Raw genomic sequence first — 52,036 nt, forward strand, 5'->3', positions numbered from 1 at the left:
TGTAAAAAAAGCCCTGGCCGGTGTGGTCAGGGCTTTTTTTTTTCTTCCTGCATCATGTGGCTGACTCCAAGGCCTGGCTGACCTGCTTTGACGGGGATCATCGAGTTGAAGAGGGATCCGCTGGGTCAGGTGACGTTCTGTTGATACGGGTCAGTGTGAAGGAGTCCAGGTTGTAGGTCGCGAACACGCAGTCGTTATCGCCCTTTCCCGCCTTCAGTGTCATCACATCGCTCAGCACATTATCAATCAACAGTGTGTTCGAATCGTTGCTCAGTACGAGGACAACTTGGTACTGAGGTGGAGCGCCGTTTTTGTATGCTAATGTTGGTGTCTGAAGCAGCTGTAAAATCAGTAGGACAAGTTCCGATTGAGAGTTAAACAAGTAACCATTTACGATGTATATCGTGCTCGCTGGATGGAAGCTTATGGCTATTTTGTTGTTAAGGATGCTATCGATTTTTTCTGTGATTGGCTGTCTTTTTATTATTTCGCAGACGGGATTTTTGCAAAGTGAGATAGCGCTGGGTGCCAGTGAGGGTGCAGGTATGGAGTCCATTGCGTTGACAAAATGATTCTCGTTGCTGAAGTCCGAGGGGGAGTATAAAGATTTATAGTTAAAGTTAAGCGTCAGGAAAAATAGAATAGTCAGGAACGGAGGGAATCCTACAAGAAACCAGGTGTAAATATTTTGACTGTTCTCATCCAGGAAGGGCAGTGATGCCATGGCAGAGGCTTCAATGACACCCGCAAAGATGGCAATCATGGTCAGTGGGTTTAGCGCTAAAGCAGATGGCTTTTCCATGGCGACTCCTGAGTCAAATGATCGGCGATTGTCTACGCACCTCTGCGGGTAGCTTGCCCGTTGTGGTGATCGCTCGGGGTGGTGTTTATATATGTGTTGCGAAGTGTAATATCGGCCTAGTACCGGGCTGAGGCTATCCATTATGCCCAAGGCGTTCAATTGGAAGTGTTTCGATGGGGTTATTTATGGGTGCCGCTCGGTAGAGTTTGGTTCGAAACTTTGGGTTGTTATGTTTTGAAACTCTATCTGCTTGAAGCATCGGGTCAGCCTGCTATGGTGGTCCTGTGTTCAAGAAAGAGGCGGAAGGTATTAAGGTTCGACAGCAAGTTACTGGCTGGGTTGTCTCGCCGAGTTATTCGGTGTGCCTGCGATTGATTTAAAGTGTTGGCGGTGGCCGTGCGCGTTAATCGAGGTATAAAAAGCCTTAGGTGTAAGGTTTTTTTGTAGGACGCGTCCCTCTTGAGCGTAGGCAGGGTCTCTGCCTGTATATGCTCGCCGAGAGTGCAATGCAAATAGTCCAAGGACTAGGCTATTGTGCGGGCTCTAAAAATTCGAACAGCGAAGAATTGGATTTGCCCATGAATAAAGTGCTGATCGTGGATGATCATCCCGTCATTCGCCTTGCTGTACGCATGTTGATGGAACGCCATGGCTATGACGTCATTGCGGAAACGGACAATGGAGTGGACGCCCTTCAACTGGCGCGTGAGCACGACCCGGATATCGTCATCCTCGATATCGGAATTCCCAAACTGGACGGGCTGGAAGTCATTGCCCGGTTATCCGCGGCTCACGCCCCGATGAAGGTACTGGTGCTGACTTCGCAGGCACCCGGGCATTTTTCCATGCGCTGCATGCAGGCCGGGGCCGCCGGCTATGTCTGCAAGCAGCAGGATCTCACCGAACTGCTCAGTGCGATCAAGGCGGTGCTTTCCGGCTATAGCTATTTCCCTAACCAGGCCCTGCACTCGGTGCGCTCAAGCCTGGGCAATTCGACAGAGGCGGAAATGGTGGAGCGCCTCTCGGGCCGGGAGATGATGGTGCTGCAGCAATTGGCCAAAGGGAAATCCAACAAGGAAATTGCTGACGGCATGTTTCTGAGTAATAAAACCGTCAGTACCTACAAGACCCGTCTGTTGCTCAAGCTCAATGCCCGCTCACTGGTCGACCTGATTGAATTGGCCCAGCGCAACGGGCTGGTTTGACAGGATTCCTGGCTGAAGACGCACACAAAAAAGCCTCCGTTCAGGAGGCTTCAGACTGCTGACAAACCCAAATCTATCTGCTGGTTTCGACTGTGTAGGAGCAAGGCTTGCCTGCGATCGGGGGCGCATCGGCCCTAGGGTCTGCTTCGCAGCCCATCGCAGGCAAGCCTTGCTCCTACAGGGGGCGGTTCAAAGATCGAAGTCGTAGTCGGCGAGTTGTTTTTGCAGACGACGCTCTTCGAGCAGATCATCGACTTCGCGCCGTTTTTTGAGGTTGGCGTTTTTCGTCGATTCTTTCGACGTTTCCGACCCTTCTGCTGGGTCATCGGTGGTGACATCTACGTCTTCTTCGAGTTCAACGGTGCTCATAGGTCAGCTCCAGGCTTTAGACTGCCGTTGGCGCACCTTATAACCAGAATCCTTGTATTCGTAAAAAAGATTTTTTCAATCGCTTTATCACTTTTCTCTATGTTTGCTCAATCGTCGGAGGTTTTGTGCTTGTACTCGCACAAGTCTTCGATCAAGCAACTACCGCAGCGCGGCTTACGGGCCTGGCACACATAGCGCCCGTGCAGGATAAGCCAGTGGTGCGCATCGAGCAGATACGCCTTGGGCACGAACTTCATCAGCGCCTTTTCAACCTCAACGACGGTTTTGCCCGGTGCGATGCCGGTGCGATTGCTGACGCGGAATATGTGGGTGTCCACGGCCATGGTCAATTGCCGGAAGGCCGTATTCAACACCACATTGGCAGTTTTGCGGCCCACCCCTGGCAGGGCCTCAAGGGCTTCGCGGTCTTGTGGGACTTCGCTGCCATGCAGTTCGACCAGCATGCGGCAGGCTTCAATGACGTTTTTGGCCTTGCTGTTGTAGAGGCCGATGGTCTTGATGTATTCCGACAGGCCTTCGACGCCCAGCGCGTAGATCGCTTCAGGGGTGTTGGCGACCGGGAACAGCTTGGCCGTGGCCTTATTGACGCCCACGTCGGTTGATTGTGCCGAGAGAATCACGGCAATCAGCAATTCGAATGGGGTCGAATAGGCAAGCTCAGTCTTTGGCTCTGGATTCTCCTCGTGCCAACGGCGAAAAATCTCCAGGCGTTTTGCAGCATTCATTTCTCGGGTGTTTCCTTGGCAGCATCAGTGGGGAGGGCGCGCAGGGACCAGGCGCGAGCGCCCGCCAGCAACAGGCCCGACAGTATGAGGGCACCGGGCGCCAGCACCGCCAGGCGCAGGCCCGCGTGTTCGCCGATGGCGTGCACCGACAGGCTCAAGGTGCCGTTGGCGATCAGTTCACGGGCCAGGCCCAGCGTGACCAGCAGCGCGCCATAACGAGCCAGCGCGCGGACGTCCAGAGGCGATTGCGCCGTTCTTTCAAGCAACAGGCAGTTCAATACCAATAACGCGGGGTACGGGCCAAGCCCATGATAAAGCGCCAGCGTCCAGGCGCGCAGGGTCAGTTCCAGGCAGGTCACGATGCCCGCCGCCAGCAGCAGGCACGCCACATCCTGCATCGAGCTGTGCAGGACGCGGCGCAGGGGCGCAATGCACAGGCGCCAGGCCACGACCACGAGCAGGCTCGCCAACAGCATCGCACAGGCCTGCACCAGCGTCTGGCTGGCGCCGAGCAGGGGCGCCAGGCTCAAGGGCCCCAGCCAGCTCCAGGTCTTATTCATGCGGCCCTCCGGACGTCAGCGCGGTGGCGTGGTCGTCGAAATAGCGCAAGGCGTCATGAACCGCCGTGACCACCGCTCTTGAGGTGATGGTCGCGCCAGCCACTTGATCGAAGTCGCCCTTGTCGCGAGCCAGAGCCCAGCGCTCATCGGCTGTGCCGCGCCGGTCTTTGCCCGCAAACTCAGCCATCATCGGATTATCCGCTTCGGCGATATGCGCGCCGAGGCCCGGGGTTTCGTTGTGCTGCAAGACCTTGACGCCGATCAGCCGGCCTTGCGGCGCGATCGCTATCATCAGGTCAATCGGGCCGCCATACCCCGAGGTTCGGCTTTGCAGCACCACAGCACTGGCCTTGCCGTCTTTGCGGGCAAGATAACCCGCCAGCAGCGCGCTGCCCGGCAAGCGGGTGTCCGTCAGGTGCAAGGGCTGATTGAGCGGCTGATTATCGTAGCTATCGACCGGCAACACGCTCAGCAGCGCTTGCGCCCTGAGGGTTTGCTCCGCATCCGCGATGCGCTGGGCGCTGAACTGCTGCCAGGCGGTGCTCACGCCAAGGCTTGCGACAGCCAGCGCAGTGACCAGCAGTGCACTGCGGTTGCGGCTGATCATGTGGGTGCCTGCGCGTTGCGAGTGGTCAGACGCTCAAGAGCAGGTACGCCGAGATTCATCAGCAGGACGGCGAAGGCAACGCCGTCGGGGTAATTGCCCCAGGTACGAATCAGATACACCAGCACACCAACCCCGGCACCAAAGAGCAGTCGAGCCTTTGCGCTTTTGGGGCCGGAAACCGGCTCGGTAACGATGAAAAACGCCCCCAGCATCGTCGCCCCGGACAGCAGGTGGAACAGCGGGGAACCGTGCGAGTCGGAGCCCGAACCATTCCAGCACAGCAGGCTGATCACAAACAGCGACCCCAGCATCGCCCCCGGTGCATGCCAGCTGATCACCCGTTGTTGCAGTAAAAACAGCCCGCCCAGCACAAAGCCCAGGTTGACCCATTCCACGCCGTGGCCGCCAAAGCGCCCAAAGGCCGGATGGCTGGCGAACAGCTCATCGATGGTCAGGCTCTTGTTGATGCGCAGCACGTCCAGAGCCGTGGCCTGGGCCCAGGCATCCGGTGGGTTGGCGCCTGCCAGACCAAAAGCGTGTTGCAGATTGCCCACCAGGTCTGCTGCCTGCAGTGCCGGCCAGTGGGTCATGGGCAGCGGGAAGGACACCAACACCAAGGCATATCCGAGCATGGCCGGGTTGAAGGGGTTGCGACCGACACCGCCATACAGGTGCTTGCCCAGGCCCAGGCCGGCGGCGGTGGCAATCAGTGTCAGCCACCAGGGTGCTGACGGTGGCAGAGCAATCGCCAGCAAGGTCGCAGTGACCAGCGCGCTGCCATCGCTCAGGGTGGACACAACAGGCTGACCTCGCAAGCGCACAAACAGCGCTTCGCTGGCCAGCGCGGTACTGGCTGCCAACAACAGATTGATCAAGGTGCCCCAGCCTTGCAGCCAGAACAGCGCCAGCAGCCCGGGCAAGGTGGCGAGCAGCACCTGCCCCATGGCCCGGCGAGTTCGCTCCAGGGCCAGGACATTGTCGGCAACCTCAAGGGGTTGCATGGGCGTCCACCTGGCGCTGGGCTTCGAGCACGCCATCGCGCGCTGCAGTCAGGGCGTCGCTGCTGGCCGTGGGGTCCTTTTCCAGCTTGCCAAGCTCGGCGCGGCGCATGGCCAGCTGGATCTTGGCGCGCTTGAGCTCGGCCGACGCCGGCGCGGGCGTTTTAGTGACGGGTGCCGGTTCCTCGGCCTGCAGCCTGGCAAGCGTTGCTTCTGATTGCACCAGCAAGGCTTGCAACTCTTGCAGCCGTTGATGCTGTTCGAGGGTGGGCGGCGACCCAAAGGCTTTCAAGGATTTGTGCAACTGCGCGCGGCTCATGGCCGCCGCCACTTTTGCCTGCTTGAGCGCGGCATCGGCAGCGGCAGTCTTTTGTGCCTTCACCCGTTCGAGCGCCGCCTGAATCGGGTCGACGGCCGCAACGCTGGCTGGTGTCGAACGCTGCAAGCGCGCCTGTCGCTCGGCGAGTTTTTGCTGCTCTTCACGGTGCAAGCGTGCCGCGCGTTGTTCATGGCGAAGTCGCGCATGATTGCGCTTGTCGGTGCGAGCCTGCAGCTGCTGGGCGGTCACCGCCAGACCGCTGACGATCGGGATGACCGGGCCTTGCGGCGGCAACGGAACCAGGTCGATGCAGTCGACCGGGCAGGGCGCCACGCACAAGTCGCAGCCGGTGCATTCATCCGTGATCACGGTGTGCATCAATTTGGCGGCACCGACAATGGCGTCCACCGGACAGGCCTGAATGCATTTGGTGCAGCCAATGCATTCGGCTTCGCGGATATAGGCGACTTGCGCAGGCGCCATGCCACGTTCGGTGTCCAGCGCGATAACCGGCACCTGCAACAGGTTCGCCAAGGCGTCAATGGTTTCCTGGCCGCCCGGCGGGCACTTGTTGATCGGCTCGCCCGCGGCAATGCCTTGTGCGTAGGGTTTGCATCCGGGGTGGCCGCATTTGCCGCACTGGGTTTGCGGCAACAGGGCGTCGATGCGTTGAATCAAACTCATGATTTGAACAATCCGTCGAAACCGAGAAACGCCATCGCCATCAGGCCGGCACTGATCAACTGGATCGGCAGGCCGCGAAAGGGCGAGGGCACATCGTCATTACAAACCCGCTGGCGCAAGTCATCGAACAGGCTCAAGACCAGCCAGAATCCCAGCCCTGCGCCCAGGCTCAGCATCAGGGTCGTCAAGGCACTCACCTGGGCATCGTCGGCGATCAGGCTCAGGCCGAGTATCGCCGCATTGGCCAGCAGCAAGTTATCGAGCCCGGCGAAGGGTAGCCCTGGTAGTGCGCGGGCCAGCAGACGCAACAGCGGCCCGATCAGCAGTACGCACAAGGGCAGGAATACAAACAGGCGCAGAAAGCCCAGGTCCAGCGGTGCCAGCAGATAATCAGCCAACAATTTGCCGGGCACCGCACTGAAGGTCATCAAGGCGCAAGTGGCAATGCCCAGCGCATGGATGCGCGCGCGATCGGCATCCTCAGGCAGCCGCAGCAGCGGGTCGATACCCAGCGGCAGGTGCAACACGAGGTTGTTGATGAGGGCGGCGCTGATGAGCGTAAAGAACAGTTCGGTCATGGTCATGCCGGCGTGCGGGCTGTCAGCCATTATCCGGCAAGGACCCGGCAATGAGAACGCCCCGCCATGAATCATCAAAGCGGGGCGTTTCGGGTGTTACTTGATGCGTTGGCCTGGCTTGGCACCGCTGTCGGGGCTGAGCAGGTAGATTTCTTCACCGCCGGGGCCAGCCGCCATCACCATGCCTTCGGAGATCCCGAAGCGCATTTTGCGCGGCTTGAGGTTGGCGATCATCATCGTCAACCGGCCTTCGAGCTCGGCAGGGTTCGGGTAGGCCGACTTGATGCCGGAGAACACGTTGCGTTGCTCGTCGCCGATGTCCAGGGTCAGGCGCAACAGCTTATCCGCGCCCTCGACGGCCTCGGCCTTGAGGATCAGCGCAACGCGCAGGTCGACGGCGGCGAAGGTGTCGAACTCGATCTCGGCCGAGAGCGGGTCCTTGAGCAACTCGCCGTTGCCCGCCGGTGCTGTCTGGCTGGCGGCCAGATCTTCTTTCGAAGCGTCGGTCATGGCCTGGACCTTGGCCGGGTCGATGCGGGTCATCAAGGCCTGGAACGGGTTGAGTGTGTGGTTGTTCAGCAGGGTCTTGTGGTCGTCCCAGGTCAGCGGCGCCACGTTCAGGAACGCTTCGGCGTCGCTTGCCAGCACAGGCAACACCGGCTTGAGAAAGATCACCAGCTGGCGGAACAGGTTGATACCCAGGGCGCAGACAGCCTGGACTTCGTCCTGCTTGCCTTCCTGCTTGGCCAGGGCCCAGGGAGCCTTGTCAGCGATCCAGGCGTTGGCGCGGTCGGCCAGACCCATGATTTCACGCATGGCGCGGGCGAAATCGCGGGTTTCATAGGCGTCAGCGATGCCCGGTGCGGCGGCCAGGAACGCATCGGTCAGTTCTGGCGCGGCATTGCCCTCGACCATGACCCCGGCGTTGCCCTTGTGGATGAAGCCTGCACAGCGGCTGGCGATGTTGACCACTTTGCCGACCAGGTCGGAGTTGACCTTCTGGACGAAGTCTTCCAGGTTCAGGTCAAGGTCGTCGACACCACGGCTCAGCTTGGCCGCGTAGTAGTAGCGCAGGTACTCCGGCGACAGGTGGTCCAGGTAGGTGCGGGCCTTGATGAAGGTACCGCGCGACTTGGACATCTTCTGACCGTTGACGGTCAGGTAACCGTGCACGTTGATACCGGTCGGCTTGCGGTAGCCGGCGCCTTCGAGCATGGCAGGCCAGAACAGGGCGTGGAAGTTGACGATGTCCTTGCCGATGAAGTGGTACAGCTCGGCCTTGGAATTCCTGGCCCAGTAGGCGTCGAAGTCCAGCTCCGGACGGCGGGCGCAGAGGTTCTTGAAGCTGGCCATGTAGCCGATCGGCGCGTCCAGCCAGACGTAGAAGTATTTGCCTGGCTCGTCCGGGATCTCGAAGCCGAAGTACGGCGCATCGCGGGAGATGTCCCATTCTTGCAGGCCGGCATCCAGCCATTCGGCGAGCTTGTTGGCGACCGCATCCTGCAGCGTACCGCTGCGGGTCCAGTCCTGCAGCATGGCCTGGAAGTCAGGCAGCTTGAAGAAGAAGTGCTGGGAGTCCTTCAGCACTGGCGTCGCGCCGGAAATCGCCGACTTCGGGTTTTTCAGCTCGGTCGGTGCATAGGTGGCGCCGCATTTCTCGCAGTTGTCGCCGTACTGGTCTTCGGCCGCACACTTGGGGCAGGTGCCCTTGATGAAACGGTCGGCGAGGAACATCTGCTTCTGCGGATCGAAGTACTGGGTGATCGAGCGAGTGGCGATGTGCCCGGCGTCACGCAGTTTCAGGTAGATCTGGCTCGACAGCTCGCGGTTTTCCTCGGAGTGAGTCGAGTGGAAATTGTCGAATTCGACGAGGAAGTCGGCGAAATCGGTGCTGTGCTCAATCTGAACGGCGTCGATCAGCTGCTGGGCAGTAATGCCTTCCTTCTCGGCGCGTAACATGATGGCCGAGCCGTGGGCATCGTCTGCGCAAACATACACACACTGATTGCCACGATGCTTCTGGTAGCGCACCCACATGTCGGTCTGGATGTACTCAAGCATGTGGCCAAGGTGAATGGAACCGTTGGCATAGGGCAGGGCGCTGGTGACGAGAATCTGGCGTGGCTCGGACATGGGGCTCGGCTTTCTGGCTGTGAAACGAAGATCGGCCACTATAAAGCGCTGAGAAAGATATTTCACCCCGTGCACATCACTCGCGATGCTTTCGTTGCCGCAGAACGGTTACGATAGCCACCTAATTTGCTCAGTCTTTTCTCGGGAGTGTCCATGAGCGCCGTCAATCGCGCAGCGGTGGAAGCCGTCCTTTCTCAATACACCGATCCCTATTTGAACCTTGACCCGGTCAGTGCCGGCTGTGTTCGCGCCATTGATATCGATGGCGCGCGCGTGCACGTGCAACTGGAACTGGGGTACGCCGCGGGCCTGTTCAAGAACGGCTGGGCGCAGGTGCTGCAAACCGCCATCGAAGGCCTGGACGGCGTGGTGTCGGCCAAGGTCGAGATCCAGTGCGTGGTCGCGGCGCACAAGGCCCAGGCGCAAATACCGGGCATGGTCAATGTGAAAAACATTGTGGCCGTGGCCTCGGGCAAGGGCGGCGTGGGCAAATCCACCACCGCGGCTAACCTTGCACTGGCGCTGGCCCGTGAAGGTGCGCGAGTGGGTATTCTCGATGCCGATATCTACGGCCCGAGCCAGGGCGTGATGTTCGGAATCGCCGAAGGCACCCGACCAAAGGTCAAGGACCAGAAGTGGTTTGTACCGCTTCAGGCTCATGGCGTTGAAGTGATGTCCATGGCCTTTCTGACCGATGACAACACGCCGATGGTCTGGCGCGGCCCGATGGTCTCCGGCGCGCTGCTGCAACTGATTACCCAGACCGCCTGGAATGATCTGGATTACCTGGTCATCGACATGCCGCCGGGCACGGGCGACATCCAGCTGACCCTCGCGCAGAAAGTGCCAGTGGCCGGTGCCGTCATCGTGACCACGCCGCAAGACCTGGCGCTGCTGGACGCCAGGAAAGGCGTCGAAATGTTCCGCAAGGTCAACATTCCGGTGCTCGGCGTGGTGGAAAACATGGCGGTGCACATCTGCTCGAACTGTGGCCATGCCGAACACCTGTTTGGCGAAGGCGGTGGCGAAAAGCTGGCGACCCAGTACGGCGTCGAGCTATTGGCCTCGTTGCCGTTGTCGATGCTGATTCGCGAGCAGGCCGATGGCGGCAAGCCGACGGCGGCGGCCGAACCGGAAAGCCAGATTGCCATGGTTTACCAGGAACTGGCGCGGCATGTGGGTGCGCGGATTGTGTTGCAAGAGGCGGCAGCGCCGGCGATGCCCAGCATCACCATCAGCGACGACTGAACAACAGCGGCGCCTGCTTCGCAGGCGATCGCGGCCAGGTCCGCTCCTACAGGTGCGCGCAGTCGATGTAGGAGCGGACCCGGCCGCGATGGGCTGCGAAGCGGCCCCAAAATCTTGAGTTTTACATCGGTCACAAAAAAGCCCCGCTTTTAAGGGCGGGGCTTTTCGAAGCTAAAAGCGCAAGTTAGATAACTTGAACTTCTTCAGCTTGCATGCCTTTCTGGCCGCGGGTAGCGACGAAAGAGACCGCTTGGCCTTCTTTCAGGCTTTTGAAGCCGTCAGCCTGGATGGCTTTGAAGTGTACGAACAGGTCGTCACCGGATTGTGGGGTGATGAAGCCGAAGCCTTTTTCATCGTTGAACCACTTAACGGTACCGGTTTGGCGATTGGACATGGTGTATCTCCTTGGACACAGTAATTAGCTACGACGCAGGAACTGCCCTGGTCGGGACTGAGTGCAAAGAGCAGGAAAATTCGTAGGGATGATTTGATCGAAATCTAACATCGTGTAGAGATTCTCAGTGACACAAGCAACACAGTGGCGCCACCTTAACCCTTTTTTCATAACGTGCCAATGGTCTTGTTGGGGTTTCGTGGAATTCGAGACTAATGGCTTGCAGATCCCGCCAATCGTGCGTTTTAAAGGGGCCTGGGGCAGCACTCTGCGTCGTTGTGGACCGTCCGTCCGGCGCCTGGCTTGGATGAAACTTTGAAGCAGGCCGCAAGCACAGTAAGATGCGCGGCTCTCTTTCTTCACCTCGCTATTCAGGACACCCCCGCCATGAGCATCAAATCGGACAAGTGGATTCGCCGCATGGCGCAAGAGCACGGCATGATCGAGCCTTTCGTCGAGCGCCAGGTGCGTGGCGAAGGCCAGGACCGGCTGATCTCCTTCGGCGTCTCCAGCTACGGCTACGACGTGCGCTGCGCCGATGAATTCAAGGTGTTCACCAACATCAACTCGGCCACTGTCGACCCGAAAAACTTCGATGAGAAGAGCTTCGTCGACATCAAGAGCGACGTCTGCATCATTCCGCCGAACTCCTTCGCCCTGGCCCGCACCGTCGAGTACTTTCGCATTCCGCGTAACGTGCTGACCATCTGCCTGGGCAAGAGCACCTACGCGCGCTGCGGCATCATCGTCAACGTCACGCCGCTGGAACCAGAGTGGGAAGGCCACGTGACCCTGGAGTTTTCCAACACCACCACGCTGCCGGCAAAGATCTACGCCAACGAAGGCGTGGCCCAGATGCTGTTCCTGGAGTCTGACGAGGAATGTGAAATCTCCTACAAGGACCGTGGCGGCAAGTACCAGGGCCAGCGCGGGGTTACCCTGCCGCGTACCTGAGTCGACGAAGCGAAGGAATTCCTTCTCCGACTGGCACTCCAACGAGATGAACTGTTCCGGCTTGCGCAAGGCAAGCCGGACCTCGATCAGGAGCGCTCTATGAAAATCGACCCGACGATCCGTGCAAAACTCGCCTTCTTGCAACCCAACCAGGTGGGCCTGCTGGCATGGTCGCTGTTGGCCAACCCCAACATGTCGATGGCCGGCGGGATTCCCGGCCAACCCGACCCTGACACGCCGCAACCTGGCGACCCCGATCAGCAGCCTGCCGAGCCCGGCGAGCCAGCATTGCCGGATGAGCCTCCACCTGCGCCTGTGGTCTGATCAGCCCGACTCGCCTGACAGGAAATTCTCAAGGTGAAAGCAGGTAGCCGCTGCGGTAAGGCTGCTGGCCGGCGACATGTGCGATGACCATGCCGGCCGTGGCCATGCGCCGCAGGGAACGGGCGTAGAGCAGGCCTGGCTGTGTGTTGTGGACGGGGGTGACGCGGTCGTTGAGCGGGTCGATGATTTCGGCGATCAGCTGCCCGGCATGCAAGTACTGGCCGGGGGTGACGTGAAACACCAGCAGGCCGCCCAACGGGGTGCTGACCGGTTCCACCGCCGCCAGCGGCGTTTGCGGGTACAAAAGCGCTGGCAGCGGTGCCGGTTCGCCTTCGATGGCGCCGAAATGGGTCAGATAATTGAGAATCGCCCCGCAATCGGTGCTGGCCATGGCATGGTTGACATCGCCCTGGCCGCGCAGCTCGATGGTGACCGAGAAACTGCCCTGGGGAATCGGAAAGTGCTCGCCGAAGCGTTGTTGCAGCTGCCACCAGACCAGGGTGAAGCACTCATCGAACGACTGCCCGCCCGAGTCGGTGGCCAACAGGCTGGCCTGGGCGCCGAGGTAGCGCGACAGCGGTTCGACCTGCGGCCAGGCTTCGGGGGTGGTGTACAGGTGCTGCACGGCTTCGAAGTCGCAATGCAGGTCCAGCACCATGTCGGCGTCGAAGGCCAGTCGTTGCAGGGTCAGGCGTTGGGATTGCAGCGGCGTCTGCGCCGGCTGGCGTTCCAGTTGCTGGCGCAGGCTGTTGCGGATCAGCCAGAGGTTGTGGGCCGGGTCTTCGTTGAGGTGCGCTTCGATCTCATCGCCGACCTGATCGCTCAGGTCAAGAAAGTTGCGATTGAAGTTTTCCCCACTCTGCAGCTCGTAGCGACCCAGTGGCACATCCATCAGCACCTGCTCCAGCCCGACCGGGTTGGCGATCGGCACCAGCACCACTTCACTGCGCAACAGGCCCTGCAGTTCGAGCATGCTCAGGCGCTGTTTCAGGTGCCAGGCGACCAGCATGCCGGGCAATTCGTCGGCATGCAGCGAGGCCTGGATATAGATCTTGCCGGCCCCGCGTGGGCCGAAGTGGAAGCTGTGGATCTGGCGGGAAATGCCGGGCACCGGCGCCAGGATCTCGTGAGTCCGATGGTGCATGATGGTTCCTAGTATGCAGGTCCGAAGAAAGGCCAGCCAGCTAGCCAAGCGGAAAAGGCCGACCAGGGTAAAGGGAGTCACACAAAGATAGATGATGGCCGCAATGTCGAGCGACTGGAAGGTCAAGAAGGTCGCCGAGGCTCAGGTTATTTGCCGCTGTATAGATTCAGCTCATCGAAGTGCTTCTTCTGAAGGGCGGCGTAGGTGCCATCGTCGTGTAACGCTTTGATACCTTTCTTGAGGCCCGGAATCATGCCGTCGAAGTCGGCCCTCACCCACTGGGAGAGGGTTGGGGTGAGGGCCGGCCCCAACACCGATCCAGAGCCTTGAAACGCTGGCTATTTCCCCGGCGTCAACGTCAGCCGCTTGACCCCATACACCTTGTCGAAGTTCTGCGGCTGCATCGGGAAGCTCACGTACTGGCCCTTGAGCCAGCCATCGATTCCGTTGGCGTAGTGCGGGCTGGCCGGGTTGCTGGACTGGCCGCCGCTGTTAAGGCCGATCATCGGTTCGGCCTGGCCGAAATCGACGATCAGGCGCATCGACGGCACCAACCAGGCGTTGAAGTCCTGGCCCCAGTGGTAGGCCGAGGTGTTCAAGGTGGTGTGGTCGCCGCCGGCCGGGATTGCTGCGCGGTTCAGGGTGCCGCCGTGCTGGCTGACCGTCATCAGCGGCGCCAACTTGCTGCTGGCCGCGTTCCAGTCGTAGCGGTGCAGCTTGCCCCATTGCCAGGCCTTGCGATCGCTGCCCAGTTCCCGTTCGCCGGCGCTGACGGCGGCCGCCAGGCTGCGGGCCAGGATCGTCGGCTTGTCTTCTTTCTGCGCGGTGCTGACGTTGTCCCAGTACGGACTGTCTTCGCGGCCGAGCAGGTGGTCGGCCTGGGCCGAGTAGGACAGGTTGGCGTTGGTGACAAAGGCCTTCCAGGTCGGGCTGGCTTCTGGCCCCAGCTCATCGAGGAAGGTCTGCCTGGCGCTTTCCTGCAGAAACAGTTCGTACAGCGCCGCATCGGCCGACACCGGGCTGAGCTTGCCATCGAATGCCATCAGTCGGCTGTAGGCTTCCCGCGCCTTGCTGCGCTCGGCTTCAGGCAGGGCCTCGATGGCCTGCTTGAGTGGCTGGGCCATGCCTGGCGCTTCAAACATCTTTTTCAGTTTGTCGGCGAACAGCGTGGTCTGGTCGTACTGCATGTTGATCATGCTGCGGGTGTCATGCTTGCCGCTGCCTGCCAGTTGCGCGATGCGCTCGCCACGTTCCGGGTAGTACCAGGAGTTGGACAGCTGCATGCCGTAGCCGTGGGGCACGGTGCGCTGGTTGGCGGTACCGAGCCAGCCTTGCGGCGGGTCCTGGTCATAGGGGTGGAGCATCGGGTCGGCGTAACCGTCCCAGTCGTAGCGGTTTTCCCAACCTGGCGATGGCAGCAGGCCTTCGCCTTCGCGGCGGTTTGGGAAGCGGCCGGTGACCTGCCAGCCGATATTGCTGGCATCGGCAAACACCAGGTTCAGCGCGACGGCACTGATCTCGCGGCTGGCGTCGAAGGCTTTCTCGACATTCTGCGCGCGGGACAGGTCAAACAGCGCATCCAGGCTGCGATCGCCCTTGAAGTCAGGCGTTTGCAAGGCCAGGCCCAGGCCGCCTTGCAGGCTGCCAGTGAGCAGCGGGCCGTGACGGGTCTCATAGACAGTTTCGCGGATCGGCCGCTGGCCTTTGACGAAGTAGGTCTCGTTGCGCACCCGCGCTGGTTGCCATTTGCCGTCCACCTCGACCATCAGCCGACTGCCTTCACGCTTGACCTTCTCCAGAAACAGGTCCTGGTTGTCGGCCATGACAGTGGTCATGCTCCAGGCCACTTTGCCGTTGAAGCCTGCCAACACGCCCGGGTAACCGGCGAGGGTCACGCCCGAAGCCTGGTACTTCGGCGAGCGCAGCTGGACGTAGTTCCAGGCCGACGGGATGGCCATCGGCAAGTGGCTGTCGTTGGCCAGCAGGCTCTTGCCGCTGCGGCTGCGCTGCGGGGCGATTGCCCAGTTGTTGGAGGCCGCGGCGCCGAGCATGTTCAGATCGCTGAGGCGCGACGCCACCTTGTTCAGATCGCCCAACCCCGGCAGTTGCCCGCCCAGGTTCAGGCCTTTGAGTTTGTCCGCCTCCGGGAACGGCAGCGGCTCGTCCGGGTAGGTCGGCAGCAGCCAGGCGAGCTTGTCGGCGCCGACCTTCTGGGCCAGCACCAGCGATGAGAGTTCTTCCTGCAGGTTGCTCGACAGGCTGAAATTGAGCAGGCAAAAGATCAGTGCCGAGTCTTCCGGCTTCCAGTATTCGGGGCGATAGCCGCTGGCGGCGAGGTCGGCCGGCAGCTTGTCGCGGTAGCGGAACAGGTAGGCGTTGACGCCACGGGCATAGACTTCATAGAAACGCTTGAGGCGTGGCGAGGCGTCGGCGTACAGCGCGTTGGCGTTTTTCTTCAGGTTGACCGTGCGCATCAAGCGGTCGAGGTCCAGCGCATCAGGGCCGGCCATTTCCGCGAGCCGACCCTGGGCCAGCAGGCGCAGGCCGATCATCTGGCTGATGCGGTCACTGGCGTGCACGTAGCCCAGGGCGAACAGCGCGTCATGGAAGTTGTTGCTTTCGATCAACGGCATGCCAAGGCTGTTGCGCCGCACTGAGACGTTCTGCGCGAGCCCCTTGAGTGGCTCCACGCCGCTGGTGGGCGGCAGGCTGTCGCGGCTTGCGCCGGTCTGGCAACCGCTCAGGCTGAAGAGCCCGGCCAGTGTAGCGGCGGCGCCGAACCTGGAAAGACATTGAGAAAGGGCTGGCGCGGCCATGGAGGCTCCTGCGGGGGGCTGAGTCTAAACGGCGCGATCAGGCGCCGTGGCACTTCTTGAATTTCTTGTTGCTGCCGCACGGGCACGGGTCGTTGCGACCGACATCCTTGAGGGTGTTGCGCACGGGCTCCTGGGGAGCATGGTTGCAGTGCGGACCGTGTACGTGGCCGTGGTCATGATCGTGGTGGTGATCGTGATCGTGGTTGCAGTCAGGGCCATGAACATGGGGTTGTTGCGTCATTTGAGGTCACTCCGGAATAAAATCGCCGGGGATTATCTCACCAGTGCGCGACAGTTGCAGGTCCCTGCCGAAGATTAATCCGGACTTGAGCTCACCTTCGAGCCGATAGTGGATCGGTTCCTCGGTCTGGCGCAGCGTTTTGGCCAAGGGCTTGAGGTTTCGCCAGAGGCTGGTCCGCACATCGATCGAGTACCGCTTGCGACCGTGGGCCGGTACAAAGAACCAGCTGTTGTCTTCGCCGTCGGCCAACAAGATGTCGTTGAGCAGCACACGGTAGCGCAGCCCACGAATGGGCAGGTTCGAGTCGTTGGGGTTATCGATGCGAAAGTGCAGCACAAACGCTTGCTGCAGCAGCTTGGCCTTGACCACTTCGACCTTGAGCAAGTGAATGTCCGGGTCCTGGAAGTTGCCAGTGAACCAGGTCGCACAGCCGCCCAGCCCTAGCATGAATGTCAGAGCGAACAGGCGCAGAACGCGTGTCGTTGCATCCATCTCGACACTCCGGCAGGGGCGCAGGCAACCGAGGTTGGCGATGCCCCAAGCTTAGCGGGTGATATAGCTGGCGCAGCACTTCTTGAATTTCTGACCGCTGGCGCACGGGCAGGCATCGTTGCGTCCGGCCTTGAGCGGCACGGTCGGGTCGATGAAATACCAGCGTCCTTTATTCTGCACAAAGGAGGAGCGTTCGCGGTGGCTGTGCTCGCCCTCGGCGTCGTGCCAGCGTGCGGTAAAAGTGACGAACGCGTGTTCGGGCTGACCACCGAAGACCTCTGCACTTTCGACCTCAAGACCGAGCCAGGTGCTCCCCGCGCTCCAGGCACTGATCGACGCACGGTCAAGGCCGTCCTGCTGAGCCGGCAGGGTGGTGGCGACCAGATAGTCGATATCGCCCAATACATAGGCGCTGTAGCGCGAGCGCATCAGGGTCTGGGCGTCGGGTGCCGGCTGCCCGGCGTGATAGTGGCCGCAGCAGGCGTCGAGCAGGTTGCCGCTACCGCATGGACAGATCGTCAGGCTCATGCTGTCACCACCAGTACTTTCCAAAGTTTTCGGGGTTGGCCCAGAACTTGGCGTTGAGCCAGTCCGGCACTTGTTTGTATTCACGCAAATCGTAGGTATAGAGGCTCAGCACTTGCTCGTCGCGCTGGAAACGCTCACTGGCCTGCAGGGCGAGGGCGAGGAAGTCGGTGTTCTGCCAGCCGCAGGCGCGCAGGTCGGCCAGCACCGCAATGCGGCTGGCGTTGAGGTTGCGGATACCGCCGAGCAATTGCTTGCCGGCGCTGGGGCTCAGGTGTTCCAGGCAGTCGACCAGCAGCGCCAGGTCGAAGCGCTGCGCGGCGAGTGCGGCCGGCAACGGGCCGGGCTCGGCCAGGTGTATTTCGCAGCCGGGGTGGGCGGCCTCGAAAGCGTCCACGGCCGGGAAGCGGTTACCCACCAACAACAGGTGCTTGGGTGCATAGCGTTCGAGCAGGGCCGCCAGGGCTTGCTGCGGCGTGCGCGAAGAAAAAACGTCAGCCATCAATAATCCTCAATCAGAACTCGCAAGCCTAACGGGCTGCACGCTTGCGGCCTAGTCCTCTGTGCGCTCGCGCGATAATGGCTTATTGCTGGCGGAGATGGAAAGCGCCGTCTTTACTCCCCACGGGGGGCATGCGCGGCCATAGCGTGTCGAACTGCAACTCAATTGAAACAACACGCTGGTACAACGCCCCCGCGTGCCGTTAATGTGCGGCTATCAGACGCCGCGCAGACGGCGCCTTGATCAACACTGCGAATGTCAGGGGGGCGTATGAAGTGGGGCTGGGGACTGGGCAAGTGCCTGACGGTACTGTTTTGGTGGGTGGTATTGCTGAATGCGTTCACGCCGCTGGTCAATCCGTTTCATCTGCTGATCAATGCCGCGGGCGCCGGCCTGCTGGCGTTGCATGTGCTGGAAGTGCTGCTGTTCAACAGCCGCTTGCAAGGGCGCAGCCATCGCTGGTTCGACCGTTTGCAGATCCTGCTGGTCGGGATTTTCCATATTCAGTCGATCCCCTCGCCAGCCAAGGTGAACAAGCATGCGTAAGTTGATTCTGCTGGTGTCGTTGTTCAGCCCGCTGGCCCTGGCCCAAAGCATCAGTGTCGAGCCCCATTCATTGTTGCGCCTGCCGGGCAAGGCGGGCAGCGTCACCCTGGAGCGGCTGGACGTGGCCGACTACGGCACACTGCTGATCCCCGCCAGCCTGACCGAGATCAATGTCGGCCAGTTGCGTCTGGGCCATGAAGCCCGTATCGCGATCGTGCCGGGTGAGCAACCATTGCGCGTGCAAGCGCGCCAGGCCGAGTTGGCCAGTGGCAGCCAGATCACCGTTCGTGGTGCACCGGGGACCTATCAGAAGCCAGCCTTGCCGGGGCGTAACCTTGAATTGAGCGTGGAGTCCCTGAAGGCTGAGGTGTTGTCCATCGATGCCCGTGGCGGCGCTGGCGCACCGGGTTATGCCGGGCTCGATGGCGCCAACGGCAAAGCGGCCGGCTGCACCTGGGGCCAGGCCGGGCGCGGCGCGGACGGCGACAACGGCGGCAACGGTCATGACGGCGCGGCAGGCGCGAATGTGCGCCTGCAATTGCCCCGCAATTACCCGGCGGCGCGGGTCAAGGTGAGAGTCGAGGGCGGCCAGGGGGGTGAGGCCGGAGTGGCGGGCAAGGCGGGGGCGGGTGGCAAAGGCAAGGGTTGCCTGATCTATCGTGCCGACGGCGCCACGGCCGGCAAGCCCGGTGAGCCGGGCCAGCCAGGCGCAATGGGCGCAGCGGGTACCGTCGCGCTACAACATTTCTGAGATCAGAACGTCGGGCGGGCGGCCGCGACTGCGACCACCAACAGCCCGACGCACAGGTTGATCCCGACCAGCCGGCGAATCCTGCCCAACGCGGCGGCGCCGGCCGGCCAATCCTGGGCCTCGACGGCGCTGCGCAGCTGCGGCAGCTGCAGTGACTGGACGCGGATGAACAGCGCGGTCATCACCACAAACAACCCCATCATCACCTGTACATAGCGCGGCGCGGTCTCGAAGCCGCCGAAGCGCATCTGCAGCATGCCGACACCACTGATCGGAAGAATCAGCACGGCCAGCCAGACCCAGACGAAAAAGCGTGGGAAAACTTCTTGCCACAATTTCAGCCGCGGCGGGCCTTCCAGCGCTGTCATCGCCGCCGGGCGCAGGATCATCCACGCGAAATACATGCCGCCGACCCAAATCAGGGCGGCCAACACATGGAAGGTATAGGTGATGGCATAGGGGGTCATGGGGATCTCCATTCGGCGCGGGGGGCAATAGCGGGTATGATAGCCACCCATCCGCGAATACTGAAAATTTATCCAGCCCTGCGCGCCCCAATACCATGATCAGTAACGAACTCAAATCCCAGATCCAGGGCGCCTATTCGCGTTTTCTCGAAGCCAAGAGCCTCAAGCCTCGCTACGGTCAACGGCTGATGATCGCCGAAGTGGCCAAGGTGCTTGGCGACATCGATTGCGACGACGAAGGTCGGCGCAGCGGCGACCCGGCCGTGGTCGCCGTCGAGGCCGGCACCGGTACCGGCAAGACCGTCGCCTACAGCATGGCGGCGATTCCGGCGGCCAAGGCGGCCGGCAAGCGCCTGGTCATTGCCACCGCTACCGTCGCCCTGCAAGAGCAGATCGTCTACAAAGACCTGCCTGACCTGATGCGCAACAGCGGCCTGAACTTCACCTTCTCGCTGGCCAAGGGCCGTGGCCGCTACCTGTGCATTTCCAAGCTCGATGGGCTGCTGCAGGAAGGCCATGCGCAAAGCGCAACCGCCCAGCTGTTCGAAGAAGAAGGCTTCAAGATCGAGGTCGATGAGGCCAGTCAGAAGCTGTTTACCAGCATGATCGAGAAGCTGGCCGGCAATAAGTGGGACGGCGACCGCGACAGCTGGCCCCAGGCCCTTGAAGATCACGACTGGGCACGGTTGACCACCGACCATAGCCAGTGCACCAACCGTCATTGCCCGAACTTCCAGCAGTGCGCCTTCTATAAGGCCCGCGAAGGGATGGGCAAGGTCGATGTGATCGTTACCAACCACGACATGGTCCTGGCCGACCTGGCCCTCGGCGGCGGCGCGGTATTGCCCGACCCGCGCGACACCATTTACGTCTTCGACGAAGGCCATCACTTGCCCGACAAGGCCATCGGCCACTTTGCCCATTACACCCGCCTGCGCTCAACCGCCGATTGGCTGGAGCAAACGGCGAAAAACCTGACCAAACTGCTGGCCCAGCACCCGCTCCCGGGCGACCTGGGCAAGCTGGTCGAACAGGTGCCGGAGCTGGCCCGCGAGATCAAGACCCAGCAGCAGTTCATGTTCACGGTCTGCGAAGAGCTGGCTGATTTCCGTGCCGGTGAAGACATGGAAGGCCGCGAGCGGCCGCGCCATCGCTTTGTTGGCGGGGTCGTGCCCGAGCACATCCGCGAGATGGGTATCGAGCTTAAAAAGGGCTTTTCGCGCCTGACCGACCTGTTTACCCGTCTGACTGAACTGCTCAAGGAAGGCATGGATGGCGAGGTCAAAATCGGCATCGCCAGCCACCAGGCCGAAGAGTGGTACCCGCTGTTCGGCAGCCTGCTGATGCGCGCCCAGGGCAACTGGGAGCTGTGGACGGCCTTCACCGCCGAAGACCCGGAAGACAGCCCGCCCATGGCCCGCTGGTTGACCCTGGCCGACAGCGGTGCGTTGTTCGACATCGAGGTCAATGCCAGCCCGATCCTCGCGGCCGAGATGCTGCGACGCAACTTGTGGAGCGTTGCCCACGGTGCGTTGGTCACCTCCGCCACCCTGACCGCGCTTGGCAAGTTCGACCGCTTCCGCATGCGCGCCGGGCTGCCCAAGACCGCCGTCACCACCATTGTGCCGAGCCCATTCCACCATGCCGATGCCGGTGTACTGCGGGTTCCGGACTTGCGTGCCGACCCTCGGGACGCCACCGCGCACACCGCCGCGATCATTCGCGACCTGCCCGACCTGGTGGAAGGCTCACGGGGCACCCTGGTGCTGTTTTCCTCGCGCAAGCAGATGCAGGACGTGTTCGACGGCCTTGACCGGGACTGGCGCAAGCAAGTGTTCATCCAGGGCAATCTCTCCAAGCAGGAGACCCTCAACAAGCACAAGGCGCGCGTTGACGGTGGCGACTCCAGCGTGCTGTTCGGGCTTGCCAGTTTTGCCGAAGGCGTGGACTTGCCGGGTGCCTACTGCGAGCACGTGGTGATCGCCAAGATTCCCTTTGCCGTGCCGGACGACCCGGTCGAAGCGGCGCTGGCCGAGTGGATCGAAGCACGCGGCGGCAATCCGTTCATGGAGATCGCCGTGCCAGACGCCTCGCTGCGCCTGATCCAGGCCTGCGGGCGGTTGCTGCGCACCGAGGCGGATCGCGGCACCATCACCTTGCTTGACCGTCGCGTCGTTACGCAACGCTACGGCAAGGCTATTCTCAATGCCTTGCCACCGTTTCGTCGGGAAATTTCCTGAGCCGGGCAGGCAACTAAGCCCGCCTGCGTTGTCTATTCACCATCACGATGGCCACCGTCGGCCGTCCAGGAGAGCTCGATCCATATGATTCGCCGTTCGCTGCCTGCCGTATTTGCCTTGTTGTTTGCCGCGCCAGCCATGGCCGCGCAACAGACGCTGTTCAACTTTGTTCGCCCGGCCGATGTGGTGCAGGTCACGACCGAAGATGCCAGCTTGCCGCAATCCAACGCGGAGCAGACGGCCGAAGGCGAGGTGTTGCGGCGGGTGGTCTTCAACCCGGCCGCGCGCCCCAGCTTGCGCATGGCCCCGCAAGCCGGTGTCTGGGATTGGTCGCAGAACAAGGTCATGACCTTGCGCCTGCAAAGTGCCATGGATTGGGCCTTGAGTGTTGACGTGACCGTCACCAGCAGCGATGGCAAGACCCTCACCAGCCGCATCGACTTGCCAGCCGGCCCGGCCCAGACCGTCCTGATCCCCTTGCAAGCCAACAGCCCGCTGAGCCAGGGCATGCGCGCGGGGCCGCCGATGCCGTGGGTGCGTGAGGGGCAGCGGGTGTTGCTGACCAGCAGCGTGGGCGAGCTGAACCTCTCCCAGGTCACCTCGGTGACCCTGTCGATACCCAAGCCGAACGTGGCCCAGAGCCTGTTGATCGAACGCTTTGGCGTCCAGGACGGCGAGGACGATGTGGTCAAGGCCGCCTATGGCGGCATCGTCGATGGATACGGCCAGTACAGCCGCGGCAAATGGCCGGAAAAAATCACCAGCGATGAGCAGCTCAAGGCGTCGGCCGGCAAGGAACAGCAGCAGCTCAAGGCCTGGCTTGCCGAACGCGAGAAGCAACCCCTGGACAAGTTCGGTGGCTGGACCAAGGGGCCGACCTTTGACGTCACAGGCTTCTTCCACACCCAAAAGCGTGATGGTCGCTGGTACTTGGTGACACCCGAAGGGCACCCATTCTATTCCCTGGGTGTCAACACCGTCGCGCCGCAAGGCGCTCGCACCTATGTAGCGGGCCGCGAATTCATGTTCTCGGCGTTGCCACAGGGCACCGAGCCGCTGGCGGACTATTACGGCCAGAGCGATAACCGCGATGGCAATGGCTCTTCCCAGGGACGGGGCTACAACAGTGGCCGCTGGTATGACTTCTACGCCGCCAACCTGGCGCGTACCTATGTCGTGCCATGCGCCAAGCCCGACGAGGCAGCGACAGAGGCAGCCAAGGCCGCAGCGCAACCGACCTGCACGGCCAGCGAGTTCGATGCCAAGCGCTGGCAAAGCCATACCCTCGATCGCTTGCAGGCCTGGGGCTTCAACACCCTCGGCAACTGGAGTGATGCGGGTCTGAAACAAAATGACCGGGTGCCGTACACCTTGCCGCTGCTGATCGTCGGCGACTATGCCAGCATCAAGACCGGCAGCGACTGGTGGGGCGGCATGCCGGACCCGTTCGACCCGCGCTTTGCCATGGCCACCGAACGCGCCGTGGCCATTGCTGCCCGTGACCATCGTGATGACCCTTGGCTGATCGGCTACTTCGCTGACAATGAGCTGTCCTGGGCGGGTCACGGCGATGACCCCAAGGCCCGCTATGCCTTGGCTTACGGCACTTTGCGGCTGACCACCGATGTGCCGGCCAAGCGCGCCTTCCTCAAGCAGCTGCGCGACAAGTACCGCAACCAGGAAGGGCTGTCCAAGGCCTGGGGCATCGACCTGCCGGCCTGGGAACTGATGGAAGATCCAGGCTTCGAGCCACCGCTGCCAAGCCCGGAGCACCCGGAAATCGAGGCCGACTTCAAATACTTCCAGCGGGTGTTTGCCGATACCTACTTCAAGACCATTTCCGACTCGCTGAACTGGCACGCCCCCAACCATCTGTTGCTGGGCGGGCGTTTCGCCGTCAGCTCGCCTGAGGCGGTTGATTCCTGCGCGCAGTTCTGCGACGTCTTGAGCTTCAACTTCTACACGCCAAAACCCCAGGACGGCTACGACTTTGCCCGCCTGCGCAGTCTCGACAAGCCGGTGATGATCTCGGAATTCAATATCGGCTCGCGTGATCGCGGGCCATTCTGGCCGGGCCAGATCGAAGTCGCCAAGGAAGAAGACCGTGGCCCGGCGTACGCCACCTTCATCAAGGCTGCCTTGACTGAGCCGACGGTGGTCGGTGCGCACTGGTTCCAATACCTCGACCAACCCGTGACTGGCCGCCTGCTCGATGGCGAAAACGGCCATGTCGGCCTGGTGGGTGTGACCGACGTGCCGTTCCAGGGCTTTGTCGCTTCGGTGCGCAAGACCAACCAGCAAGCGATGGCGCAGATCGGCAAGGCAGCCGGAGCGGCCAAGCCTGTGGTAGAGAATGCCGATCAAGAGAGAAAAGACGCCCCTTGACGCGTTTGTAGGAGCCGGGCTTGCCACAATGCCAGTCAGTTAAGGAATGGAGCGCCGAACGCCGCAACACCTGTAGGAGCGGACCCGGCCGCGATGGGCTGCGAAGCGGCCCCCGGCGATTCTGAAACCGCCGACACTCGCAAGCTGATCCGCAGATGTCACAGGCCCAAGGGGCCGCTGCGCGGCCCATCGCGGCCGGGTCGGGACGCCGGACCGCCGCTCCTACATGGACGTCTGTGCTCCGGTCCTTAACTGATTGGCATTGGGGCTTGCCGGCTCCTACATCAAGCAGTTCCCAAATGCTCTGAGGGCTGGAACAATGCAGCCCTCGTTGAAAATTGATTGTGTGGAGAGTCAGCGGTGCAGATTCAGGGTCACTATGAGCTCAAGTTCGAAGCCGTGCGCGAAGCCTTCGCGGCGCTGTTCGAGGGCCGTCAGGAGCGCGGCGCGGCGTTGTGCATTCAGGTCGGTGGAGAAACCGTAGTCGACCTGTGGGCCGGCACCGCCGACAAGGACGGCACCGAAGCCTGGCACAGCGACACCATTGCCAATCTGTTTTCCTGCACCAAGACCTTCACCGCTGTCACTGCCCTGCAGCTGGTGGCCGAAGGCAAGCTCGAACTGGATGCCCCGGTGGCACGCTACTGGCCCGAGTTCGCCGCCGCCGGCAAGCAAGCCATTACCTTGCGTCAACTGCTCTGCCATCAGGCCGGCTTGCCGGCACTGCGCGCCTTGCTGCCCGCCGAAGCCCTGTATGAGTGGCAAACCATGGTCGATGCCCTGGCCGCCGAAACGCCTTGGTGGACACCGGGCACAGGTCATGGCTATGCCGCCATCACCTACGGTTGGTTGATCGGCGAGTTGATTCGCCGTGCTGACGGGCGTGGCCCCGGTGATTCCATCGTCGCCCGCGTCGCCAAACCCCTGGGCCTGGATTTTCATGTCGGGTTGGCTGATGAGCAGTTCCATCGCGTGGCGCACATCGCCCGTGGCAAGGGCAACATGGGTGATGAAGCCGCCCAGCGCCTGCTGCAAGTGACCATGCGCGAACCGGAAGCGATGTCCACCCGCGCCTTCACCAATCCTCCGTCGATCCTCACCAGCACCAACAAACCCGAATGGCGGCGCATGCAACAACCGGCCGCCAACGGACATGGCAATGCCCGTAGCCTGGCCGGTTTCTACAGCGGCCTGCTCGACGGCAGCCTGCTGGAAGACGAACTGCTCAGCGAGCTGACGCGCGAGCACAGCATTGGCCAGGACAAGACCTTGTTGACCCAGACCCGTTTCGGCCTCGGTTGCATGCTCGACCAGCCTCAGGTTGCCAACGCTACTTTCGGTCTTGGCGGTCGAGCGTTCGGTCATCCTGGTGCCGGAGGTTCGGTTGGCTTCGCCGACCCGGAGCGCGATGTCGCTTTTGGCTTCGTCACCAATACCCTTGGGCCCTATGTGCTGATGGACCCGCGCGCGCAGAAATTGGTGCGCGTGCTGGGCACATGCCTGTGATCGGAATGTGACGGAGCGCCGGAACCCGGCTGCTATTCTGTTCTCTAATTGCTTGTTTTATCTGGGCGTTTTGCCTTCTGTTCATTTACCACTGTCATAGCGTGGAATTACCTGATGTCCTCTCACAAATCGATCGCGCTCGCGCTCTGCCTGGCTGCTACCGGCTGCGCCCAAACGCCGCAAAACTCGTCCGCCGACAGCGGCCACAGCTGGTGGCCTTTTGGTGCTGACAAAGTCGCTGACAAGGAAGTGAAACGCGCTGCGGCAGAAAAGGTCGTTGCTAAAACTGCTCCGCCAGCTGAAAAGGTTGAAAAGAAGGACGGCGGATCCTGGTGGTGGCCGTTCGGCGGTGACAAGAAGGAAGAAACCAAGGCGCTGCCCAAGGTTGATCCGAAAGTGACCCAGGCCTGGCTCGACAAATACGAACCGTCGCTGCGCGAAGCCATCAAGGACAGCAAGCTGGAGCTTGAACGCCGCGATAACGTACTGGTGATCACACTGCCGGTCGACAGTTCGTTCAACCCGGATCGCCCAGCCATGTTGCTGCCGAACACCCTGGGGCCGATTACCCGAGTGGCCAAGATTCTTGAAGCCGACCCGAAAACCGCCGTGCTGCTGCTTGGGCATGCCGATACCAGCGGTGTTGCGGCTGCCAACCAGAAGCTCAGCCAGGAGCGTGCAGGTTCGGTGGCGTCGATCTTTCGTCTCAGTGGCCTGCAGCGTGATCGAATGATGCTGCGCGGCATGGGCGGCGAGATGCCGCGTGCGGCAAACGACAGCATCCAAGGGCGCGCGTTGAACCGCCGTGTCGAGATGCTGGTGACCCCACAAGACACGTTGGTGGCCTTGATCGGCAAGTACAAGCAGCCAACACCGTCGCCGGCTGAGCTGGTAGCGGCCAAGTCCGTTGCGCCTGCTGCGGTCAAAGCCCCTGAAAAAGCGGCCAGCAAAGCTGCGCCAGCCAAGAAAGCCACGGTTGCGAAAAAAGCACCGGCCAAGGCTGCTGCGAAAAAGGTCGCCCCAGCCAAACCAGCGGCCAAGAAGGTTGAAACCACCAAGAAAGTGGCTACCGCCACCGACGCCAAACCCAACTGATCGACAAGGACGCCGTGATGATCCAGACCCTGGCAGATATGCGCCGCGATTACGCCCGTGACGGCCTGACCGAGGCGCAAGCACCTGCCGAGCCGTTTGCGTTGTTTCGCCAGTGGTTCGACGAAGCCTTCAAGACCGAGCAACCACCGGTCGAGGCCAACGCCATGACCCTGGCCACGGTCGACACCGACGGCCGGCCGCACTGTCGGGTGTTGCTGCTCAAGGGGCTGGACGACAAGGGCTTTACCTTCTTCAGTAATTACGAGAGTGCCAAGGGCCGGCAACTGGCGGCCCGCCCGTTCGCCGCCATGACCTTCTTCTGGCCGACCCTGGAGCGCCAGGTGCGCATCGAAGGGACGGTGGCGAAGGTCTCGGCTGAAGAATCGGATGCCTACTACCAGGTGCGCCCGCTGGGCAGCCGCCTGGGTGCCTGGGCTTCGCCCCAGAGCCAGGTGATTGCCGATCGCGCCGAGCTCGAGGGGCTACTCAAGGCCACTGAGCAGCGCTTCAATGACAAGGACCCACACTGCCCCGAGCATTGGGGCGGTTACCGGTTGCTACCCGAGCGCATCGAGTTCTGGCAAGGACGGCCCAGCCGTCTGCACGACCGCCTCAACTACCTGCGCCAGGGCGATGGCTGGCGGCGCGAGCGTCTGGCACCCTGATCAGGCTGACCCTGACTTGATGTAAAAGCGGCGATGTGGCGGTCCTGCCACATCGCTCCCTCACTTGCTTTGAGTTTTTGCACGCAGGCGTTGTCTAGACGTTCGAGCCTGTGCGCTTGCGTGCGCGTGCCTGTACCGTAACTGAATGGAAGCAATTTTATACAGGCTGTGTCGTGACAGTCGTGTTGGCACAGAGTCTAATGAACATCTGTCTTATGGAGATGAACCCATGCGTAAATCTGCTTTGCTCGTTGCTTCCTTTACCGCGATGTCGCTGTTGCTGGGCGGCTGTGCCTCCAGCCTGTCCGGCGACTCGTACTCGCGCGATGAGGCACGGCGTGTACAAACCGTGCGCATGGGCACCATCGAATCCCTGCGCCCGGTAAAAATCGAAGGCACCAAGACCCCGATCGGTGGTGGCGCCGGTGCAATTGTTGGTGGCGTGGCGGGTAGCTCGGTAGGCGGTGGTCGCGGCAGTATCGTGGCGGCGGTCATTGGTGCTGTCGCCGGCGGCCTGCTGGGTTCGGCAACTGAAGAAGGCCTGACCCGTACCCAGGGCGTGGAAATCACCGTGCGTGAAGACGACGGCAGCATGCGCGCCTATGTGCAGGCTGTTCAGGAAAACCAAGTCTTCCGTGTCGGTGAGCGTGTTCGCATCATGACTGTCGACGGAACCAGCCGCGTCAGCCACTGATCCGCTGCACAAAAAAAGCCCCGACAAGCTCTGCTCCTACAGAGTCAAACCCAGGCGGGATCAGGTCGCCTGGGATTTCCGGCTGGCCATTGCCGTGATCGCATAACCTGCGATAGCGGCAATGAACGACCCGGTCAAAATCCCCATCCGGTCCATGCCAGCGAACTCGCTCTGCCCCGGCACGAACGCCAGTGAGCCGACAAACAGGCTCATGGTGAAGCCGATACCGCACAGCACCGCCACCCCCAGCACCTGGCCCCAGTTGGCGCCTGCCGGCAGGGCCGCGATGCCGGTCTTGACCGCCAGCCAGGTCAGGCCGAAGACACCAATCGTCTTGCCGGCCACCAGGCCGATGGCAATGCCCATCGGAACGTAGTGGGTGAAGCTTTCCAGGGTGACACCGGCCAGCGAAACCCCGGCGTTGGCAAAGGCGAACAGCGGCAGGATGCCGAACGCCACCCAGGGGTGCAAGGCGTGTTCCAGGCTGAGCAGGGGCGAGGTTTCGGCGTTGCGGGTTCGCAAGGGAATGCACAGCGCCAGCGTGACCCCGGCCAGTGTTGCGTGAACACCGCTCTTGAGCACGCAAATCCAGAGGATCAGGCCGACAATCATGTAGGGCCCGAGCTTGACGACCCCCAGCCGGTTCATGGCGAACAGGATGGCCAGGCAAGCCGCCGCCAGTATCAGTGAAAGGCTCGACAAGGTGCCGGAGTAGAACAGGGCGATGACGATGATTGCGCCCAGGTCGTCGATGATGGCCAGGGTCATCAGGAACAGTTTGAGCGAGGTGGGCACGCGCTTGCCCAGCAGGGCCAGTACGCCAAGGGCGAAGGCGATGTCGGTGGCCGTCGGGATGGCCCAGCCTGAAATGGCAGCCGGATTGTCGCGGTTCAGCGCCCAGTAGATCAGCGCCGGCACGACCATGCCGCCAATGGCGGCAGCGCCCGGCAAGACGATCTGGGAGGGCTTGGACAGGTGCCCATCGACCACCTCACGCTTGACCTCGAGGCCGATCAGCAGGAAGAACAAGGCCATCAGGCCGTCGTTGATCCAGAGCAGCAGGGGCTTGGCGATTTTCAGGGCACCGACCTGTGCCACCACCGGGGTGTCCAGCAGGCCGTTATAGAGGAATGACAGCGCCGAATTGTTGATGATCAGCGCCAGCGCCGCTGCTGCAATCAACAACAGACCGCTGGCAGCTTCCAACTGAAAGAAACGAGTGAAAGTGCTACGCAGCAAGTTGGCTCTCCATGCGAAGTTTCCGAGAAAGGGGACACCCTAACCCGTGCTCTTGGTTGTTAAAACAAAAATTATATTCTTTTTTGTAATAAGGAATTGAAGCCATCCGACTTCGGCAGAGAGCCTAGCAGTCGTTCGGAGTACTGGCGTCAGACCGAATCTGGGAGGTATGTAGGAATTTTCTTGGTTAAACCGGCAGGGCAGCGTTCGGCTCGAACGCTGCCCTGAGGCTTAGTGGGCGATGCCGAGGATGTCGCGGGCCACGGCTTCGGCGATGCGAATGCCGTCGACGCCTGCCGAGAGGATACCGCCGGCATAGCCTGCGCCTTCACCAGCCGGGAACAAGCCTGGCAGGTTCAAGCTTTGCAGGTCTTCACCGCGGGTGATCCGCAGCGGCGAGGAGGTGCGCGTTTCGATACCGGTCAACACTGCGTCGTGCAGGTTGTAGCCTTTGATCTGGCGGTCGAAGGCGGGCAGGGCTTCGCGGATGGCCTCGATGGCAAAGTCGGGCAGGGCCAGGGCCAGATCACCCCAGGCAACCCCCGGCTTGTAGGACGGTTCGACGCTGCCCACCGCAGTGGACGGTTTGGCGGCCACGAAGTCCCCGACCAGTTGCGCCGGCGCCATGTAGTTGCTGCCGCCGAGGATATAGGCGTGGGCTTCCAGGCGCTCCTGCAGCTCGATACCGGCCAATGGGCCGCCCGGGTAGTCCTGTTCCGGAGTGATACCGACGACGATGCCCGAGTTGGCGTTGCGTTCGTTACGCGAGTATTGGCTCATGCCGTTGGTGACGACGCGGCCAGGCTCGGAGGTCGCGGCCACCACGGTCCCGCCCGGGCACATGCAGAAGCTGTAGACCGAACGGCCGTTCTTGGCGTGGTGGACCAGTTTGTAGTCGGCGGCGCCGAGTTTCGGGTGGCCGGCGTATTTGCCCAAGCGTGCCTGGTCGATCAGCGACTGCGGATGCTCGATACGGAAACCGATAGAGAACGGCTTGGCCTCCATGAACACACCGCGTGCGTGCAGCATGCGGAAGGTGTCGCGGGCGCTGTGACCCAGTGCCAGAACCACATGCCTGGAGGCGATCTGTTCACCGCTTTCGAGCACCACACCGTGCAGCTGGCCGTTGTCCAGCAACAGGTCGGTGACTTTTTGCTGGAAGCGGATTTCACCGCCCAAGGCTTCGATCTCATGGCGCATGTTTTCAACCATGCCCGTGAGACGAAAGGTACCGATGTGTGGCTTGTTGACGTAGAGGATCTCTTCCGGCGCGCCGGCCTTGACGAACTCGTGCAGCACCTTGCGGCCGTGGTGCCTGGGGTCCTTGATCTGGCTGTACAGCTTGCCGTCGGAGAAGGTGCCGGCGCCGCCTTCGCCGAACTGCACGTTCGACTCGGGATTGAGCACGCTTTTACGCCACAGGCCCCAGGTGTCCTTGGTGCGCTCGCGCACTTCCTTGCCGCGCTCGAGGATGATCGGCTTGAAGCCCATCTGTGCCAGCAACAGGCCGGCGAAGATACCGCAGGGGCCGAAGCCGACCACAACCGGGCGTTGCTCCAGGCCTTCAGGTGCCTGGCCGACCGGCTTGTAGCTGACGTCCGGGGCCTGATTGACGTTGCGGTCGTCCGAGAACTTTCGCAGCAACGCCGCTTCGTCTTTGGCGCTCAGGTCGATGGTATAGATGAATTGCAGGTCCGAAGACTTCTTGCGGGCATCGTAGCTGCGCTTGAACAGGGTAAATGCCAGCAGTTCATCGTCGGCGATCCCCAGGCGCTGCACGATGGCCGGGCGCAGGGCTTCGTCGGGATGGTCCAGCGGCAACTTCAATTCGGTGATTCGTAACATGACAGGGTCCAATTTCCGGGCCACAGGGGAGGGCCCGGCAGCTTTTCTCGAACCGGCAATTATAAGCCGGTCGAGCGGTTTACCGGCAGATTAAAAACGATAGTCGGCGCCGTCAGTCGTCTCGCGAGCCGCCGTAGTAGGCACAACCGCGTTGTGGCTTGCCGTTGACCCGCAGTTCGGCGCTCAGGTGCTGAACGCTGCCGGTGACGCTGTCGACGCAGCGTTGCGGTGCTGCCCAGAGTTCAATGCGCTGATCATTGGCTTCGCTGGTCAGGTTGAAGCGGCCTTCGGGCAGTTGTTCTTCCAGGTACGGCAGCGCCAGCGGTGGCTGGCCTTCGCGTTCGAGCACCATGCCTTTGCCGCTGGCTTTCACCGTCCAGTCAGGCTTGTGCCCGGAGGCGCGCAGGGTCAGGCGCTTGAAATTAGGGTCGCTGCAGGCGCTGGCCGAGCGCTCGAGGCGATAGAACTGATGCAGGTTCAACTGGCCGTCGTTGCCACCGGTGGAGCTGGCGGCAAAGCTGCCGCGCAGGTCGACGAACAAGGGTTTGCCGGCAAGGTCGGCGACCTCCTGCACGATGCCGGTATTGCCAGTGTCGTTGACGACAAACCGGCGCCCCTCGGAGCATGGCTGGAACACCAACTGACCGCCTTCGCCCTTGAGCTCACCCTGCATGCGCGTCATGCCGGCGGTGGACACCGACGTTGGCTTCTCGGCAAACATCTGGCAGCCGGCAAACACGGGAAGCAGGGCAACGAACAACAGGGAACGGGCAGCGCGCATCGAGGGGGTCTCCTGGAAAGTGCTGCCACGTTACGCAGGCTGGCCGTGGATCACAAGGCTTTAACCGACCTGGAAGGTCTGGCCGGTTTGCAAGCCCTCGACACTCTTGGCGTAGGCCAGCGCGACGTCGGCCGCCGGCACCGGTTTGTAGCCTCGGAAATAAGGCGCGTAGCTGTCCATGGCTTCGATCAGCACGGTCGGGCTGATCGAGTTCACCCTCAGGCCCCGTGGCAGCTCGATCGCCGCAGCCTTGACGAAGGCATCGAGGGCGCCATTGACCAGCGCGGCGCTGGCGCCGGCCTTGATCGGGTCGCGGTTGAGAATGCCGCTGGTGAAGGTGAACGAGCCATGGTCATTGGCGTACTCGCGGCCGATCAGCAGCAGATTGACCTGGCCCATCAGTTTGTCCGCCAAGCCCAGGGCAAACGACTGCTCATTCATCTCTTCCAGTGGCGCGAAGGTGACATTGCCGGCGGCGCAGACCAGCGCATCGAACTTGCCGGTTTTCTCGAACAGTTGACGGATCGAAGCGCTGTCGCTGATATCGACCTGGAAGTCGCCGCTGCTGCGACCGATTCGAACAACCTCATGGCGGCTTGCCAGCTCAGTCGCCACGGCCGAGCCGATAGTGCCATTGGCGCCAATCAACAGAATTTTCATTGAAGCTTCCTCGCAAGAGTGGTGAGGGCTTGAGTCTAGGGCTGGTTTTATTTGTCGATAAGCGCGCTAATAGGCAACCTTTGGTTTTCATCTGGAAACAATCGATGAGCGAACTGGACGATCTGGCAGCGTTCGCCGTACTGATGGAGGCCGGCAGCTTCACCCTGGCCGCGCAACAGCTGGGTTGGAGCAAGGGGCAGCTGTCCAAGCGCATCAGCCACTTGGAGAGCAGCCATTCGGTCCGCCTGCTGCATCGCACGACCCGACGTTTGAGCCTGACCGCCGCGGGCGCGGCGCTATTGCCTCAGGCGCAGGCGTTGCTGGTGCAGATGGAGCGTGCCCGGCAAGCGCTTGCGCTGGTCAAGGATGAACTGGCGGGCCCCGTACGGCTGACCGTGCCGGTGTCGCTGGGGGAAACGTTCTTCGAAGGCTTGTTGCTCGAGTTTGCCAGTTGCTACCCGGACATCCAGATCGAGCTTGAGCTGAGCAACGATAACCGCGACCTGATTCGGGATGGCTTTGACTTGGCCATCCGCACCCGGCTGGGCAACGATGAGCGCCTTGTTGCGCGCTCGCTGTTGTCGATGCAGGAGCTGACCTGCGCCAGTCCAGCCTACCTTGCACGCTATGGCGAGCCACAAACGCCTGCGCAATTGGTCGAGCACCGTTGCCTGCTCAACAGTCATTACAGCGGGCGGGAAGAGTGGCTTTATCACCAGCAGCACGAACTGGTGCGGGTGCATGTGTCCGGCTTCTTTGCCAGCAACCATTACAGTCTGCTGAAAAAAGCTGCGCTGGTCGGGGCCGGAATTGTGCGGATTCCGTCGTATATGGTGCCCAGGGAATTGGCTGGAGGGCAGCTCAAGTGGCTGCTGCGGGATTATGAGACTCGGAGTACGCCGATGTTTCTGGTGCACCCCTATCAGGGCGCGGTGCCCCGGCGGGTTCAGGTGTTGGCGGATTATCTGGTGGGGTGGTTCGAAAAGGACAAGCTTGCGCTAAAGGGGTTGTAGGAGCAGCCGGGAAGCTGAGCCAGAAATGTGGGAGCGAATTTATTCGCGAATAGCTTCACCACGGTGTGTCAGGCGAACCGCGGTGGTTCTATTCGCGGATAAATCCGCTCCCACATTTCCCGCTTGGCATTTGAGTAAAGGCTGTTAACCCCCCAGATACGCCTCACGCACTTTCGGATCGGTCAACAGCGCTTCCCCGGTACCCTGCATCACCACTCGACCGTTCTCCAACACATAAGCGCGGTCAGCGATTTTCAGCGCCTGGTTGGCGTTCTGCTCGACCAGGAACACCGTCACGCCATCCTTGCGCAGCTGTTCGATGATGTCGAAGATCTGCTGGATGATGATCGGTGCCAGGCCCAGCGACGGCTCGTCGAGCAACAGCAGCTTGGGCTTGCTCATAAGCGCGCGGCCGATGGCGAGCATCTGCTGCTCGCCACCGGACATGGTGCCGCCCCGCTGACTGAAGCGCTCCTTGAGGCGCGGGAACAGTTGCAGGACCTTGTCCATCTGCTCCTGGTAATCGCCCTTGTCGGTGAAGAACCCGCCCATGGCGAGGTTTTCTTCAACGGTGAGGCGGGCGAATACCCGGCGCCCTTCAGGCACCACGGCAATGCTTTTGCGCATGATCTGCGACGATTCCTGCCCGACCAGGTCCTCGCCCAGGTAGCGGATGCTGCCACTGTGGGCGCGGGGCGAGCCGCAGAGGGTCATCAGCAAGGTCGACTTGCCGGCGCCGTTGGCACCGATCAGGGTGACGATCTCACCCTGGCGGATTTCCACGTTGACGCTGTGCAGGGCCTGGATCTTGCCATAGAAGGTGGAAACGTTTTCGAACTGCAGCATTTACGCTTCCCCCAGGTAGGCTTTGATCACTTCAGGGTTGTCCCGGATCTGTTCCGGGGTGCCATCGGCCAACGGCGTGCCCTGGTTGATCACGACGATGTGGTCGGAAATGCTCATGACCAACTTCATGTCGTGCTCGATCAGCAGCACAGTGACGTTGTGTTCTTCACGCAAGGTGCTGATCAGCGCCTTGAGGTCTTCGGTTTCCCTGGGGTTCAAGCCGGCGGCCGGCTCGTCGAGCATGAGGATCCGCGGGCGGGTCATCATGCAGCGGGCGATTTCCAGGCGCCGTTGCTGACCGTAGGCCAGGGTGCCGGCCGGACGGTTGGCGAACTCGGTGAGGTTGACCTTGTTCAGCCAGAACTGGGCGTAGTCCATTGCCTCGCGCTCGCTGCGGCGGAACTTCGGGGTCTTGAACAGGCCCGCGAAGAAGTTGGTGTTCAGATGCCGGTGCTGAGCGATCAGCAGGTTTTCAACCGCGGTCATTTCCTTGAACAGCCGTACATTCTGGAAGGTGCGCACCACGCCTTTGAGGGCGATCTTGTGGCCGGGCAAGCTTTCGATCGGTTCGCCGTCCAGTAGGATACTGCCGCCGCTCGGCTTGTAGAAACCGGTCAGGCAGTTGAACACGGTGGTCTTGCCGGCGCCGTTGGGGCCGATCAGTGCTACGACCTGTTTTTCTTTCACGGTCAGGGCCACGCCATTGACCGCCAGCAAGCCGCCGAAGCGCATGCTCAGATTTTCGACTTTCAGGATCTCGCGGCTCATTTGCGCAGCTCCAGGTGAGGACGTTGCATGGGCAGCAGTCCTTGTGGACGCCAAATCATCATCAGCACCATCAAGGCGCCGAACATCAACATGCGGTATTCGCTGAAGTCACGCATCAACTCAGGCAGCAGAATCATCACCACGGCCGCCAGGATCACACCCAGTTGCGAGCCCATGCCACCCAGCACCACGATCGCGAGAATGATCGCCGATTCGATGAAGGTGAACGACTCGGGCGTGACCAGGCCCTGACGCGCGGCAAAGAAGCTGCCGGCGAAACCGGCGAAGCTGGCGCCCAGGGTAAAGGCCGAGAGTTTGATCACGGTCGGGTTCAGACCCAGCGCACGGCAGGCGATCTCGTCTTCGCGCAACGCTTCCCAGGCACGGCCGATCGGCATGCGCAGCAGGCGGTTGATCACGAACAGTGCCAGCAGTGCCAACAGCAGGGCCACCAGGTAGAGGAAAATCACCTTGTTGACCGAGTTGTATTGCAGCCCGAAGAACTCGTGGAAGGTCTGCAGGCCTTCGGCTGCAGTGCGATCGAAGGTGAGGCCGAAGAAGGTCGGTTTCGGGATGTTGCTGATACCGTTCGGGCCACCGGTGAGGTCGGTCAGGTTACGCAGGAACAGGCGGATGATTTCCCCGAAGCCCAGGGTCACGATCGCCAGGTAGTCACCGCGCAGGCGCAACACCGGAAAGCCGAGCAGGAGGCCGAAGGTCGCCGTCATCAGGCCGGCAATCGGCAGGCAGATCCAGAAGCTCAGCCCGTAGTAGTGCGAGAGCAGGGCGTAGGTATAGGCGCCGACGGCATAGAAGCCGACATAGCCCAGGTCGAGCAGCCCCGCCAGGCCCACCACGATGTTCAGGCCCAGGCCCAGCAACACGTAGATCAGGATCAGGGTGGCGATGTCGACCGCCCCGCGCGAGCCGAAGAACGGCCACGCCAGCGCCAGGACGATCAACCCGAGGATGATCCAGCGCTGGGTGTGTGGCAGGGTCAGGAAGTGGCTGACATGGGCCGGCACCAGCGGACCGCGGTTGGAGGAGCGGAACAACGCACTCCATTGCTCATTGAAGAGCACCCGCAGGAACATCAGGACCGAGCACAGGGCAATAATGCCCAGCGTCAGATTCCCCTGGCCATGCACTTCCAGGTGGATGCCGACGATGCTCAGTTTCAGGCCCAGCACCGGGAATGCCACGGCCCAGACCAGCAAGGCGCTGAAGAACGCCGATTTGAGATGTCTGTTCATACTTTTTCAACCTCCGGGCGGCCCAGAATGCCGGTCGGCCGGAACAACAGCACGAGAACCAAGAGACCGAACGCCACCACATCCTTGTACTGGTCGCCGAAGATGTCGGCGCCGAAGGCTTCGGCCACGCCCAACACCAGCCCGCCGAGCATCGCGCCAGGAATACTGCCGATGCCACCCAGAACCGCTGCGGTGAAAGCCTTCAGGCCCACCAGGAAACCGGCGTTGGGGTTGATCACGCCGTACTGCATGCTCAGCAGTACAGCCGCCACGGCGGCCAGGGCCGCACCGATGACGAAGGTCAGGGCGATGATGTTGTTGGTGTTGATGCCGAGCAGGTTGGCCATCTTGATGTCTTCGGCGCACGCCCGGCAGGCCCGGCCCAGACGCGAACGGGAGATGAACAGGGTGAGCCCGGTCATGGCAATGAGCGTGACCACGAACACCAGGATCTGCATGTAGGAAATCAGGACTTCTTCGGCGCCGCCCGGGCCGAAGGAGAAGCTCCCCGGAATCAGGTTGGGAATCGATTTGTCCTTGGAGTCCTGGGACAACAGCACAGTGTTTTGCAGAAAGATCGACATACCGATGGCGGAAATCAGCGGGATCAGACGGTTGCTGCCGCGCAGGGGGCGGTAAGCGACGCGTTCGATGCTGTAGCCATAGGCGCTGGTGACCACGATGGTCGCCAGGAACGCGGCGGTCATCAACAACGGCAGGGAATCGAGACCCAGCATGGCCAGCCCGGCAAGGGCGATGAAGGCCACGTAGGAACCGATCATGTAGACCTCGCCATGGGCGAAGTTAATCATTCCAATGATGCCGTAAACCATTGTGTAGCCAATGGCTATCAAGGCATAGGTGCTGCCAATGGTCAGGCCATTAACCAGCTGTTGGAAGAAGTGATAGATCTCAGGCATTACAGCGCTCCTAAAAACCTGTACGCATTTCACTGGTGGAGTCATATCCCGGCCTGGCGCTGCTGTAGTCTTTAGCTACTTGTGCCCAGGCGTTTGCCAGCGAACCGCTGGTGACGGTTTTGAGATTTTCAGGTGAACCGGCTCCCGGATCACGGGACCCCGGCCCATAAACTTTCGTAAAACAAAGCCCACTGCTTTCACAGTGGGCTTTATCAGTCGTCAGACCTGCTTACTGAGGAGAAATTTCGGTTTTCGGTTTGCCGAAATGCCACTCGTAGACTACGAATTTGAAGTCCTTCAGGTCGCCCTTGGCGTCGAACGACAGATCGCCAGTCGGGGTCTTGAAGGTGCCGGCGTGGATCGCTTCAGCGACCTTGGCGGTATCTTCGGACTTGGCGGCCTTGATGCCTTCGGCGATCACTTCAACCGCCGAGTAGGCCGGGAACACGAACGGGCCGGTCGGGTCCTGCTTCTTGTCGGCGAAAGCCTTGACCAGCGCCTGGTTGGCAGGATCCTGGTCGAAGGATTTCGGCAGCGTCACCAGCAGGCCTTCGGACGCGTTCTGGGCGATTTGCGAGATGGAGTCGTTGCCGACGCCTTCCGGGCCCATGAACTTGGCTTTCAGGCCTTTTTCCTGGGATTGACGCAGGATCAGGCCCAGCTCTGGGTGGTAGCCGCCGTAGTAGACGAAGTCGACGTTGGCTTGCTTGAGTTTCTGGATGATCGAGGAGAAGTCCTTGTCGCCGGCGTTGATGCCTTCGAACACGGCCACTTTGACGTTCTTGCCTTCCAGGGTCTTTTTCACGGCGGTGGCAATGCCTTCACCGTATTGTTGCTTGTCGTGCAGTACGGCAACGACTTTCGGCTTGACGTGGTCGGCGATGTAGTTGCCGGCCGCCGGGCCCTGGGCGCTGTCCAGGCCGATGGTGCGGAAGACCAGTTTGTAGCCACGCGAGGTGATGTCCGGGCTGGTAGCGGCCGGAGTGATCATGATCACGCCTTCGTCTTCGTAGATGTCCGAAGCCGGTTGAGTGGAGCTGGAGCACAGGTGGCCAATCACGAACTTGACGCCGTCGTTGACCACTTTGTTGGCGACGGCCACGGCTTGTTTAGGGTCGCACGCGTCGTCGTATTCCTTGGCTTCGAGCATCTTGCCGTCAACGCCGCCCTTGGCGTTGATCTGCTCGATGGCCATTTTGGCACCGATGAACTGCATGTCACCGTATTGGGTCACCGGGCCGGTCTTGGGGCCGGCGATACCGATCTTGATGGTGTCCGCAGCGAACGAATGGCCGGCAACCCCAGCCAGAACCATAGCGGCAAACAGTTTGGAAATCTGCTTAGTAGCCTTATTCATAGTGCTCCACTCAATGTTGTATTTTTTATAGTCCTGTCGGCCAAAGCAGCAGGACCGGACCAGGTTTGCATTCACGGGCAACGTTTGTCGACCTCGCACGCAAAGCCCTGAAATCTCCGGTCATTCCCCCAGGCAACTGTACCGGTACAGTGTAGAGCGCCGATTTATCGCTTGAAAAGCTGGCTGCCCGGGGCAATTCAACGGAGTGTCGCTTAGTTGAAAGAAAGTTACAGAAAAGCGGCGAGCTTTGACCTGTTACAGGCGGCAATCCGTTGCTTTTCGGTCCTTTTCCCTCATTCACTTATTTGCAACCGGGTTTTTCTGCAAAAATACCGACCCGAATTCGCGTCGAAGACTTTTGGTGAAACCCATGACAGAACAACCTAGCACCCTCTATGCCAAACTGCTCGGCGAAACCGCAGTAATTACCTGGAAGGAGTTAGAGCCGTTTTTTGCTCGCGGTGACCTGTTTTGGGTCGCGCCAACGCTTGATTTGATTGCGGTGGCCGAGGCGGTAGCCGAGGATCGCAAGGATATCGTTGCCCAGTGGCTGAAGGCGGAAACCTTCGCCAAGCTGTCTGCCGAGCAGGCGTTGAGCCTGTGCGAAGACAAATATGAGATTTGGGCGGTCGTGCTTCGGCCGTTGATTCTGATTCAGGTACGCAACCACGCTTGAATATCGCACCGTTTCGGTGCATTAAAATCGTGTCCGAAACGGTCATGGTGCGTGACTGGAAAGTCCAACAGTGGTGCTTGGTAACAGTCCAGTTGTTTAAAAGAGCAGTCGGTAACAGTCACGCTCAGTTGCAACTTGTTTGTCCCAAGGGTTATTACGGCTAATTGATGTGCACGCCCGGCGCCCACAAGAAATTCCTTCACTTCACAGGAGCTGCTCATGAGCACTGCATTACCTTCATTGGCATTTGCTGGTATCGGTTTGATGGGCTTGCCCATGTGTCGTCGATTATTGGCGGCGGGTTATTCCTTGACGGTATGGAACCGTTCTGCGGACAAGTGCGACGCACTGGTGGCCGCCGGTGCCCGGTTGGCCAGGACACCTGCGCAACTGTGTGAAGCCGCCGACATTGTCATGCTGTGCCTGGCTGATACCGCTGTGGTCCGGGACGTGGTATTTGGCCCGCAAGGCGTGGCCGAGGGCGCCAGGCCCGGGCAGTTGCTGGTGGATTTTTCCAGCCTGGAGCCCACGGCCACCCGCGAGATGGCGGCCGTGCTTGCCGCCCGCAGTGGCATGGCCTGGCTCGATGCGCCGGTCTCCGGCGGTACGCCAGGGGCCGAAGCCGGTACGCTGGCGATCATGGTCGGCGGCGAGGCGGCGGACCTTGCCCGGGTACGCCCGGTGCTGCTCGCGCTCGGTCAGCGCGTGACCCATATGGGGGCGGTGGGCGCAGGGCAGGTGACCAAGGCGTGCAACCAGATGATCGTCGCCTGCAATGCGTTGGTGATCGCCGAAGTGGTCGCCCTGGCCGAGCAGTCCGGGGTCGAAGCCAGCTTGATCGCCGAGGCCCTGGCCGGTGGTTTTGCCGACTCAAAACCTTTGCAGATTCTGGCCCCGCAAATGGCCGAGAGCCGTTTCGAGCCGATCAAGTGGCACGTGCGGACCTTGCTCAAGGACCTCGACGGTGCCGTGAAATTCGCTCGCGAACAGGGCTCTTCGACGCCTATCAGCGGACTGGCCGCGCAACTGATGCGCTTGCACGGCAGCCAGGGTTTTCTTGAAAAAGATCCCGCAACACTGGTCCATCTATACCGCGCAGCAGCGGCACAGGACTGACGCCTGCGCGTTCGGGGCCGGTGCGATGGTTGAGTTGATCGAGGATCGGCCGCAGGTCCTGAAGGCTGACCGGTCGGCTGAGCAGGTAGCCTTGCACGTAGTCGCAGCCGTAACGTTCGAGAAACTCATACTGCTGCACCGTTTCGACGCCTTCGGTGACCACCTGCAAATGCAGGGTATGGGCCATGACGATAATGGCCTGAACGATTTCCATGTCCTTGGTGCAGCGGGGCACATCCTGAATGAACGAGCGGTCGATCTTCAGGGTGTCCAGTGGTAGCTGCTTGAGGTAGGCCAGCGACGAGTAGCCGGTGCCGAAGTCGTCAATAGACAGCGAAACCCCCGACGCACGGATCTGCTTGAGTAAGGCAATGGTCGCGTGGATGTTGCCCATCAGGGCGTTTTCGGTGACCTCAAGCTCCAGTCGTTCGGGGGCGACGCCGTTGCTTCTCAAGGCATCGGCGATTTCGTCGGGCAGCTCTTCGCGGCACAGGTTCAGAGCCGAGCAGTTCACCGAAATCTTCAGCTGTTCGCAGCCGTTATGGCTCAGGCGGCTGAGGTCGCGGCAGGCACGGCGCAGCACCCAGACGTCCAGATCGGCGATCAGGCCGTTGGCTTCTGCGATGCCGATAAAACGGTCCGGGCTGAGCAGGCCGTGTTGCGGGTGTTGCCAGCGCACCAGGGCTTCGAGCTTGGTGACCTGGCCGGTCTTGACGTCGTAGATCGGCTGGTAATACAGCACCAGGCCGGTTTCTTCATACAGCGCAGTGCGCAATTCCTCCTCCAGTTGCAACTCCATGGTGGCCCGGGCCTTGAGGTTGGAACAGAAAAAATTCAGGTTGTTGCGACCGCTGCCCTTGGATTGGTAAAGCGCCAGGTCGGCGTTTTTCAACAGTTCTTCGCAGCTGTTGCCATCGTCAGGGAAGACGCTGATGCCAATGCTGGTGGTCATTACCATGCGCCGCCCGGCCAGGTCGATCGGTTCTTTCATCTTGTGCATGATGCGCTGGGCCAGGTGCCGGGCTTCATCACGGTGCTGCATGCCAATCAAAATGCAGAATTCGTCGCCGCCAAAACGCGCGACCACGTCATCAAAACTGCGGGTCGAATGCTTGATATGGCTGGCGATGACCTTGAGCATTTCATCGCCGGCATCGTGTCCCAGGCTGTCGTTGATCCGCTTGAAATGGTCGATGTCCAGAAACATGACGGCCAGCATGCCGTGGTCACCGTCCCGCCGCTCAGCGAGCTTTTCGGCGAAGATTTGATTGAAGCCGCGGCGGTTGACCAGGTTGGTGAGCGCATCGTAATGGGCCACCTGCTGAAGCGACACCCGCGCCTGATCAAGCTGGCTGAGCAGCGCATTGACCCGGCGCAGGTCGTGCTCCTTGCTCTGCAGTTTTTTGTCCGACAGGGCGGCGCTGATGCTGCTGGCAATCACCAATAAGGTGATGAAGGCGATGGTCAGGCTCAGTTCCAGGCTGTTGTTGGCGTCTTGCGCCAGCTGCAGTCTGTTGCCGTCCGGCACCACCAGCGTCATGGCCCACATGCCGGTGAAGTGAGTGCTGACGATCCCCGCGCCCATCAACAGGCTGGCGCTGTACTTGAGCAATTGGTGATAAGGGCCACTGCCATGGCGAAAGTGGCGGGCCAGCAGCAGGGCGATCAGGCTGACGCTGATGGCAATGGCAAATGACAGGGCGACCACATCCAGGCGGTAATACTGCACCGCATTCGAACGCATGGCGGCCATGCCCAGATAGTGCATGCAGACGATCCCCAGGCCGATCAGCACCGAAGCCTTGAGGTAGTGCAGGGCGTCGAGTTGCTGTCGGCCGAGGGTGTTCATGGCCAGGATGCCGGCCAGCAGCATGATCATCAGCGAAGCGGCGGTGGTCGGCAGGTCGTAGCGAATCTCCAGCGGCGCCTGAAAAGCCAGCATATTGATGAAATGCATGGACCAGATACTGGCCGCCAGGCAGCACGCACCAGTCAAGCGCCATTGCCGCTGCGCGGTGCCGTGTTCGCCCTGGCTGACCCGTTCAGCCATGTCCAGGGTGGCGAAGCTGCCGGCGCTGGCCACCAGATAAGCAAGCAGCATCAGGAACACGTTGTGCTGGCAATCCAACAGCGTTTGACCATTCGGTGGCAGTTCGGCGAGTAAGTTCAACCCCAGCCATTCCATAGCATGCCCCATCACTGAGTCATCGAATGTCCCCCGGCACTCGCGGAGACCAGTGTCCAAAGTATAGGGGTTTGCCTAAAAGTTCCCGGCCTGATGGCAGTTTGACTCCAATGATTTCGCAATCAACGTCATAACGAAAAATGCTAAGGGCGCTGTTTTGTTGCAATTGACTATTATCAAACCGGCGAATGATTGCAGACAGGTGCGCGGCTGTTTCCTAGATTCAGGACTCGATCACGGCAGCCGTCGTGGCCGGTTACGCTCGCGAGCCGGCCATCACGGATCTCCAATAACGATAAAAGGGACTGACCGATGCAGAACTCGACCCAAGCGGCGAATGCCTGGCGCATTTTGTTCCTGCTGTTTCTGGCCAACCTGTTCAACTTTTTCGACCGCACCATTCCGGCGATCATCATCGAGCCGATTCGCCTCGAGTGGCACCTGAGCGACTTCCAGCTGGGCCTGATCGGTACGGCCTTTACCATCGTTTATGCAATCGCCGGCTTGCCGTTGGGGCGTATGGCCGACACCGGCTCGCGTAGAAAACTGATGGGCTGGGGCCTGGCGGTGTGGAGTGGGCTGACGGCGGTCAATGGCCTGGTCGGCAGTTTCTGGAGTTTTCTGCTGGTGCGCATGGGGGTGGGGATCGGCGAAGCCAGTTATGCGCCTGCGGCCAACTCGTTGATCGGTGACCTGTTTCCAGCCCACCGTCGGGCACGGGCCATGGGCATCTTCATGCTGGGGCTGCCGTTGGGGCTGCTGCTGGCGTTTTTCACGATCGGCGCGATGGTCCAGGCGTTCGACAGCTGGCGCGCGCCGTTCTTTATCGCGGCGATTCCCGGGTTGATCCTGGCCATTTTCATGTTTTTCATTCGCGAGCCGGCGCGTGGAGCCGCGGAAACCGTTGCCATCTCTCAGGCGCCGGTTGACCGGCCGATGCGTCGGGTGCTGACGATTCCAACCTTTGGCTGGCTGGTACTGGCCGGGCTGACCTTCAATTTCGCGACCTATGCCTGCAACGCGTTCATGGTGCCGATGCTGCAACGTTACTTTCTGCTGCCTTTGCAGGAGGCCGCGGTCGCGACGGGCGTGATTGTCGGCCTGACCGGCCTGGTGGGCTTGACCCTGGGCGGCTGGATCGCTGATCGCATTCACCAGCGAATCGCCAATGGCCGGCTGCTGTTCGCGGCGGCCAGCATGCTGGTTGCCACAGTGGGAACCGGCTGGGCCTTACAGGCCGGGCGTGTCGAAATCGGGGTGTTTGTGGCGGTGTTCAGCCTCGGCTGGCTGTTTGCGTATAACTTCTACACCTGCGTCTACACCGCGATCCAGGACGTGGTGCAACCGCGGCTGCGGGCCACGGCGATGGCGTTGTTCTTTGCCGGTCTGTATCTGTTGGGCGGTGGCCTGGGGCCGGTGGTGGTGGGGCTGTTATCGGACCACTTCGCCCAGGCGGCGATGATCGAGGCGGGCGCCGGGCAAATGAGCGAGGCGTTCAAGGCCGTGGGGTTGCACGATGCGATGTATTTGATACCGGTGGCGTTGATGCTGACGCTGGTGTTTCTGTTGCAAGCGTCGCGGTGTTTCAGCCGGGATGCGCAGCGGATGCGCGAGGGGATGGAAGCTGAGGGGGCGGGGGTGCCGGCTGCAATTTAAGTTTTTGCCCTATGTAGGAGCGGACCTGGCCGCGATGGCCTGCGCAGCAGGCCCCTGCCGGAGCGAACCGGGGCCGCTGTGCGGCCCATCGCGGCCCGGTCCGCTCCTACACGGGGGTTGTGGGGGACTTAGCCCGCCACCAACACCCGAATCGCTTCCAGGCGCAGCGCCGCTTTATCCAGCATCGCCAACCCTTGTTCACGCAGCTCGCGCAGCGCTTCGATCTCACTGTCGCGCACGGTCGGGTTGACGGCCTGCAGGGCGGTCAAGCGCGCCAGCTCTTCATCGGTCTCGGCCGCCAGGCGATGCTGGGCTTGCGCCACGCGTTCGATATGACGCGGCGCGACCTTGGTTTCACCGGCGTTGATGCGCGGCCCGAGGCTGTCACGCTGGGCCTGGATGAACTTGTTGGCACTGGCCTTTGGCACGCTTTCAAGCTGCTCGTTCAGGGTCTCGAAGGCCACCCGTGGCGCCAGGTCGTTGCCGTTGGCGTCGAGCAGGCAGCGCAGCGCAGCCGGCGGCAGGTAGCGGCCCAGCTGCAGGGCGCGCGGGGCGACCACTTCGCTGACGTACAAGAGTTCCAGCAGCACGGTGCCCGGCTTGAGCGCCTTGTTCTTGATCAGTGCCACGGCGGTGTTGCCCATGGAGCCGGACAGCACCAGGTCCATGCCGCCTTGCACCATCGGGTGCTCCCAGGTGATGAACTGCATGTCTTCGCGAGACAGCGCCTGGTTGCGATCGTAGGTGATGGTCACGCCTTCGTCGTCGCCCAGCGGGAAGCTGGCGTCGAGCATTTTTTCGCTCGGCTTGAGGATCAGGGCGTTTTCCGAATGGTCTTCGCTGTCGATGCCAAAGGCGTCGAACAGCGTTTCCATGTAGATCGGCAGGGTGAACTGGTCATCCTGCTCCAGAATCGCTTCGACCAGTTCCTGACCTTCGCCGGCACCCCCGGAGTTGAGTTCCAGCAGGCGGTCGCGGCCGGTATGCAGTTCGGCCTCCAGGCGCTCGCGTTCGGTGCGGGCTTCATTGACCAACGCTTGCCACTGATCATCGTCACCGCCTTCGAGCAGCGGCAGCAGGCGCGGGCCGAACTGGTGCTGCAGGGCGTTGCCGGTCGGGCAAGTGTTGAGAAAGGCGTTGAGCGCTTCGTGGTACCACTGGAACAGGCGCTCTTGCGGACTGTCCTGCAGGTGCGGCACGTGCACCTCGATGATGTGCTTCTGGCCGATCCGGTCCAGACGGCCGATCCGCTGCTCGAGCAGGTCCGGGTGGGCCGGCAGGTCGAACAGCACCAGGTGGTGGGAGAACTGGAAGTTACGGCCTTCACTGCCGATTTCCGAACAGATCAGTACCTGGGCGCCAAACTCTTCATCGGCGAAGTAGGCGGCCGCACGGTCACGTTCCAGGATGCTCATGCCTTCATGGAACACCGTGGCCGGGATGCCGGAGCGCACGCGCAGGGCGTCTTCCAGGTCCATCGCGGTTTCGGCGTGGGCGCAGATCACCAGCACCTTGACCCGCTTGAGCATCTTCAGGGTGTCGATCAGCCACTCGACGCGCGGGTCGAAGCGCCACCAGCGTTCTTCGTCGCTGGTGTCGGCCTGGGACTGGAAGTTGACTTCCGGGTACAGGTCGGCGTGCTCGCCCAGCGGCAGTTCCATGTACTGGTCGGGGTTGGGCAGCGGGTAGGGGTGCAGTTTGCGCTCGGGGAAGCCCTGAACCGCGGCGCGGGTGTTACGGAACAGCACGCGGCCGGTGCCGTGGCGGTCGAGCAGTTCACGGATCAGGCGTGCGCTGGCCTCGGTGTCGCCATCGCTGACGGCGGCCAGCAGGGCATCGCCTTCAGCGCCCAGGAAGCCCTGAATGGTAGCGTGGGCCTTGGGCGACAGGCGGCCTTTGTCGAGCAGTTCCTGGACCGCTTCGGCCACCGGACGGTAGTTGTCGCTCTCGGCGCGGAAGGCGGCCAGGTCGTGGAAACGGTTCGGGTCAAGCAGGCGCAGACGGGCGAAGTGGCTGTCCTGGCCCAGTTGTTCCGGGGTGGCGGTCAGCAGCAGTACGCCGGGGATCACTTCGGCCAGTTGCTCGACCAGCGCGTATTCAGGGCTCACCTGGTCCTCGTGCCAGACCAGGTGGTGCGCTTCGTCGACCACCAGCAGGTCCCAGCCGGCGGCGAACAGTGCGTCCTGAGCCTTCTCGTCTTCGGTCAGCCACTCCAGCGCAACCAGCGCTAGTTGGGCGTCTTCGAACGGGTTGCTGGCGTCGCTTTCGATAAAGCGCTCGGCATCGAACAGCGCCACTTCGAGGTTGAAGCGCCGACGCATTTCCACCAGCCACTGGTGCTGCAGGTTTTCCGGTACCAGGATCAACACGCGGCTGGCGCGCCCGGACAGCAGCTGGCGATGGATCACCAGGCCCGCTTCGATGGTTTTACCCAGGCCCACTTCGTCGGCCAGCAAAACCCGTGGTGCGATCCGGTCGGCGACTTCGCGGGCGATGTGCAGTTGGTGCGCAATTGGCTGGGCACGCACGCCGCCCAGGCCCCAGAGCGAGGACTGCAACTGGCGGCTGGTGTGCTCCAGGGTGTTGTAACGCAGCGAGAACCACGCCAGCGGGTCGATCTGCCCGGCAAACAGGCGGTCACTGGCCAGGCGGAACTGAATAAAGTTCGACAGCTGGGTTTCCGGCAGCGTGCAGGCTTCGTTCTGGGCGTTGAGGCCGTGGTAGACCTGCAACCCGTCGATGTCCTCGACTTCGCGCACGGTCATTTTCCAGCCTTCGAAATGGGTGATGGAGTCGCCCGGCGAGAAGCGCACGCGGGTCAACGGCGCGTTGCGCAGTGCATACTGGCGGGTGTCGCCAGTGGCCGGGTAGAGCACGGTCAACAAGCGACCGTCCTGTGCCAGGATAGTCCCCAGACCTAGCTCAGCTTCGCTGTCACTAATCCAGCGTTGCCCCGGTTGATACTGCTGCGCCATGCTGCCTGTCTCCCGCCATGAAAAAGCCGACTATGTTAACGGATCGGGCCCCTGAGGCCAAAGACTCTCGTTGCTGATCACGATCAAGGGTGCATGGGCTGAGGCACTTGTTCGCGCCTTGTCGGTCCATGACATGTGTGCCATTCAAGTTTTGCCGCCGACGGCCGACAGACTCAAGACAGGAGAGCCCAAGCCATGCTGCCGCCGATCATTCCGCTGAGTGTCATCCCGGTCACCTCGCAACTGGACCCGGTCAAGCAGGCACCGAGCATCCCGCCGGTAGTGCCGGCGCAGCCGACCTCCAGTGACAGCGCCATCGACCTCAAGCAGCGCGACCCGCACGAAGCGGCCCTGTTGCTGCGCGAAGAACAGCACCGCCAGCAGCGGCAACGCCAGGGTGAGCAGGGCGCCGAAGCTTATCTGGCGATCCCTGGTGACGAACTCAACGCCGACAACACCGTGCCGGTGGCGCCGCTTATTGACGACGAGCCGCGGCAGGGGTTGATTGTCGATATCGAAGTCTAGACTGGCAAGCCGCTCTCGCATTGCGCATTATTGGGCCTTGCGTGCAACGACTGTGCAGACACCATGAGCCAAGACGACAAACTGATCGACCTCAGCACCGAACGCGCCAAGCGCGTCCACGACCTCAATGAAAAGCGCCTGAACGAAGTGCGTCAGGCATTCGAGCAGGCCATGCCGCTGGGCAAGCCGAAAAAGAAACCGAAAAAACCCAAGAAGCGCTGAAAAAATTGATGCAGATCAGTTCTGCATCTTCCCCGCGCGCTCGCCCGTAAGCGCCATTGATCTCGGTCAATTTTCCCTTTGCTGCTTGCTGTAACGTTGCCTTCACACACAGAAGCCAGCGAAGGGGGTCATCATGTTTCTCGACAACGTGGTTATCGCCGGTGTCATCACGGTCGGCCTGATGCTGATGTTTTTCGCTGGATTGGGGATCTTTATCTGGAAGGACTCGCACAAGCGCAAGCAGCGCTGAAGCCTTCCGGTTCACGAGCACGCAAGGCATTTTGGGCGACTTCGGTCGCCCTTTTTTTTTTGCGCGTCAATTCCCTTACTGACGCGTCCTGTAGGAGCGGATTTATCCGCGAATAGCCTCACCGCAGTTTCCCTGACACACCGCAGCGAAACTATTCGCGGATAAATCCGCTCACATTCTCCGGTGCGAGCTGGCAAAAATACTGCTGGACGGTAAATAGTTAGCTAGCTAATAATTCGACTCCTCAACCCATCCCGCTTATCTCTGTCTATCGTTACAACGTCGCTCCCCAAGGTCTGATCTGTGCCCATCACCCTGCAAGCGTTGTTTGCGCCCAACAAGCTGGCCCTTCAGTTCGCCCTGAAAACGCTGCTCGGTGGCGGCCTGGCCCTGTGGCTGGCGATGCGCTGGGGGCTGGAGCAGCCGGCCTGGGCGCTGATGACCGCCTTTATCGTGGCCCAGCCACTCTCGGGCATGGTGGTCCAGAAGGGTCTGGCGCGGCTGTTGGGGACACTGGTCGGGACGATCATGTCGGTGGCGTTTATCGGCCTGTTTGCCCAGACGCCCTGGCTGTTCATCTTCGCCCTGGCGCTGTGGCTGGCCTTGTGCACCGCCTGCTCGACCCTGCTGCGCAGCGCCTGGGCCTACTCCTTTGTGCTGGCGGGCTACACCGTGGCGATTATCGCGTTGCCGTCGGTCAATACGCCGCTGGGGGTGTTTGACCAGGCGGTGGCGCGTTGCACTGAAATCTGCCTGGGGATTGTGTGCGCGACAGTGACCAGCGCCTTGCTCTGGCCACTGCGCGTGGAGCAGCAACTGGCCGGGCAGGCACGTCAGGCCTGGGTCAGCGGCCTGCAGGCGGCCAGTGCCGCACTGGTCGGTGAGGCGCAGGGGCGCAAAGGCCTGCTGGAGATCCTCGGGCGTATCGTGGCAGTCGATTCCCAGCGCGAGCATGCCTGGTTCGAAGGCAGTGTCGGCCGCGAGCGTGGCCGGGCCGTTCGCGCGCTGAGCCAGAAACTGCTGATTCTGCTGCGCATCTCCCGCTCGGTGCGGCGCCAGTGGCGTCAGCTTGATGAGGCCGAAGCGGCGCGGCTGGCGCCCTGGTTTACCGAAGTGGATGCCGCGCTGGCCAACCCTGACCAGCCGACCTTGCTGCTGTTGCGCCAGCGCATCTGGGGTGCTGCCCAGGATGAGGCCAACAGCAGCGCCGAACATTACTGCCTGGCCCGCCTGACCCTGCTGCTGGACAACGCCATGGCCGCGACCCTGGCGCTGCGTTCGGTAGAGGAGGGCAAGGCACCGGCCGACCTGCCCGCCAGCCTGGCCGTGCACCGGGATGTGCCGCTGGCGTTGCTGTTTGGCTCACGCAGTGCCTTGGCGTTTTTGGCCATGGCCAGTTTCTGGATGGCCACCGGCTGGGTCTCGGCGCCGGGCGGGCTGGTGCTCACCTGCGTGGTCTGCATGCTGTTTGCCAGCCGCGAAAACGGTGCGCAGATTGGCCTGAGTTTTTTGCGCGGCATTTTGCTGGCCTTGCCGGTGGCGTTTCTGGTCGGGCAGATTCTGCTGCCGCAGTGGAGCAGCTTCGCCATGCTCTGCCTGGGGATGGGCGTACCGTTGTTTTTCGGTGCACTGGGCATGGCCAACCCGCGCATCGGCGCGACGGCCACGTCCTACTGCCTGCACTTTATTGTGCTGGTGTCGCCGCTGAACAACATGACCTTTGACGTCGCCGCCTTCCTCAACAACGGCCAGGCCATGCTGGTGGGCGTCGGCGCAGCGGTGCTGGCGTTCAAGCTGCTGGTCCTGCGCAACCCGGCATGGCATGGCCGGCGCTTGCGCGCCGCGACCCAGAGCGACCTGGTGCGCCTGACCCGACGTGACCTGCGCGGTGCCGAAACCTGGTTTGGCGGGCGCATGGCTGACCGTTTGCTGCAACTGGCACGTCACCACAACGCCTTGCCCGAGCACGAGCGCGGACAGTGGGACGATGGCGTGCACAGCCTCGACCTGGGGGACGAGTTGCTGCATCTGCGCTTGTGCCTGGCGGTTGCTCAAGCACCGCTCGCCGATGACCAGCGCCGTTACCTGGAAACCCTGGAAAAAGTGCTGGCGCGTGGGCCCGCCGGTGATTGCGCCGATGACCTGACAGCCGCCAGCGCCACGTTTATCCGCGCGCTGCAAGCGCAGCCGCCCAGTGATGCGCTGCGGCTGGCCGAAGGCGCGGTGTTGCAACTGCAAAACAGCTGGCGCACCTGGTGCCGCCGGCAGGAGGAACTGCATGGGATTGCGTGAATGGGCCCTGGGCGGCGTGCTGCTGAGCCCGTTTCTGGTGTACGTGTTGTTGGCCCTGGTGTTGACCGGCGTGCTGCGCCTGATGATCCGTGTGACCTCGCTGGGGCGCTGGATCTGGCATGAGGCGTTGTTCGACTGTGCGTTGTTCGTTTGTTTGCTGGCGCTTGTGACGAGCGTGCTGGGACCCTTATAGGAGTTTTGATCATGCGTACTTTCGTACGTGTCGCGGTAACCCTGTGCCTGGTGGCCGTTGCCGTGTTTGCCGGTGTTTACCTCTGGCAGTACTACATGCTCTCGCCCTGGACCCGCGATGCGCGGGTGCGGGCCGACGTGACCATCATCGCCCCGGATGTGTCTGGCTGGGTGCGTCAGCTCAAGGCCTATGACAATCAGGCGGTGAAAGCCGGCGACCTGCTGTTGTCCATCGACCGCGACCGCTTCCAGGCGGCGCTGGAAAAAGCCAATGCCGTGGCCGACACCCGCCAGCAGCAACTGCGCCTGCGCGAGCACGAAGCCTCGCGCCGCGCCGCCCTGAGCCCGCAAGCGATCAGCGCCGAGCTGCGCGAGAACGCCCAAATCAACGCGGCCGTGGCCCGCGGCGAACTTCGTGAGGCCCAGGCCGAGGTCAAGGTTGCCGAGCTCAACCTGGCCCGCAGCGAAGTCCATGCACCGCGTAGCGGCCACATCACCAACCTGCGCCTGGCCGAGGGCAATTACGTCAATGCCGGGCAGGCGGTCATGGCCTTGATCGACGATTCGACGTTTTACATTCAGGCGTATTTCGAAGAGACCAAACTGCCGCGCATCCGCGTGGGCGCGCCGGTGAAAGTCTGGTTGATGAGTGCCGGTGAGCCGATTGCAGGCCGGGTCGAAAGCATCAGCCGCGGCATCACCGACCGCAATGCCACGCCTGACGAGCAACTGCTGGCGCAGGTCGAGCCGACCTTCAACTGGGTGCGGCTGGCGCAGCGCATCCCGGTGCGGATCAAGCTTGAAAACGTGCCCGAGGAGGTTCAGCTGAGTGCGGGGATGACGGCGAGTGTGCAGGTGCAGGAATCCCGCCCATGAACAGGCGGTAACGAGCTTTTGTAGGAGCCGGGCTGCCCCAATGCCAGTCAGTTAAGGATCGGAACACAGACGTCCATGTAGGAGCGGACCCGGCCGCGATGGGCTGCGAAGCGGCCCCGGCGACTCTGAAACCATCCGCACTCCCAGGGCTTGTCGTTGATATCACCGGCCTCGGGGGCTGCTGCGCAGCCCATCGCGGCCAGGTCCGCTCCTACAAGGGTTGCGTCGTTCTATTCCTTAACTGACCGGCATTAGGGCTTGCCCGCGATAAGCATAGGTATCTACACATCTCTAAAGTCTTCGGCTGGCCACCCAGCCGATGGCTTCTTTCGCAAAACCCGCCAGTTCCTGTGGGGTGTATTGCTCCAGCGTTTCGCACATCGCCAACAACATGTACAG

At 61.6% G+C, this 52,036-nt stretch carries 49 protein-coding genes and 2 pseudogenes; 22 read left to right on the forward strand and 29 right to left on the reverse strand.

Translation table 11 applies throughout. The annotated features are described in order from the left end of the window. Positions 1 to 588: 588 nt before the first annotated feature. Positions 589 to 802 (reverse strand): annotated as a pseudogene (locus GUY40_RS28540) (hypothetical protein); the annotation flags it as partial. Between the two features lie 578 nt (positions 803 to 1,380). On the opposite strand from GUY40_RS28540, the gene GUY40_RS06310 reads away from it, so the two are divergent. Further along, positions 1,381 to 2,007 (forward strand): response regulator transcription factor, encoded by a 627-nt coding sequence (locus tag GUY40_RS06310; RefSeq protein ID WP_166568087.1) that lies wholly within the window; start codon positions 1,381 to 1,383, stop codon positions 2,005 to 2,007. A gap of 189 nt (positions 2,008 to 2,196) precedes the next feature. On the opposite strand, the gene GUY40_RS06315 is transcribed toward GUY40_RS06310, so the two are convergent. The 8 genes from GUY40_RS06315 to metG all read right to left on the reverse strand — a co-directional run bounded on the left by GUY40_RS06315 (position 2,197) and on the right by metG (position 9,001). Further along, on the reverse strand, positions 2,197 to 2,376 hold the full coding sequence (locus GUY40_RS06315) for a PA3496 family putative envelope integrity protein (protein WP_166568088.1): 180 nt from the start codon (positions 2,374 to 2,376) through the stop codon (positions 2,197 to 2,199). Between the two features lie 107 nt (positions 2,377 to 2,483). After that, entirely contained in the window at positions 2,484 to 3,122 is a 639-nt protein-coding gene (nth, locus tag GUY40_RS06320) for an endonuclease III (RefSeq protein ID WP_166568089.1), read from the reverse strand. Next, on the reverse strand, positions 3,119 to 3,682 hold the full coding sequence (locus GUY40_RS06325; RefSeq protein WP_256675656.1) for an Rnf-Nqr domain containing protein: 564 nt from the start codon (positions 3,680 to 3,682) through the stop codon (positions 3,119 to 3,121). Before GUY40_RS06325 ends, nth begins: the two co-directional genes overlap by 4 nt. Then, the gene (locus GUY40_RS06330) at positions 3,675 to 4,289 is read right to left on the reverse strand and encodes an RnfABCDGE type electron transport complex subunit G (protein WP_178117708.1); all 615 of its coding nucleotides are present in this window, start codon (positions 4,287 to 4,289) and stop codon (positions 3,675 to 3,677) included. Before GUY40_RS06330 ends, GUY40_RS06325 begins: the two co-directional genes overlap by 8 nt. After that, complete coding sequence (locus tag GUY40_RS06335) at positions 4,286 to 5,290, reverse strand: RnfABCDGE type electron transport complex subunit D (protein ID WP_166568090.1); 1,005 nt, start codon at positions 5,288 to 5,290, stop codon at positions 4,286 to 4,288. Before GUY40_RS06335 ends, GUY40_RS06330 begins: the two co-directional genes overlap by 4 nt. Next, on the reverse strand, positions 5,277 to 6,290 hold the full coding sequence (gene rsxB, locus GUY40_RS06340; protein WP_166568091.1) for an electron transport complex subunit RsxB: 1,014 nt from the start codon (positions 6,288 to 6,290) through the stop codon (positions 5,277 to 5,279). The genes GUY40_RS06335 and rsxB overlap by 14 nt, the downstream gene beginning before the upstream one ends. Next, positions 6,287 to 6,868 carry an Rnf-Nqr domain containing protein gene (locus GUY40_RS06345; RefSeq protein ID WP_166568137.1) on the reverse strand — a complete coding sequence of 194 codons (582 nt, stop codon included), beginning with the start codon at positions 6,866 to 6,868 and terminating at the stop codon, positions 6,287 to 6,289. The genes rsxB and GUY40_RS06345 overlap by 4 nt, the downstream gene beginning before the upstream one ends. 96 nt (positions 6,869 to 6,964) lie before the next feature. Beyond that, the gene (gene metG, locus GUY40_RS06350; RefSeq protein WP_166568092.1) at positions 6,965 to 9,001 is read right to left on the reverse strand and encodes a methionine--tRNA ligase; all 2,037 of its coding nucleotides are present in this window, start codon (positions 8,999 to 9,001) and stop codon (positions 6,965 to 6,967) included. Between the two features lie 153 nt (positions 9,002 to 9,154). Between metG and apbC the strand changes: the two genes are divergently transcribed. After that, positions 9,155 to 10,249 (forward strand): iron-sulfur cluster carrier protein ApbC, encoded by a 1,095-nt coding sequence (gene apbC, locus GUY40_RS06355; RefSeq protein ID WP_166568093.1) that lies wholly within the window; start codon positions 9,155 to 9,157, stop codon positions 10,247 to 10,249. Between the two features lie 184 nt (positions 10,250 to 10,433). Here the strand turns inward: apbC and GUY40_RS06360 are convergent, their stop codons facing one another. Next, positions 10,434 to 10,643: a cold-shock protein gene (locus tag GUY40_RS06360; protein ID WP_166568094.1), complete on the reverse strand. Its 210-nt coding sequence runs from the start codon at positions 10,641 to 10,643 to the stop codon at positions 10,434 to 10,436. A gap of 387 nt (positions 10,644 to 11,030) precedes the next feature. On the opposite strand from GUY40_RS06360, the gene dcd reads away from it, so the two are divergent. Together dcd and GUY40_RS06370 are read left to right on the forward strand one after the other, a co-directional pair. Beyond that, positions 11,031 to 11,597 (forward strand): dCTP deaminase, encoded by a 567-nt coding sequence (dcd, locus tag GUY40_RS06365; protein ID WP_166568095.1) that lies wholly within the window; start codon positions 11,031 to 11,033, stop codon positions 11,595 to 11,597. Positions 11,598 to 11,696: 99 nt separating this feature from the next. Further along, complete coding sequence (locus tag GUY40_RS06370; protein ID WP_166568096.1) at positions 11,697 to 11,921, forward strand: hypothetical protein; 225 nt, start codon at positions 11,697 to 11,699, stop codon at positions 11,919 to 11,921. A gap of 28 nt (positions 11,922 to 11,949) precedes the next feature. Here GUY40_RS06370 and GUY40_RS06375 read toward each other — a convergent pair whose 3' ends face one another. From GUY40_RS06375 to GUY40_RS06410, 7 genes and pseudogenes are all read right to left on the reverse strand, one after another. Then, positions 11,950 to 13,065 (reverse strand): succinylglutamate desuccinylase/aspartoacylase family protein, encoded by a 1,116-nt coding sequence (locus GUY40_RS06375; protein WP_166568097.1) that lies wholly within the window; start codon positions 13,063 to 13,065, stop codon positions 11,950 to 11,952. A 146-nt stretch (positions 13,066 to 13,211) separates the two neighbouring features. Then, a pseudogene (locus GUY40_RS06385) lies at positions 13,212 to 13,307 on the reverse strand (ABC transporter substrate-binding protein); the annotation flags it as partial. A gap of 96 nt (positions 13,308 to 13,403) precedes the next feature. Further along, a complete protein-coding gene (locus GUY40_RS06390) occupies positions 13,404 to 15,881 on the reverse strand; it encodes a penicillin acylase family protein (protein WP_166568098.1) in 2,478 nt (825 codons plus the stop codon). A gap of 37 nt (positions 15,882 to 15,918) precedes the next feature. Next, the gene (locus GUY40_RS06395; RefSeq protein WP_166568099.1) at positions 15,919 to 16,122 is read right to left on the reverse strand and encodes an SEC-C metal-binding domain-containing protein; all 204 of its coding nucleotides are present in this window, start codon (positions 16,120 to 16,122) and stop codon (positions 15,919 to 15,921) included. Positions 16,123 to 16,128: 6 nt separating this feature from the next. Continuing rightward, positions 16,129 to 16,614 (reverse strand): LEA type 2 family protein, encoded by a 486-nt coding sequence (locus GUY40_RS06400; protein ID WP_166568100.1) that lies wholly within the window; start codon positions 16,612 to 16,614, stop codon positions 16,129 to 16,131. 51 nt (positions 16,615 to 16,665) lie between these two features. Then, entirely contained in the window at positions 16,666 to 17,142 is a 477-nt protein-coding gene (locus tag GUY40_RS06405) for a YchJ family protein (protein WP_166568101.1), read from the reverse strand. A gap of 4 nt (positions 17,143 to 17,146) precedes the next feature. Then, positions 17,147 to 17,641 carry a DUF6231 family protein gene (locus GUY40_RS06410; protein WP_166568102.1) on the reverse strand — a complete coding sequence of 165 codons (495 nt, stop codon included), beginning with the start codon at positions 17,639 to 17,641 and terminating at the stop codon, positions 17,147 to 17,149. A 270-nt stretch (positions 17,642 to 17,911) separates the two neighbouring features. Here GUY40_RS06410 and GUY40_RS06415 point away from each other — a divergent pair, with 270 nt between their 5' ends. Both GUY40_RS06415 and GUY40_RS06420 read left to right on the forward strand, forming a co-directional pair. Beyond that, complete coding sequence (locus GUY40_RS06415; protein ID WP_166568103.1) at positions 17,912 to 18,187, forward strand: DUF1145 domain-containing protein; 276 nt, start codon at positions 17,912 to 17,914, stop codon at positions 18,185 to 18,187. Beyond that, positions 18,180 to 18,938 carry a collagen-like protein gene (locus GUY40_RS06420; RefSeq protein WP_166568104.1) on the forward strand — a complete coding sequence of 253 codons (759 nt, stop codon included), beginning with the start codon at positions 18,180 to 18,182 and terminating at the stop codon, positions 18,936 to 18,938. The genes GUY40_RS06415 and GUY40_RS06420 overlap by 8 nt, the downstream gene beginning before the upstream one ends. A 2-nt stretch (positions 18,939 to 18,940) precedes the next feature. Here the strand turns inward: GUY40_RS06420 and GUY40_RS06425 are convergent, their stop codons facing one another. Next, positions 18,941 to 19,405 carry a CopD family protein gene (locus GUY40_RS06425; RefSeq protein ID WP_166568105.1) on the reverse strand — a complete coding sequence of 155 codons (465 nt, stop codon included), beginning with the start codon at positions 19,403 to 19,405 and terminating at the stop codon, positions 18,941 to 18,943. Positions 19,406 to 19,500: 95 nt separating this feature from the next. Between GUY40_RS06425 and dinG the strand changes: the two genes are divergently transcribed. The 6 genes from dinG (at position 19,501) to GUY40_RS06455 (ending at position 27,990) form a co-directional block, all read left to right on the forward strand. Next, entirely contained in the window at positions 19,501 to 21,645 is a 2,145-nt protein-coding gene (gene dinG, locus GUY40_RS06430; RefSeq protein ID WP_166568106.1) for an ATP-dependent DNA helicase DinG, read from the forward strand. Positions 21,646 to 21,729: 84 nt separating this feature from the next. Then, a complete protein-coding gene (locus GUY40_RS06435) occupies positions 21,730 to 24,030 on the forward strand; it encodes a beta-agarase (RefSeq protein WP_166568107.1) in 2,301 nt (766 codons plus the stop codon). 360 nt (positions 24,031 to 24,390) lie between these two features. Then, positions 24,391 to 25,536, forward strand: a complete 1,146-nt coding sequence (locus tag GUY40_RS06440; protein WP_166568108.1) for a serine hydrolase domain-containing protein — start codon at positions 24,391 to 24,393, stop codon at positions 25,534 to 25,536. 114 nt (positions 25,537 to 25,650) lie between these two features. After that, the gene (locus GUY40_RS06445; protein ID WP_166568109.1) at positions 25,651 to 26,631 is read left to right on the forward strand and encodes an OmpA family protein; all 981 of its coding nucleotides are present in this window, start codon (positions 25,651 to 25,653) and stop codon (positions 26,629 to 26,631) included. A gap of 17 nt (positions 26,632 to 26,648) precedes the next feature. Next, positions 26,649 to 27,296: a pyridoxamine 5'-phosphate oxidase gene (gene pdxH / locus GUY40_RS06450; protein WP_166568110.1), complete on the forward strand. Its 648-nt coding sequence runs from the start codon at positions 26,649 to 26,651 to the stop codon at positions 27,294 to 27,296. Positions 27,297 to 27,525: 229 nt separating this feature from the next. Then, positions 27,526 to 27,990 (forward strand): glycine zipper 2TM domain-containing protein, encoded by a 465-nt coding sequence (locus GUY40_RS06455; protein ID WP_166568111.1) that lies wholly within the window; start codon positions 27,526 to 27,528, stop codon positions 27,988 to 27,990. Positions 27,991 to 28,050: 60 nt separating this feature from the next. Here GUY40_RS06455 and nhaA read toward each other — a convergent pair whose 3' ends face one another. The 4 genes from nhaA to GUY40_RS06475 all read right to left on the reverse strand — a co-directional run bounded on the left by nhaA (position 28,051) and on the right by GUY40_RS06475 (position 32,515). After that, positions 28,051 to 29,229: a Na+/H+ antiporter NhaA gene (gene nhaA / locus GUY40_RS06460; protein WP_166568112.1), complete on the reverse strand. Its 1,179-nt coding sequence runs from the start codon at positions 29,227 to 29,229 to the stop codon at positions 28,051 to 28,053. 231 nt (positions 29,230 to 29,460) lie between these two features. Then, positions 29,461 to 31,074, reverse strand: coding sequence for an NAD(P)/FAD-dependent oxidoreductase (locus GUY40_RS06465; protein ID WP_166568113.1), 1,614 nt, complete (start codon positions 31,072 to 31,074; stop codon positions 29,461 to 29,463). A gap of 112 nt (positions 31,075 to 31,186) precedes the next feature. Next, positions 31,187 to 31,855: a COG3650 family protein gene (locus tag GUY40_RS06470; protein WP_166568114.1), complete on the reverse strand. Its 669-nt coding sequence runs from the start codon at positions 31,853 to 31,855 to the stop codon at positions 31,187 to 31,189. Positions 31,856 to 31,915: 60 nt separating this feature from the next. Next, positions 31,916 to 32,515 (reverse strand): short chain dehydrogenase, encoded by a 600-nt coding sequence (locus tag GUY40_RS06475; RefSeq protein ID WP_166568115.1) that lies wholly within the window; start codon positions 32,513 to 32,515, stop codon positions 31,916 to 31,918. Between the two features lie 104 nt (positions 32,516 to 32,619). On the opposite strand from GUY40_RS06475, the gene GUY40_RS06480 reads away from it, so the two are divergent. Then, positions 32,620 to 33,528 (forward strand): LysR family transcriptional regulator, encoded by a 909-nt coding sequence (locus tag GUY40_RS06480; RefSeq protein ID WP_166568116.1) that lies wholly within the window; start codon positions 32,620 to 32,622, stop codon positions 33,526 to 33,528. A gap of 144 nt (positions 33,529 to 33,672) precedes the next feature. On the opposite strand, the gene GUY40_RS06485 is transcribed toward GUY40_RS06480, so the two are convergent. From GUY40_RS06485 to GUY40_RS06505, 5 genes are all read right to left on the reverse strand, one after another. Further along, positions 33,673 to 34,374 (reverse strand): ABC transporter ATP-binding protein, encoded by a 702-nt coding sequence (locus GUY40_RS06485; RefSeq protein ID WP_166568117.1) that lies wholly within the window; start codon positions 34,372 to 34,374, stop codon positions 33,673 to 33,675. Beyond that, positions 34,375 to 35,142, reverse strand: a complete 768-nt coding sequence (livG, locus tag GUY40_RS06490) for a high-affinity branched-chain amino acid ABC transporter ATP-binding protein LivG (RefSeq protein ID WP_166568118.1) — start codon at positions 35,140 to 35,142, stop codon at positions 34,375 to 34,377. Beyond that, a complete protein-coding gene (locus GUY40_RS06495; protein WP_166568119.1) occupies positions 35,139 to 36,395 on the reverse strand; it encodes a high-affinity branched-chain amino acid ABC transporter permease LivM in 1,257 nt (418 codons plus the stop codon). The genes livG and GUY40_RS06495 overlap by 4 nt, the downstream gene beginning before the upstream one ends. Next, positions 36,392 to 37,315: a high-affinity branched-chain amino acid ABC transporter permease LivH gene (gene livH / locus GUY40_RS06500; protein ID WP_166568120.1), complete on the reverse strand. Its 924-nt coding sequence runs from the start codon at positions 37,313 to 37,315 to the stop codon at positions 36,392 to 36,394. Before livH ends, GUY40_RS06495 begins: the two co-directional genes overlap by 4 nt. 229 nt (positions 37,316 to 37,544) lie before the next feature. Then, complete coding sequence (locus GUY40_RS06505) at positions 37,545 to 38,672, reverse strand: branched-chain amino acid ABC transporter substrate-binding protein (RefSeq protein WP_166568121.1); 1,128 nt, start codon at positions 38,670 to 38,672, stop codon at positions 37,545 to 37,547. Between the two features lie 370 nt (positions 38,673 to 39,042). On the opposite strand from GUY40_RS06505, the gene GUY40_RS06510 reads away from it, so the two are divergent. Beyond that, entirely contained in the window at positions 39,043 to 39,348 is a 306-nt protein-coding gene (locus tag GUY40_RS06510) for a DUF2288 domain-containing protein (protein WP_166568122.1), read from the forward strand. A 219-nt stretch (positions 39,349 to 39,567) separates the two neighbouring features. Further along, on the forward strand, positions 39,568 to 40,464 hold the full coding sequence (locus GUY40_RS06515) for an NAD(P)-dependent oxidoreductase (RefSeq protein ID WP_166568123.1): 897 nt from the start codon (positions 39,568 to 39,570) through the stop codon (positions 40,462 to 40,464). Here the strand turns inward: GUY40_RS06515 and GUY40_RS06520 are convergent. Continuing rightward, complete coding sequence (locus GUY40_RS06520; protein ID WP_166568138.1) at positions 40,355 to 42,649, reverse strand: bifunctional diguanylate cyclase/phosphodiesterase; 2,295 nt, start codon at positions 42,647 to 42,649, stop codon at positions 40,355 to 40,357. The genes GUY40_RS06515 and GUY40_RS06520 overlap by 110 nt on opposite strands. Before the next feature lie 312 nt (positions 42,650 to 42,961). On the opposite strand from GUY40_RS06520, the gene GUY40_RS06525 reads away from it, so the two are divergent. Then, positions 42,962 to 44,305: an MFS transporter gene (locus GUY40_RS06525; protein ID WP_166568124.1), complete on the forward strand. Its 1,344-nt coding sequence runs from the start codon at positions 42,962 to 42,964 to the stop codon at positions 44,303 to 44,305. A gap of 128 nt (positions 44,306 to 44,433) precedes the next feature. Here GUY40_RS06525 and rapA read toward each other — a convergent pair whose 3' ends face one another. After that, positions 44,434 to 47,280, reverse strand: coding sequence for an RNA polymerase-associated protein RapA (gene rapA, locus GUY40_RS06530; RefSeq protein WP_166568125.1), 2,847 nt, complete (start codon positions 47,278 to 47,280; stop codon positions 44,434 to 44,436). 195 nt (positions 47,281 to 47,475) lie between these two features. Here rapA and GUY40_RS06535 point away from each other — a divergent pair, with 195 nt between their 5' ends. The 6 genes from GUY40_RS06535 (at position 47,476) to GUY40_RS06555 (ending at position 51,637) form a co-directional block, all read left to right on the forward strand. Continuing rightward, a complete protein-coding gene (locus tag GUY40_RS06535) occupies positions 47,476 to 47,805 on the forward strand; it encodes an aspartate-semialdehyde dehydrogenase (protein ID WP_166568126.1) in 330 nt (109 codons plus the stop codon). A gap of 63 nt (positions 47,806 to 47,868) precedes the next feature. Next, positions 47,869 to 48,027: a hypothetical protein gene (locus GUY40_RS06540; RefSeq protein WP_166568127.1), complete on the forward strand. Its 159-nt coding sequence runs from the start codon at positions 47,869 to 47,871 to the stop codon at positions 48,025 to 48,027. A gap of 133 nt (positions 48,028 to 48,160) precedes the next feature. Then, positions 48,161 to 48,277, forward strand: coding sequence for a cytochrome c oxidase subunit CcoM (gene ccoM, locus GUY40_RS28545; protein WP_306092836.1), 117 nt, complete (start codon positions 48,161 to 48,163; stop codon positions 48,275 to 48,277). A gap of 303 nt (positions 48,278 to 48,580) precedes the next feature. After that, positions 48,581 to 50,569: an FUSC family protein gene (locus tag GUY40_RS06545; protein ID WP_166568128.1), complete on the forward strand. Its 1,989-nt coding sequence runs from the start codon at positions 48,581 to 48,583 to the stop codon at positions 50,567 to 50,569. Beyond that, on the forward strand, positions 50,556 to 50,762 hold the full coding sequence (locus GUY40_RS06550; RefSeq protein ID WP_166568129.1) for a DUF1656 domain-containing protein: 207 nt from the start codon (positions 50,556 to 50,558) through the stop codon (positions 50,760 to 50,762). Before GUY40_RS06545 ends, GUY40_RS06550 begins: the two co-directional genes overlap by 14 nt. 11 nt (positions 50,763 to 50,773) lie before the next feature. Continuing rightward, positions 50,774 to 51,637 carry an HlyD family secretion protein gene (locus GUY40_RS06555; protein WP_166568130.1) on the forward strand — a complete coding sequence of 288 codons (864 nt, stop codon included), beginning with the start codon at positions 50,774 to 50,776 and terminating at the stop codon, positions 51,635 to 51,637. Positions 51,638 to 52,036 lie beyond the last annotated feature (399 nt).

The organism is Pseudomonas sp. R5(2019) (assembly GCF_009905435.1).
Lineage (GTDB): Bacteria > Pseudomonadota > Gammaproteobacteria > Pseudomonadales > Pseudomonadaceae > Aquipseudomonas.

Bases quoted from the DNA above. Each gene is read 5' to 3' on its own strand.
- GUY40_RS06310 (WP_166568087.1), top strand. From the start codon at position 1,381: ATGAATAAAGTGCTGATCGTGGATGATCATCCCGTCATTCGCCTTGCT.
- GUY40_RS06315 (WP_166568088.1), bottom strand. From the start codon at position 2,376: ATGAGCACCGTTGAACTCGAAGAAGACGTAGATGTCACCACCGATGAC.
- nth (WP_166568089.1), bottom strand. From the start codon at position 3,122: ATGAATGCTGCAAAACGCCTGGAGATTTTTCGCCGTTGGCACGAGGAG.
- GUY40_RS06325 (WP_256675656.1), bottom strand. From the start codon at position 3,682: ATGAATAAGACCTGGAGCTGGCTGGGGCCCTTGAGCCTGGCGCCCCTG.
- GUY40_RS06330 (WP_178117708.1), bottom strand. From the start codon at position 4,289: ATGATCAGCCGCAACCGCAGTGCACTGCTGGTCACTGCGCTGGCTGTC.
- GUY40_RS06335 (WP_166568090.1), bottom strand. From the start codon at position 5,290: ATGCAACCCCTTGAGGTTGCCGACAATGTCCTGGCCCTGGAGCGAACT.
- rsxB (WP_166568091.1), bottom strand. From the start codon at position 6,290: ATGAGTTTGATTCAACGCATCGACGCCCTGTTGCCGCAAACCCAGTGC.
- GUY40_RS06345 (WP_166568137.1), bottom strand. From the start codon at position 6,868: ATGACCGAACTGTTCTTTACGCTCATCAGCGCCGCCCTCATCAACAAC.
- metG (WP_166568092.1), bottom strand. From the start codon at position 9,001: ATGTCCGAGCCACGCCAGATTCTCGTCACCAGCGCCCTGCCCTATGCC.
- apbC (WP_166568093.1), top strand. From the start codon at position 9,155: ATGAGCGCCGTCAATCGCGCAGCGGTGGAAGCCGTCCTTTCTCAATAC.
- GUY40_RS06360 (WP_166568094.1), bottom strand. From the start codon at position 10,643: ATGTCCAATCGCCAAACCGGTACCGTTAAGTGGTTCAACGATGAAAAA.
- dcd (WP_166568095.1), top strand. From the start codon at position 11,031: ATGAGCATCAAATCGGACAAGTGGATTCGCCGCATGGCGCAAGAGCAC.
- GUY40_RS06370 (WP_166568096.1), top strand. From the start codon at position 11,697: ATGAAAATCGACCCGACGATCCGTGCAAAACTCGCCTTCTTGCAACCC.
- GUY40_RS06375 (WP_166568097.1), bottom strand. From the start codon at position 13,065: ATGCACCATCGGACTCACGAGATCCTGGCGCCGGTGCCCGGCATTTCC.
- GUY40_RS06390 (WP_166568098.1), bottom strand. From the start codon at position 15,881: ATGGCCGCGCCAGCCCTTTCTCAATGTCTTTCCAGGTTCGGCGCCGCC.
- GUY40_RS06395 (WP_166568099.1), bottom strand. From the start codon at position 16,122: ATGACGCAACAACCCCATGTTCATGGCCCTGACTGCAACCACGATCAC.
- GUY40_RS06400 (WP_166568100.1), bottom strand. From the start codon at position 16,614: ATGGATGCAACGACACGCGTTCTGCGCCTGTTCGCTCTGACATTCATG.
- GUY40_RS06405 (WP_166568101.1), bottom strand. From the start codon at position 17,142: ATGAGCCTGACGATCTGTCCATGCGGTAGCGGCAACCTGCTCGACGCC.
- GUY40_RS06410 (WP_166568102.1), bottom strand. From the start codon at position 17,641: ATGGCTGACGTTTTTTCTTCGCGCACGCCGCAGCAAGCCCTGGCGGCC.
- GUY40_RS06415 (WP_166568103.1), top strand. From the start codon at position 17,912: ATGAAGTGGGGCTGGGGACTGGGCAAGTGCCTGACGGTACTGTTTTGG.
- GUY40_RS06420 (WP_166568104.1), top strand. From the start codon at position 18,180: ATGCGTAAGTTGATTCTGCTGGTGTCGTTGTTCAGCCCGCTGGCCCTG.
- GUY40_RS06425 (WP_166568105.1), bottom strand. From the start codon at position 19,405: ATGACCCCCTATGCCATCACCTATACCTTCCATGTGTTGGCCGCCCTG.
- dinG (WP_166568106.1), top strand. From the start codon at position 19,501: ATGATCAGTAACGAACTCAAATCCCAGATCCAGGGCGCCTATTCGCGT.
- GUY40_RS06435 (WP_166568107.1), top strand. From the start codon at position 21,730: ATGATTCGCCGTTCGCTGCCTGCCGTATTTGCCTTGTTGTTTGCCGCG.
- GUY40_RS06445 (WP_166568109.1), top strand. From the start codon at position 25,651: ATGTCCTCTCACAAATCGATCGCGCTCGCGCTCTGCCTGGCTGCTACC.
- pdxH (WP_166568110.1), top strand. From the start codon at position 26,649: ATGATCCAGACCCTGGCAGATATGCGCCGCGATTACGCCCGTGACGGC.
- GUY40_RS06455 (WP_166568111.1), top strand. From the start codon at position 27,526: ATGCGTAAATCTGCTTTGCTCGTTGCTTCCTTTACCGCGATGTCGCTG.
- GUY40_RS06465 (WP_166568113.1), bottom strand. From the start codon at position 31,074: ATGTTACGAATCACCGAATTGAAGTTGCCGCTGGACCATCCCGACGAA.
- GUY40_RS06470 (WP_166568114.1), bottom strand. From the start codon at position 31,855: ATGCGCGCTGCCCGTTCCCTGTTGTTCGTTGCCCTGCTTCCCGTGTTT.
- GUY40_RS06475 (WP_166568115.1), bottom strand. From the start codon at position 32,515: ATGAAAATTCTGTTGATTGGCGCCAATGGCACTATCGGCTCGGCCGTG.
- GUY40_RS06480 (WP_166568116.1), top strand. From the start codon at position 32,620: ATGAGCGAACTGGACGATCTGGCAGCGTTCGCCGTACTGATGGAGGCC.
- GUY40_RS06485 (WP_166568117.1), bottom strand. From the start codon at position 34,374: ATGCTGCAGTTCGAAAACGTTTCCACCTTCTATGGCAAGATCCAGGCC.
- livG (WP_166568118.1), bottom strand. From the start codon at position 35,142: ATGAGCCGCGAGATCCTGAAAGTCGAAAATCTGAGCATGCGCTTCGGC.
- GUY40_RS06495 (WP_166568119.1), bottom strand. From the start codon at position 36,395: ATGAACAGACATCTCAAATCGGCGTTCTTCAGCGCCTTGCTGGTCTGG.
- livH (WP_166568120.1), bottom strand. From the start codon at position 37,315: ATGCCTGAGATCTATCACTTCTTCCAACAGCTGGTTAATGGCCTGACC.
- GUY40_RS06505 (WP_166568121.1), bottom strand. From the start codon at position 38,672: ATGAATAAGGCTACTAAGCAGATTTCCAAACTGTTTGCCGCTATGGTT.
- GUY40_RS06510 (WP_166568122.1), top strand. From the start codon at position 39,043: ATGACAGAACAACCTAGCACCCTCTATGCCAAACTGCTCGGCGAAACC.
- GUY40_RS06515 (WP_166568123.1), top strand. From the start codon at position 39,568: ATGAGCACTGCATTACCTTCATTGGCATTTGCTGGTATCGGTTTGATG.
- GUY40_RS06520 (WP_166568138.1), bottom strand. From the start codon at position 42,649: ATGGAATGGCTGGGGTTGAACTTACTCGCCGAACTGCCACCGAATGGT.
- GUY40_RS06525 (WP_166568124.1), top strand. From the start codon at position 42,962: ATGCAGAACTCGACCCAAGCGGCGAATGCCTGGCGCATTTTGTTCCTG.
- rapA (WP_166568125.1), bottom strand. From the start codon at position 47,280: ATGGCGCAGCAGTATCAACCGGGGCAACGCTGGATTAGTGACAGCGAA.
- GUY40_RS06535 (WP_166568126.1), top strand. From the start codon at position 47,476: ATGCTGCCGCCGATCATTCCGCTGAGTGTCATCCCGGTCACCTCGCAA.
- GUY40_RS06540 (WP_166568127.1), top strand. From the start codon at position 47,869: ATGAGCCAAGACGACAAACTGATCGACCTCAGCACCGAACGCGCCAAG.
- ccoM (WP_306092836.1), top strand. From the start codon at position 48,161: ATGTTTCTCGACAACGTGGTTATCGCCGGTGTCATCACGGTCGGCCTG.
- GUY40_RS06550 (WP_166568129.1), top strand. From the start codon at position 50,556: ATGGGATTGCGTGAATGGGCCCTGGGCGGCGTGCTGCTGAGCCCGTTT.
- GUY40_RS06555 (WP_166568130.1), top strand. From the start codon at position 50,774: ATGCGTACTTTCGTACGTGTCGCGGTAACCCTGTGCCTGGTGGCCGTT.